Below are 57,671 nucleotides of genomic sequence, written 5' to 3'. Positions count from 1 at the left end.
CATTACTCCATGTAGTACCGACTACAACCAGCCGTTTCGAAATCCCGCTCGCCGCAGTCCTTCAACAATGTAGGGGCAGCCGCGCATCAGCCGCCACAGCATGTCGGAGCGGTGGTTCTCGCACATGAGAACGACCGGCCCAAGGTTGATGCCGAAGTGATACGAGGATGCCCAGCCCACTTGGCCGTCGCTGGCAGCCTTGTCCGGGAAACTCAGGTTGAAACTGCACTTGAAGCAATACTCGCCAATTGTCTGCGGATACACGTCCAGAAAGTGTTGCAGCGTCGGCAGCACAATTTCGGGTGCGAACGGTAACGATGCGGCCACGGCCCAGGGCGCGACGGTTCCGTCGTCCGGGCCGTACGGCACGCCTCGGGCCACATAGTCGAAGAAGGAGCGTTCGATGCCGTCTATCCGGCGAGTCGTCCAGCCAGGACCATCGCTGGCAGTCAGCCCCCAGAAATTTTCACCATAACCCGCAAACCCGAGCGGATTGCGGATCGCGTACTCGCGTTGCACATAGGTCGCGCGGCGGCTGTTTTCGCAATAGTCGATATCCTTGTCGCGCGCGAACGCATCCTGAATGCCGCGCATGTCCAGCCAGATGTGCGAATACTGATGGATGAAGAGTGGGCCGCCGTAGAGCAACTCGTAGCCGTAAATATTTTTCCATTCGTAAGTCGAGGCCCAGGCTGCATAACTTTCCGCCGGCAGAGGATGCGTTGGCGAGCCGAGACCGAGGACGTACAGCAGGGTGGCTTCGTCGTAACCGCGCCAGCGATGGGGCAGGAAGCCGGCTTCGGGCGTCCATCCATGGGTCACCGTGGCAGCACCGTCGCAGGCCCACGCCCAATCGACCCGGCGATAGAGCGCGTCAGCCAGCGTGCGTAGTGCCTGCTCGCTCTCGTCGTCCTGATCGAAGTAGGCGGCAGCGGCCAGCATGCCGGCGATCAGGAACGTGGTGTCGATGGTGGACAACTCGCACGAGCCAGCGCGCTGCCCGGTGTTCATGTCGAGGAAGTGGTAATAGAAGCCTTTGTGCCCGGTCGCGCTGGGCGCGGTGCCTTGCGGGCTGGCCCAGAGGAACCGCATCATCGCCAGAGAACGGGCCAGCGCATCGGCTCGGGTCATCCAGCCGCGCTCGACCCCTACCGGATAGGCCGCCAGCGCGAAGCCCATCGCCGCGATGCTGGCCGGCGAGCCCGGCTGCGACTTGTCGGCGACAAGTCCGTTGGCCAGGTTGGTCTGGTGCAAGAAGTACTGGAAGGAGTGCTGCTGCAGCGCGTCAACCTGTTTGTCGCCGAATTCAACCATGTGTGCCTGAAGCGCTTGCTGCGACCCTCGCCGTCTCGAAGACGTCGACCCAAGTTCGGAACCTCCGGGCAATTTCGGCGACCGCCGCCGCGCGGTCGATCTTTCCGTCGCGCAAGCCGATCAGCGGCTCCCAGAATGTGGTCCTGCCGACTGCAAAGCCGATGAACCCGGGCACGCTGGCCGCCGTCGTCAGCCAGCCACGAACATGTTGCTCACTCTCGCCGCGCCCAAGCACGATGCAGCCGACGGTAGCGCGCCCGTCGCGCCGCGCCATGGCCACGATGCGCTCGCAGTCGTCACGGCTGTCCAGGCCCTCCACCTTCCACACGTCGGGATCGACTCCCGCATCCTGCAACTCGCTGATGGCGTGCAGCATCAGTGCGGGCCTGAGCTTGCGGTCATAGGCTTGAACATCACCACCCAGGGCTTCAAGCTGTTGGGGCGTGGCAGGTACCAGCAGTTCGAACATCAATCTTGACGGGCTACCCACAAGGGCTTCGGACAATCTTTGTAGGCGCGATGCCTGTCGGCGGTTCATGGCCGAATCGCCTTCGGGGTTATAGCGCACCAGCACCTTGCAGAATGTCGGCAAAAACGCCTCGATGTGCCGCTCGAAATTTTCGCCGAATTCGAAGTCAAACTCGTCCTGTCCGCTCTTTTCCGCGGGCGCGCAAATGATGATACCGCTCCGTTTTGCATCGCGCAGGATGTCGGCACCGAAGTGCTCGTCCACCAGGATGCCAGCCTTGTGCTTGTCAACACCTCCGGCCAGCCCAGCGGTGAAGCCATCGTAGATCACGCGCTTGGCAGCGGTAAGTTGCGCGGTCTGCTCAGGCTTGAGTACCCCGCTCCAGCCGAACATGCCACTTACGAATGACGCGCGGTGATCGAAAGGTAGGATGTACAACGGTTGGGTATAACCTGCGGGCATGGTGCGTGCCTCCTGTGCAGCGGTCCGGATGTGGATGCGGCTGCGGCCCAAATGCGCCACCCCAACCTCAACCGGGCATCATACGGTTTCACGTGCAAAGCGTCCGTGCGGTGGCGCACCCTCGGCAATGCGCGACAACATACAGACGGGCAATCATTGAGCCGCTATAGTAAGCGACCTCCGTACACCGACATACTCAAAAGTGAAGTGCTCATCCCTACTTGGTGCGCGGCGTGGTTACGGTAAGACATGGAGATCAAAATGCAGCTCGGAATGATCGGTTTGGGTCGAATGGGCGCGAGCATGGTTCGGCGCTTGTTGAAGAAGGGCCACGGGTGTGTTGTTCATGATCGGCAGCCTGCGGCGATGACCAGCCTGCTGAGTGACGGCGCCGAAGGCGCTGCGTCACTTGCCGAACTGGTTTCAAAGATGACCCGGCCGCGGGCGATCTGGCTGATGGTGCCTGCGGGCGCCGTGGACCACGCGCTCGCGGACTTGGTAACACACTTGGACGCAGGCGACATCGTGATCGACGGCGGCAATTCGTATTACCGCGACGACATAGGGCGCGCCAAAAATCTGGCTGCAGCGGGCCTCCACCATGTGGATGTCGGTACCAGTGGCGGCGTTGCCGGTCAGGAGCGCGGTTACTGCCTGATGATCGGGGGTGACGAAGATATCGTGAAACACCTGGAACCGATCTTCATGGCGCTGGCGCCGGGTGCAAGCGCTGCATCCCGCTCACCGGGACGCAGCGGCGCCCATGCCAGCGCCGAGCAAGGCTTCCTGCATTGCGGACCGCACGGCGCCGGGCACTTCGTCAAGATGGTTCATAACGGCATCGAATATGGCGTGATGGCTGCCTATGCCGAAGGGTTGAACATCCTGCGTAACGCCAATGTCGGCAAAAGTACGCAGACCGCCGATGCCGAGACCACGCCACTGCGCGCCCCCGAGTTGTACCAATATGAGATGAACCTGTCCGACATCACCGAGGTCTGGCGTCGCGGCAGTGTCATCGGCTCGTGGTTGCTCGATTTGACGGCCAACGCATTGCTAAAGGACCCGCAGCTGGAAGCCTACAACGGGCGTGTCTCCGATTCCGGGGAGGGTCGCTGGACGCTACAGGCGGCGATTGATGAAGAGGTACCGGCGCATGTGCTCAGCGCTGCCGTATACCAACGGTTCGCATCGCGCGGTGAAGCCGGTTTTGCCAATCAGGTGCTGTCGGCGATGCGATACGAATTCGGTGGCCACGCGGAAAAATCCGCAAAGGGCCCGACATGATGCGCCCGACGGCAATCCCCCAGCGCCCGGCAGGAAGGGTTTGGACATGAGCCGTAACGCGACCGCCGACGTGGTGTTCCTGCTGGATGTGGACAACACATTGCTCGACAACGACAGCATCGTCTCAGACCTCAGGGCGCATCTGGAGCGCGCATTCGGCACTGCCTCAGCGATGCGGTATTGGTCCATCTTCGAAGAACTGCGTGAGGAACTTGGCTACGCCGACTACCTGGGTGCGCTTCAGCGCTACCGGGCGAACGCCGAACACGGTGTGTCCGCCGATGAGAGGCTGCTCCTGATGTCGAGCTATCTGATCGATTACCCATTCGCCGAACGCCTGTACCCGCGGGCACTCGAGGTTATCGCCCACCTCGGGCAGTTCGGGCCGACGGTGATCCTGTCGGACGGCGACGTGGTGTTTCAGCCGCGCAAGATCCAGCGTTCCGGATTGTGGGACGCCGTGGGCGGCAGAGTCCTGATCTATGTTCACAAGGAGCGAATGGCCGAAGCCGTGCAGCGCCTCCATCCGGCGAAACACTATGTCATGGTGGACGATAAGGTGCGACTGCTGGCCGCGGTCAAAGGCGTGCTGGGTGACCGCTTGACGACGGTGCTCCCCCGGCAGGGGCACTACGCCATGGACCCGGCCACTGCCTCCATGGCCACCAAGGCCGACGTGACGATCCAGCACATTGGTGACCTGATCAATGTGGACACGGCCACGCTTCTGGCACGACGACCCAACGAATGGGATACCGACGAATCATCACTGTGTTCCTCGTGACGGATTGCAAGCGCATTGCGTTACACGAAGAGCTGTAGCCAAAGCAGGGCGCGGTGTGGTGCGTGGATAGAGTCGCGCATCAGCCGCTCAGCAGCACCCGCGCCCGTGATACCACGTTGTCTATCGTGAAGCCATATTCGCGCAGCAGGATGTCAGCCGGGGCAGATGCACCAAAACGTTCAACACTGAGCACATCGCCGCAGTCACCGACATAGCGATGCCAGCCCTGTGCCACGCCCAGTTCCACCGCCAGCCGTGCGGACACGCTGGGAGGAAGAACCTCGTCACGATAGCTCTGCGGCTGCGCGTCGAACAAGTCCCAACTGGGCATGGACACGCAGCGCACGCCGATGCCTTCGCTCTGCAGATGCTCTGCGGCTGCCAAGATCAATGCGACCTCTGACCCACTGGCGATTAGGATGAGCGCGGGCGGCTGGCCCTGCGCATCGCTGAGCACATAGGCTCCGCGGCGCAAGCCTTCGGCGCTGGTATACCTGTTGCGGTCCAGCGTGGGAACCGCCTGTCGGGTCAACGCCAGCAGTACCGGACGCTGGCGACTTTCTATGGCCACCTTCCACGCCACGGCGGTTTCATTGGCGTCGGCCGGGCGGATTACGGTGAGCCCCGGTATCGCGCGCAGGCTGGCCAGTTGCTCCACTGGCTGGTGTGTGGGCCCGTCTTCGCCGACGGCCAGGCTGTCGTGCGTGAATACGTGCACGACATGCAGCTTCATCAGCGCCGCCAGACGCAGCGCCGGCCGCATGTAGTCGCAGAAGATCAGGAAGGTAGCGCCGTAGGGGATGAAGCCGCCGTGCGCGGCCAGGCCGTTGACGATGGCGCCCATCGCGTGTTCACGCACGCCGAAGTGCAGGTTGCGACCGGCTCGGCTCCAACCGCCGCCGTTGGAACCTTGGGTGTCGTCGCTGTCGGTTGAAGGTGGGTTGAAATCGCCCAGGCCTTTCAGTGCGGTCTTGGTCGACGTGTCCAGGTCGGCCGAACCGCCGGTCAATGCCGGCAGCCGTGCGGCCATAGCGTTCATCACCTTGCCCGACGCAGCCCGTGTGGCCATGCCTTTGAGATCGGCAGGAAATATCGGAATGTCGGCGTCCCAACCGGAGGGCAGTTCGCCGCGCAAGCTGAGCTGCAACTCCGCGGCCAAGGCCGGAAACGCCAGGGCGTAGGCCTGCAGGCGTTGGCTCCAGGCAGCCTCGGCGTTCTGCCCGCGCGCCAGCGCTTCGCGCATGTGCACCAGCGCCGCCTCGGGTATCAAGAACGGCGGCTCCGCAGGCCAGCCGAGGCGCTGCTTGGTCAGCAAAACCTCTTCGACGCCGAGCGGTGAACCGTGGGCTTCGAAACTGTCGTGCTTGTTCGGCGAGCCGTAGCCGATGTGCGTGCGCACGAGGATCAATGACGGCCTTGAACTCTCTGAACGCGCAGCTTGCAGCGCAGCGGCGATCGCCTCGACGTCATTGCCATCAGGAACCGTCACGGTGTGCCAGCCACAAGCCGCGAACCGTGCGGCCCGATTTTCCGTGAACGCCATGTCAGTACCGGCAGACAGGGTCACACGGTTGTCGTCGTACAGGCAGATCAGCTTGCCTAGCCTCAGATGCCCGGCCAGCGAGGCGGCTTCTGCCGCCACACCTTCCATCAGGTCGCCGTCGCCGACGATCGCATAGGTGTGGTGGTCGATGATCACCGCGTGTCCGGGCTGGTTGTAGCGTGCGGCGAGTTGCGCTTCGCCGATCGCCATGCCAACCGCATTGGCGAAGCCCTGGCCCAGCGGCCCGGTGGTAACTTCGACGCCTGGGGTGTGCCCGCGCTCCGGGTGGCCCGGTGCTTTGCTTCCCCACTGCCGAAAGGCTTTGATGTCGTCGAGTGAGAGGTCGTAGCCACTCAAGTGCAGCAGACTGTAAAGCAGCGCCGACCCGTGACCGACCGAGAGCACGAAACGATCTCGGTCGGCCCAGTCGGGGTTGCCAGGATTGCATTTGAGAAATCGCGTCCATAAGACGTAGGCCATCGGCGCCGCGCCCAACGGCATGCCGGGATGGCCGCTGTTGGCCTTCTGAACGGCATCCACCGATAGGAAGCGAAGCGTATCGATGCACTGCTGGTCGAATGTGTTCATCATGCGATCTCCAATGTGGGCCTTGCGTTGGGCGGTTACGTCAGCTGCCGGGTGCGCCAAGCGATCTGCTCTTCTTCCCGTGCCGGCATGACACGGGCTTGCGACGTGGGGATGCCTAAGCTTTCTAGCCCCTTGCAGATCGTGGCGCGCGTCAGGGCATCGTTCTCGCCGATACCCCCGGTGAAAACCAACGAGTCCACGCCACCTAGAACGGCCGCCATCGCGGCAATCTGTTTGCGTACGGAAGCGCAGAACATCGCGATGGCCAGCCGCGCATCAGCGCCCGAAGCGTATGTCGAGGCTGCAGCCGCTCGCAACTCACGCATATCGCCACTGATGCCGGAAATGCCGAACATTCCCGAGCGCTGGTCGATCAAGGCTTCGAGTTGGTCCGCGTCATACCCGTGCTCGCGAACCATGTAGGCCAAAACACCGGGGTCGATATCGCCGCAGCGTGTGCTCATGATCACGCCACCGGTCGGTGTAAACCCCATGCTCGTGTCCACCGATGAACCGTGGGCTACAGCCGTGACGCTGGCACCGTGTCCGAGGTGCGCGATCACCAGACGCGGCGGCACGTCACTACCCAGTTGCCGGATGACCGACTCGCCCGACAGGCCATGAAAGCCATAGCGTTCGATACCCAGCGCCCGAAGCTCGCTCGGAATGGGCAATGTGCGCGCGACGTCCGGCATACCAGCGTGAAATGCCGTGTCCAGGCATGCCACTTGCGCGATGCCGGTGAAACGCGCTTGCGCCGCACGCACCAGCGCCAACGCGGGCGGCAAGTGCAGTGGAGCGAACGAAGTAGCGGCTTGCAGTTGCTGCATCACCTCCGCATCGATCAAGGTGTGCTGGCGACACTGCGGCCCGCCATGGACGATGCGGTGACCGACCGCCACAGGCGCAGGCAGGCCATGCGCCCACATCTGCTGCGCGATGCGGGCCAACGCTTCCTGCGGGTTGCCCACTGCTCCCTCTGCACCGGAGAGCATCACGCGGTTGCCACTCGCACCCACAATGAACAAACCGAACTTGAGCGACGAAGATCCGACGTTCAACGCCAGGATGGGCCTGTCCACATCATCGCTCATGCTGGCCAGCGCCAGTCACGCACGTCCGGCAGGTCCTCGCCGTGTTCGCTGATGTAGGCTTTGTGCCGCGCGATGCTGTCGTCATAACGTCGGGTGGCCTCCTCAACCAGGTGCGCCAGGCGCGGGACGCGGCGTATCGCATCGAGTGCGAGCTGATAGCGGTCGATGTTATTCAGCACCACCATATCGAAAGCCGTCGTCGTTGTGCCTTCTTCCTTGTAGCCGCGCAAATGCAGGTTGTCGTGGTTGTGGCGACGGTACGTCAGGCGGTGGATCAGCCCAGGGTATCCGTGGAAGGCGAACACGATAGGCTTGTCGCGCGTGAACATGGCATCGAACGTATCATCGTCCAGGCCATGTGGATGCTCGGATTGCGACTGCAATGCCATCAGGTCGACCACGTTCACGACGCGGATTCGGATGTCCGGCACATAGCCGCGCAGCAGCGCGACGGCGGCCAGCGTTTCGAGCGTCGGTACGTCGCCCGCGCAGGCCATCACCACATCGGGTTCGCCACCAAAATCGTTGCTGGCCCAGGGCCAGATACCCGCGCCGACTGTGCAGTGTTGTACGGCGGACTCCATATCAAGCCACTGCAAGGCGGGTGCTTTGCCAGCGATGATCAGGTTCACGTAGTTGCGGCTGCGCAGGCAATGGTCGGTGATCGACAGCAGGCAGTTCGCGTCGGGTGCCAGATAGATGCGGACCACGTCGGCCTTCTTGTTCGCCACCACATCGATGAAGCCCGGGTCCTGGTGCGAAAAGCCATTGTGGTCCTGCTGCCAGACATGTGAGGTGAGCAGGTAGTTGAGAGACGCGATGGGCTTGCGCCACGGGATGTGACGGCACACCTCCAGCCACTTGGCGTGCTGGTTGAACATCGAGTCAATGATGTGGACGAATGCTTCGTAACACGAGAACAAGCCGTGGCGCCCGGTGAGCAGGTAGCCTTCGAGCCATCCCTCGCACAGATGCTCGCTCAGGACTTCCATCACACGGCCGTCCGCCGACAGATTCATATCAACCACGTCGATCTCAGCCATCCACGCCTTGTCCGCGATTTCCACCACCGCACCGAGCCGGTTGGACGCGGTTTCGTCCGGGCCGAAAAGGCGGAAGTTGCCACTTTCGGTGTTCCTGCGCATCACCTCGGCGAGGAAGGTTCCGAGGACACGCGTGGATTCGCCAAGCGTGCCGCCAGGCTTTGAAACCGGCACCGCAAATTCGCGGAAGTCCGGCATGACCAGCGGTGCAAGCAATGTACCGCCGTTGGCATGTGGATTGGCGCCCATGCGTCTGTTGGCGACCGGTGCGAGTGCAGCAAATTCTTCCCGGAAGCGGCCATTGGCGTCAAACAGTTCCTGCGGCGCATAACTGCGCATCCAGTCTTCGAGTTGGCGAATGTGATCTGCGTTGGTGAACTGCGTGATTGGCACCTGGTGCGCTCGCCACGTGCCTTCAACCGGCAGGCCATCGACCTCCTTGGGCCCGGTCCAGCCCTTGGGTGTTTGCAACACGATCATCGGCCAGCGCGGAAGTGGCGGCGGCGTGCGGGCATCCGGCCCACGCGCCGCAGCCTGGATGGCCTGGATCTGCGCTAGGACGACATCCAGCGTCTGCGCCAGTTGCTGGTGTACCGCCATCGGGTCGTCGCCGACCACGAAGTGTGGCTCGTGGCCGTAACCTCGCAGCAGTGCCGTCAGATCCTCGCGGCCGATCCGCGCCAGCACGGTGGGGTTGGCGATCTTGAATCCGTTGAGGTGCAGGATCGGCAGTACCGCACCATCTCGCGCAGGGTTCAGAAATTTGTTCGAATGCCAACTTGTCGCCAGAGCGCCAGTTTCTGCTTCACCGTCTCCGACGATGCAAGCCACGATCAGACTGGGGTTGTCGAAGGCCGCACCATAGGCATGCGCTAGCGAGTAACCGAGCTCACCGCCTTCGTGGATGGAGCCCGGTGTTTCCGGCGCCACGTGGCTGGGAATGCCACCCGGCCACGAGAACTGACGGAATAGCTTGCGCATTCCGTCCTTATCGCGCGAGATGTCCGGATAGGTCTCGGTGTACGTTCCTTCCAGGTAGGTGCTTGCCACCAACCCCGGGCCGCCGTGACCGGGGCCGATGACGTTGATCATGTCCAGGTCGTGCTCCCTGATAAGGCGGTTCAGGTGCACATATAGCAAGTTCAAGCCGGGTGTAGTGCCCCAATGTCCGAGCAGGCGCGGCTTGATGTGCGCCAGACTCAAAGGCTCTTCGAGCAGCGGGTTGGCGTGCAGGTAGATTTGCCCCACTGAGAGGTAGTTGGCAGCGCGCCACCAGGCGTGCATCTTGCGAAGGAGGTCCGGGGTCAGGGTGCTCATGATCTTTCCTTGGGTTCGATGGCGGCGTCCACAATGTGTTGTGCCTCTGCAAGCAGAAGACGCAGGTGGGCGTCGCTCTGAAAGCTTTCCGCGTAAATCTTGTAGATGGCTTCAGTGCCTGAGGGCCGCGCAGCGAACCAGCCATTTTTCGTGCTGACCTTGATGCCGCCAATTGGCGCGTTGTTGCCAGGCGCCTTGTCGATCACGCTGGTGATGGGCTCGCCGGCCAGTTCGGTCTGAACGATCTGCCGGGGCGTCATCTGCGCCAGTGATTGCTTTTGCGCCGCGTTCGCCGGGGCATCAATGCGGTCGGCAAAAAATTCTCCGAACTCGGTGCACAGCTCGCTGTACCGTGCGCCCGGGTCGCGATCGGTTCTGGCGGTGATCTCTGCCGACAGCAGTGCCGCCGCGATGCCGTCCTTGTCTGTCGTCCATACACTACCGTCGCGACGCAGGAAAGACGCCCCAGCACTCTCCTCACCGCCGAAGCCCAGGGTGCCGTCGAACAGGCCGGGCGCGAACCATTTGAAACCGACCGGCGCTTCGAACAAGCTGCGACCGAGTCGGGCAGCAACCCGATCAATCATCGCGCTGCTGACCGCCGTCTTGCCGACCGCCGCCGCCGCGCCCCACTGCGGCCGATGCTGGAACAGATAGTCGATGGCGACGCTTAGGTAGTGGTTCGGCGTCAGCAGGCCGCTGCTGCGCGTGACAATGCCATGGCGGTCGTGATCGGTATCGCACGCGAAGGCGATGTCGTAGCGATCTTTCAACGCGACGAGCCGCTGCATCGCGTAGCGCGACGACGGGTCCATGCGAATCTTGCCGTCCCAATCTGCCGTCATGAACGCAAATTGCGGATCGACTTGCTCGTTGACCACCGTCAGGTCGAGCTGGTAGTGCTCGGCAATCCGCGCCCAGTAGTGCACGCCGGCGCCGCCGAGCGGGTCAACGCCCAGGCGCAGGCCGGCGCTTCGGATCACATCGAAGTCGATCACGTTGCCGAGGTCGGCGATATACGCGCCCAGATAGTCGTTTTCCTGCGTGGTGGCAGCTTTGCGCGCGTGGGCCAGCGGAATGCGCTTGACCCCCTTGAGGCCGCCTTCAAGCAAGGTGTTGGCGCGCTCTTGTACCCTGCCGGTGATGTCGGAATCGGACGGTCCCCCATGTGGTGGGTTGTATTTGAAGCCTCCGCTGTCTGGCGGGTTATGGGAGGGTGTTATGACAATGCCGTCTGCCAAGCCGCTGGTTCGGACCCGGTTGTAGGTAAGGATCGCATGTGAGATCGCCGGCGTTGGCGTGAATTCACCGCCACGCGCAATCATTGTCTGTATGCCGTTGCCGGCCAGCACTTGCAACGCGTCTTCGAACGCTGGCTTTGAAAGTGCGTGCGTGTCCACACCGATGAACAAAGGGCCGTTGATGCCTTTGCCCTTGCGGTACTCGCAGAGAGCTTGCGTGATAGCCAGCACATGCCATGCGTTGAAGCTGCAGTCAAACGATGTGCCGCGATGCCCCGAGGTGCCGAATGCCACGCGCTGCGCCGGCACACTAGCGTCAGGCTGCAAGTCGGCGTACGCGGCCAGCAAGCTGTGTACATCGACGAGATTCTCTGGTGGCAGGAGCTTGCCGGCGAAAGGGCTGACTTTCTGGCGCATCATTGATCCTTTGTGTGGCCAATGGTGATGCGCAGCGTGTGGGCCTTTCCGTCGTCCATCAGTTCGACGCCGCCAGTGGCAGAGTGGTCCTCTCCGTCGAGTTGGACCCGCGTCACGCCTCGACCGACACGGGAAGCGTTGTCGACCGTAATTTCGTAGCGCGTGACGGCGTGCATTCGCCCGCGTCGCCGGTAGGTGATCTCGAAACCGGGCCAGTTCTTTGGAATGCAAGGGTCGATCAGCAGCCGATCTCCGCGGAGCTGAAAGCCGAGCAAAGCTTCGAGCCCGGCGCGGTACAGCCATCCGGCAGTGCCGGTGTACCAGGTCCAGCCCCCGCGACCCACGTGCGGCGTAACGGAGTAAACGTCTGCGTTTGCGACGTACGGCTCCACCTTGTATCGGGCGACGGCTTCGGCGTTTTCGCTGCGATTGATCGGGTTGATCAGATCGAACATCGCGCCGGCGCGATCCCCGTCGCCGAGTCGAGCCCAGGCGAAGATTGACCAGGTCGCCCCGTGGGAATATTGTCCACCGTTTTCTCGCACGCCCGGCGGGTAGCCTTTGATGTAACCTGGATAGACCGGACTGAGATCGAATGGTGGGGTGAATAGTCGCGCGACCTGATGCTCATGATCTACCAACATGCGGTCGACCGATTCCATGGCTTGCGATGCATGCTCCAGGTTCGTTGCACCAGGCAGAACGCTCCACGACTGGGCGATACTGTCGATCCGGCATTCTTCGCTCTGATGGGCGCCCAATGGCGCGCCATCGTCGTAATAACCGCGCCGGTACCATTCGCCATCCCACGCAAATTCCAGAGCACCGCGCAGCTCGGTCGCATACTCGCGCCAGCGTTTTGCTCGCTCCATATCGCCACGCCGCTCGGCATGGGACAAGAATGACGTGATGGTGCTTACCAGAAACCAGCCAAGCCAGCTGCTTTCCCCGCGGCCTTGCTCGCCGACGCTGTTCATCCCGTCGTTCCAGTCACCGGTTCCCATCAGCGGCAGGCCGTGCGCCCCACGCGTCAGTCCTGAATCAAGCGCACGGACACAGTGTTCGTATAGATTGGCTATCTCGGGGGATGCACCCGGCAGCGCGAATGAATCTGTCGCGTCCGCGGGGATGGGCGGGCCAACGAGAAACGGGAGAAATTCGTCCATCACTGCTGCATCGCCCGTCACATCGACATAGTGCGCTGCGACGTAGACGAGCCATATGCGGTCGTCGCTGATCCTGGTTCGTATGCCCTGCCCACCAGGCGGCAGCCACCAGTGTTGAACGTCACCCTCAATGAACTGGCGGCCGGCTGCGCGCAGAATGTGTTCGCGGGCGAGATCAGGGCGACTCACACATAGCGCCATCACGTCCTGCAACTGGTCACGGAATCCGTACGCGCCGCTCGTCTGGTAGTAGGCGCAGCGCGCCCACACGCGGCAACTCAAGACCTGGTAGAGGAGCCAGTCGTTGAGCATGATGTCCAATGCCCGGTTCGGCGTGCGCACCTGAACAGTGTCGAGCAGGCCACTCCACTGCGCTGCGACTTCTACGAGAATCTGATCGAAGCAATCGGCACGGTACTTCACGATCAATGCCTGCGCGGTCTCTTCGGAAGCCGCGTCGCCGAGCAGAAAAACGAGGTCGATTTGCGTATTGGGTGACAACTCGATGCGTGTCTGCAGCGCGCCGCACGGGTCCAGTCCCGCGCCGACACGACCCGACAACGCCGATTTGATCTGCAGCGCAGCGGGTTGACTGACGTTGCCCAAGGATCCAAGAAACTCCTTGCGATCCCCGCTTATCGACTGTTGCAAACCGCACAGGTCGGCGAACGCCACGCGATCGGCGAACTCACTGCGCCACCGGTTGCGCGCCAACAGTGCGCCAGTTTGCTCATCCCGCGCCGTGACCACGAACGGCACGGGCTCACTTCCGATTGCCCCGAGCGCCCACTCGACATACGCCGTGACCGACAAACGTCTAAGCGATGTGCTGCGGTTGCATAGCCTTAGCCGCGACAGCTTTACGGAGTCGGTCGGAGCGACGCACATGGTCAGCTCCAGATCGATGCCATGTGCATTGCTCGAAAACCGGCTGTAACCCTTGCCGTGAGTAGTGTGGTATGCGGCACCGGCGACACGAATGGGCAAGGCGGTCGCGCTCCACAAGGAGCCGCTGTCTTCGTCACGCAAGTAGAGAACTTCGTGCGGGCTGTCACTGACCGGATCGTTCGGCCATGGCGTGAGCGGGTTCTGTTGGCTGTTGACCGACCATGTGTACCCGCCGCCCTCCGCAGAGACCAGGCAGCCGAAGTCGGGGTTTGAGATCACATTGATCCACGGTGCCGGCGTGCAGCGCCCTTCTTCGAGATCAACGTGGTATGCCCGCCCGGCGCAGCTGAAACCACCGTGGCCATTTGGGAATTCGAGAGACTCTGCGGACGTGCCGACTGTTTGCGCCGGTGTGCTGGCGACCAAGGGGGCAACCGCCGCCACGTTCATCGGTTCGCCCCCAAGGACATCGTCTACGGGATCGTTGGGGCCGAGCAGCACGCGTGCCACCGTGAGCAGTCCATCCCGAACTTCCTCGCTGATCGCAGAGGCGCGGAACAGGAACACCTCGGTCTTGACTGCTGCGCTGTCGGCTTTGAAGCGCAGCTGTTGGGCGCTGACTAGCGGCACGATCGCGTGGTGGAGCGTATCGGCCGCACCGGAGCGTGCCGTGTTGAGTATGACCACGTCAACAGCCAGGCGCTTGCTGCGCCAATCCGCCTGCGCGAGCAGAACCGCCTCCAGGAGCGGCAGTTCTACGGGACTGCTCGCACGCAGCAGCATGATCGGCCGGTCGCCGCTGATACCGGCGGCCCACAACGTTTGCGCCCCCCCATGTCCACGCGCGAGCAAGCCGCCAGCGGCGCGTTGGGACGGATCACTGAACAGCAGCGCACCGAGCCAACGGTCAAAGCGGATGCTTTGCGCCTTGTCGACGCCTAAACGTGATCGTTCGGCACAAGCGTAGCGGGCTGCGTTCTGGAAAAGCTGTTCTGCAGCGTTCGGGTCATCGAGTTGTGCGGTTAGTGCCAACGCGCCTTCGCGCGTGTCGGCCAGCCGCGTCCAAAGCAGCAGCGAAACGGTACAGCCAGGCGCGAGGGTGACGTGCTGCCGCAGGCTGAAGATTGGATCGAGTACCGTGCCGGTGAAGTTCGACAAAGTCGCGCCCGGCTGCATGGCCTGCGCATCGGGCAACGCGCGACAACGGCCGAGGAAACGGGCACGATCTGTCTCGTGTTCGAAGGAGCGCTCGCCCGGTCGCCCTTCAGTTTGGAGCGCATGGGCCGCCCAGATCCCGGTCTCGCCCTTCGCACGCTGTCGCCGGTTGGCCAGCAGCACGCCGCGCACGCCGTCCCCCGCTGTCTGGACGAACATTTTGGAAAACGCCGGGTGCGCGTTGTCGGCTTCGATCGGACCGACGACCAACTCGGCATACGACGTTAACGACAGTCTGCGTGAAGATGCGCCGTGGTTAGTCAGAGTGAGGCGCCGCAATTCGATATCGGCGTCGGGATCTACGGCAATTTGCAGCGTGCTTGTGAGCGAGCCTTCCCGTCGGACGAATTCGGCGCGACCTTCGTCGAAGGTCACTGTCGTATCGAGTGGGCCGGAATCCAATGGTTGCCGAGTCGCTGACCACGCCGCACCGGTCTGTTCGTCACGCAGCAGCAAATAGCTGCCCCAAGCGTCGCGCGTCGAGTCCTCGCGCCAGCGCGTGACGGCCAGATCCCTCCAGCGACTGAAGCCGGCCCCGTTTTCGCTCAGCATCACGCTGTAGGTGCCGTTCGAAAGAAGGCAAAGACGGCGTGCGCTTGCGACGCGGGGGGAAGTCAGATCCGACATTGCGCTTTCCATCTTGAAAAACAGATTTGGATGCTGGTGAGTAGGTTCATGTCAGGCAGTCGACGGTGCGCGGTGGGGTGGTGATTGGCCCGACTTTTTGGCAATCCGCTGCAGCAGTTGCTGCCACGACTTGACGAAGGCGTCCGCGCCGTCTTGCTGGAGCTTTGCGGCCAGTGCCTCGACATCCAAGCCCGCGCGGTTGATCTTAAGTAGTACTTCATCGACGTCATCGCCATCGAGCGGAATAACACCGTGCAACTGGCCGTGGTCGGCGAATGCATGCAAGGTCTTCTCGGGTATGGTGTCGATGGTATCGGGCGCAGCGAGAGCGCTGACGTACAAGGTATCGGGCGCTGCTGGGTCCTTGGTGCCCGTGCTGGCCCACAGCAATCGCTGAGGTTTCGCGCCGGCGGCGGCGAGTTTCTGCCAGCGCGTCGATGCCAGCAGTTCGCGGTAGGCCCGGTAGGTTTTCCGGGCCACCGCGATACCTAGCTTGTGCTGCAGTTCGGTGGGCAGTTGCGGGTTGCCAGCCACGTCCCAGCGGCTGATGAACAGAGAGGCGACTGAGCCCACGTGCGGATCGAGCCCCGCCACGAGGCGTCGTTCGATGCCACGCAGATAGGCTTCGGCTGCGGCCTGGTAGTGGGCACAGGAAAACAGCAGCGTCACATTGATGGGGATGCCGAGAAAGATCGCCTGCTCGATGGCTGCCACCCCTTGCGGCGTACCGGGAATTTTCACGAACAGGTTGGCGCGCTGAGCCTGGTCGTGGATCTGACGGGCTGCTGCGATGGAGCCTGCGGTATCAGCTGCCAGCAGGGGCGAGATCTCCATCGAGACCCAGCCATCGACCTGATCGGTGGCATCAAACACTGGCCGGAACAGCTCGGCAGCGCGTCGCAGGTCTTCCAGCGCCAGCTCTGTAAATAGCGCCTCACCGGCCAGCCCGGCCAGCGTCTTGGCGTGGATGGCCGCGTCGTAAGCATCGCCGCCGCCAATGGCGGCATCGAAGATGCTGGGGTTGGAGGTCAGGCCGGTGATCGAGAGCTCGGCGATGTAGCGCGCCAGTGTGCCGTCGTCGAGCAAGGTGCGGGTGATGTTGTCCAGCCACAGGCTCTGGCCAAGTTCATGCAAGTGCCGGGTCGGTTTCATGTGGCCTCCAAGGTCGACGCTGTTTGAGCGGTTTCAATATCTGTGCCGCGGACGAGCAACACCGGGACCGTCGCGGTACGTACGATCTGTTCGGCATCACTGCCGAGTAACATTCGTCGCACGCCGCGCCGACCGTGGGTTCCGAGTACGATCAGGTCGGCATCCCACTCCTTGACTTGCTCCGCCACGCGATCGGACAGTCTGTGGCTGAGATCGTCGAAGAGTGCGGTATCCACGGGGATGCCAGCAGCATCGACTTTCATCCTGGCTTCGTCCAGGACGCTCTGACCCGCCTGCTTCAGGATCTCGAAGACGTCGCCCGACACGTAACCCTCGCCGCTCATCAGGGCGGTCACCCCGTCGACTACATGCAGAACCTGCAGGCTAGCCCCGGTGAGTTTCGCCAGTTTGATCGCTTCGGAGAGACCCGCGTCGGACGTGGCGCTGCCGTCAACTGGGACTAAGATTCGTTGGTACATATCAGTGCTTCTGTGTGTAAATGGGAGTATTGCGTCCACGTCTAATTGCAGCCAGAGTTCCAGCAGTGATCAACGATCAAACCGGCGCACAAAGAAGTTGTAGACCGGCACATAAACCAGACCGGCGTAAGCACCAAAGAGAAAGCTTTCGACCAGCCCGATCAGGAAGCCCGGTAGCGAGAGCCACTTGAAGCCCGGTAGCACTAGTTTAAGGAAGGCGTGCATATGCAGGGCCTCCGGCGTGGCCAGCCCGTAAGCCACGCAGACAACAAACGAGATTGCCGTCGCGGTGGCGAGTGCCCAGGAAACTACCTTGATGTTGAGCATGGCATTTTCCTAGTGATGGCGTTGGCCGCTGGTGTCCACGGGTGTGACAGGGCTCGATCCCTCGGGTCGACCCGCGGGGACGGCGCTGGAATCGCGACGTGTGCTTTGATGCGAGCTGTGACTACCGTGGCCACCATGGCCCCCGTGCCCGAACAGGTGCATCGCCACAAAGGCGATGCCGAAAAGTACCCAGATCCAGTTTTGTGCAAGCCATGTCATGTTTTTCTCCTTGAGTTACAGATGAAATTAGTGCGACGGTGAGAGTGCAGCTTCTGGCGCAGTAGCCGCAGCCCTCCACCATGAAGGACGAAGCAGAATCAGGATCAGCGTCGCCAACAGCGGCAGCGCGAGCCAGGCAAAGCTGAGCCGGGCGACTGCGCCAAAGAGCCACCCCCCGGTAGCCGAGCCTAGCGTTTGCCCTAGCGCTCCCGCGGCGGCGAGCGCACCCATTGTTGCGCCCAACTTGCGGTGCGATGCGCCTGCGGCTAGGAACGAGATCACCGGCAGTACCAAACCCGTTCCGGCAGAGGCGAGACTGACACCGATGTACATCCACTTGTCTGTTTCATGCAAGGCCAGAGCGGCAAGGCCTGCCATGCCAAGCAGCGAACCGGCTGCGACAACCAGGCGCGGTGACACTTTGTCCAGCAAGGCGGTGAAGAACAGCAAGGCGTTGATAGCGAGCATCACCAGGCTGCATTCGGCGAACATCATTGCCACTTGCTGTGTCGAGAGTTCTGCATGCTGGCGACCTTGCAACACGATGCCAAGCTCGAACCCGGAAAGGACCAGGTTGACGGCTACCGTCAACCACCAGAGTGCTGCGAAGCCCACAGGCGCGGACACGTCGGCCTCTATACGGTCCGAAGTATCCGTGTAAGCGGGCAGGGTCAGCGCCAGGCCGAGCATCATCGCTGCCCCAAGCAAGGCGGAGAGCGCGATAACGACGCGCGTTGAAAAGGCGATCAATGCATCTCCGTTGCTGAATACCGCAGCAATAGAGTCGGCGACCGCATTCAGCGCCGGCCCAAACAGGAAGCCGAGAAGCGAGGCCGCGCCAAGCCAGGCAAAGCGACGCGCTCGAATTGCCTTGGGCGTGTGGGCTGCCACCAGCGCCGGAACGACCGGCACCACGGCTGCGACGAACAATCCGGCTGAGGCACGCAACACGTAGATGGCCCACAGCTCCCCCATGGAGAGCAGCAACAACAGCAGCAGGCTGGCGACGTAGCCGACCAGCCCCATCACCAGAATGCGCGATCGGCCCAGTCGGTCGGATATCCGGCCCCAGATCGGCGCCCCGACAAGCACGCCTGCCGTATAGGCGCCACTGAGGAAACCCACATGCCGGGCCACTTCGACGGGTGTCGATCCCGGTATTTGCAGCGACAACCAGCCCGGCAGCAGCGGAAGAAGCGAGCCATAGCCAGCCGACACCACAAACACAGCGGCGGCCAGGAAGAACAATTGCAGTAGTCGTAGATCGGGAGGCTCAGGCGCTGCGGTCCACGTTACCCCTGCCGGCGGAACGCGCACGCCTACCTTTGTCTGATGGCGGGAGGCTGACGGCATGGAGGGGAGATCAGGCCCAGAAACTTCTGTCTTGACCATTGCTGCTGCTTGTGTGTCGGGCGAACCGGTCAACGAGCGGGCGGGCGCGCGCCGGGTACAAATGCTCGCGCCTTAAAGGTATTGATGTACTGCCCGGTGCACCCTTGCTGGCGAGGATCTGGTACACGCCAATCTCGCCCGATTCAAACTCCAATGCACACGCGGCCATGTAAAGGCGCCAGACGCGCCAAGTCGACTCGCTGACATGCTGCAATGCCTCCTCGTGGTTGCGTTCGAGCCTTGCGACCCAATGCCTGAGCGTCAATGCGTAGTGAGGTCGCAGCCCTTCAACATCCGCAATCTCAAACCTGGCGGTTTCCATGCGGCGCTGGATGTTGCTCACGGTGTCCAACTGACCGTCAGGGAAGACGTAGCGGTTGATGAACTCGGTGGATGGGGTCTTGTGCCAGCCTTCCACGTTGTGCGTGATGCCGTGGTTTAGGAAGAGGCCTGAAGGCTTCAACAGGCGGCTAATCGTTGCGAAATAGAGCGGCAGATTCTTCAAACCCACGTGCTCGAACATGCCAACGCTGACTACCTTGTCGTACACAGATTGGCCCACCAGGTCCCGGTAGTCCCGCAGTTCGACAGACACCCGGTCTTCAAGGCCGGCTTGCGCAATACGCGCGCGCGCCAGAGTCAGTTGACGTTCGCTCAGCGTAATGCCGTGGGCGCGCACTCCGTAGTGCTTGGCTGCATGAATGACCAGTGCACCCCAACCGCAGCCGATGTCGAGAAGGTGTTGGCCCGGCTGCAACAGCAGCTTGCGGCAGATGTGATCGAGCTTGGCAAACTGGGCGTCTTCAAGAGTCGCGTCTGGATGCTCGAAGTAGGCGCACGAATACACCATCGCTTCGTCCAGCCACAAGGCGTAGAAATCGTTCGAGACATCGTAGTGAAACGTAATCGCGCCCTGGTTTTCGGCCTTGGAGTGCGCCCTGACGCCCCGCCCCCGGAGGGGCGAGGCGTCAGCAGCAACGACAGGCTTTGCCGTTTGGGGGCTGCGCAGTCTCAACGCCGAGAACACGGAGCTGACGCGATCTAGTGTCGACATGCGGATCGAATGCAGCTGGTCTTTCAAGCGGAGCGCGGCGAAAAAGTCACCTTCGATGTCGATTTCTCCGCGAAAATACGCCTCGACCATGCGCAGCGGGTCGCGTCCAATCACCATCGAACGCACCACGCTTGGGCTGCGGCAGACCAGCGTGTAGCGTGGCTCGTGCTCTTCCCGGTGTGCTGCTGCGCCGAGTTTGAGCAGCGTCCCATCCCACAGCCGCAGTGCCAAATGGCCATCAAAGCGGCGAAACAACAGGTGTAGCAAGGCCGCGGCCTGGTCAACGCCAGGCGTCCCCAGGCCGACATGCAATGGTGGCGACATGGCGACGCCCAGATCCCGCGCGCTCATGCGTTTGCCCCAGTTGGTGCTGGTACCGCTGCGGTTGACTTGGGCTTGGCACTCTTGATGCCGGCCAGCTTGGTGCGCTTGAGCAGTAGCGCGTTAATGGCCACCACCGCCGAACTGCCCGACATCGACAGCGCCGCGATCTCGGGCGAGAGCGTGAAGGGATAGAGCACGCCTGCGGCCAGCGGAAAGGCTATCACGTTGTAGCCAACCGCCCACCACAGGTTCTGGTGCATCTTGCGCAAGGTCGCGCGTGACAGTTCGATGGCGCCGACGATGTCGTAGGGGTCGCTCTTCATCAGCACCACATCGGCGCTGTCCATCGCCACGTCGGTACCGGCGCCGATGGCAAAGCCCACATTGGCTTGGGTGAGCGCGGGCGCGTCGTTGACACCATCTCCCACCATGCCGACCCGTTTGCCTGCGGCCTGCAGTTCCTTGATCTTGGCGGCCTTCTGGCCGGGCAATACATCGGATAACACGCTGGTGATGCCCAAATCGGCGGCGATACGCTTGGCGGTGCCGGCGTTGTCGCCTGTGAGCATCACCACCTCAATGCCGCGCTCGCGCAATTTGGCAACTGCGGCCCTGGCTGTGGGTCGAATGGCGTCGGCAATGGCAATCAAGCCGATCACCTTGCCGTTTTGCGCCACGTGAACCACTGTCCGACCTTCGCCTTGCAGTCGCGCGGCGTCCGCTTCCAGGGCCCCAAGCGCCAGCTTTTGGGTGTCCATCAGCAGACGGTTTCCCAGGAAAACGATGCCGGCGGCGGTTTGCGCCTGCGCGCCCTGGCCGTCGATGCTCTTGAAGCCCGTTGGTGCGACGACCTTCAGCTTTGCAGCGCGCCGCAAGACGGCTTGCGCCAAAGGGTGGGCTGACCCTTGCTCAACCGCCGCAGCGGCGAGAAGCAGCACGTCTTCGGTGATGCCTTCGGCCATGACCATGTCCACCACCTCCGGCTTTCCGATGGTGAGCGTGCCGGTTTTGTCGAAGACGATGACGTTGAGTTTGGTGGCGTCTTCCAGCGCTGACGCGTTCTTGAACAGGATGCCGTTGGCAGCGCCCAAACCAGTGCCAACCATCACCGCCATTGGCGTCGCTAGACCCAGCGCGTCGGGGCAGGCGATGACGAAGACTGTGATGGTCAGAGTCACCGCAAACAGCAGCGGCTCGCCGATCCACCAGAACCAGACGGCGAACGTCGCGAGTCCGACGGCTATGGCAGCGATCACTAGCCACTGCGCGGCCTTGTCAGCCAGCAGTTGCGCTGGTGCCTTGGAGTTCTGCGCCTCTTGCACCAGCTTGACGATCTGCGCCAACGCCGTGTCGGAGCCGACCTTTGTAGCCTTGTAGCGGAAGGTGCCGCTGGTGTTGATAGTGGCGCCGGCCACCTTTGCGCCGGGGCCCTTTTGCACCGGCATCGACTCGCCGGTGAGCATCGATTCATCGACCAGAGAATCACCGGACTCGACCGTGCCGTCTACTGGGATCTTGTTGCCGGGCCGAATCACGACAATGTCCCCGACCACCACCTCGGCGGTTGCCACTTCGACCTCGGCGCCCTTGCGCAGCACGAAGGCCTTGGCTGGCGTGAGGTTCATCAGCGCCTTGATCGCCGACGAGGCACCGGCACGGGCGCGCATTTCCAGCCAGTGGCCGAGCAGGATGAACACCAGCAGCACCGACACTGCTTCGAAGAATTGCTCGCTTTCAAAAAAGAACGTAGCGCCGACGCTGAACAGGTAGCCGGTGCCGACGCTTAAAACAATTAGTGCGGCCATGCCGAGCGTGCCCTTCTTGAGCCCGCGCCAGGCGGAGACGAAGAACGGCCAGCTTGGGTAAAGAACCGCGGCACTGGCCAGGCCGAATAGCCATTGGTTCAGCGGCAACCCGAAGGGCGGTTCAGGGGCAGGGAACATGTCGCCCATCGGCGAGTAGATGAAGATGGGCACTGCAAAGACGAGGCAAATCCAGAAGCGGTTGCGCATGTCGCGCACCATGGCGGGTAAGTCCATGTTGCCGCCATGGCCCATCTCCTGGGCCATGTCTGACGACATCGGCGACGATGTGCTGCCGTGGGCGGCGTGCCCCTTGTGCTCGGCGCCTGCTGGTGCGGGCGCTGCAGGCTTCTGGTCCCCAGGTGCGGCTGCCGCCGGGGACACCCACGATCGTAGGCGCTGCCACAGTGGAGCATTCTCGGCCGGAGCGTCCGGCGTGGGCGAATCGGGTGCGTTGGGTGCAGCCGATGCGTCGGAACCGGTTGTCCCAGTGTCCGGCATCTTCATCCCGGCCGGCATTGCGTCGGTGTCGGGCTTCGCTGTCGCCGCTGCAGCGCCTTCGGGGGTCGCTACCGCCGCAGCGGCCGGCGTGTCCGACTGAGGCGTTTTCGCCGCAGCAGCCGTAAGCGGTACAGCCTTCATATCATGTCCAGCTGGCCCAGTATCGGACGCAGGCCCAGCAGGTGTGGCGGGCTCGTGCGCCCGCAGGCGCAGTGCGGACTTGATATCGGCGACTTCCAGTCGGGTTTCGTCGTAACGCACGGTGGCGTTCTCAGCGGCGAAATTGACCGTCACGCTTTCGACGCCCGGCACCTCACCGATCCGCTTTTCCACTTCGTCCACGCTTAGTACCGACAGCATGGCGTGCACTTCGATAACGCTGGTCTTCATTGTGTATCCTTTGTCGGCTTCATGGGCCGGGGGCCTTGGCATCACGGTCGAGCAGCGCCTTTCTTTGCTCGTACTGCTCGGGCGCAATCTCACCGCTGGCCAGGCGCCGCTTCAACATGTCGTGTGGCGTCTCGCGTGGGCGTTGACGTTTTTCGCTGGGGCTGCCCCAACCGTAGAACAGCAGCATGCCGATTAACGCCATCCAGAAAAACCACCACAGGCCGTGCATGCCACCCATGTAGTAACCGCTGTCGTAGAACATGTGCATCTCCTTACCTGGCGGCCGGCGCAGCAGGCATCCGGTCGGCCATCATGTTCATCATCATCTGCATCATGGCCATGTGATCGGTCATCATCTGCTGGCGTTTGGCCATGTCGGCCGGCATGCCTTTGCCGTCGCCAATAGCGCCCATCCCTTGCATGCCGTACATGCCCTGCATGTCTTTCATCATCGCCATCCCACCTTGCATGGCCTTCATGTGATCGGCCATCAAAGCCTGTCGTTCCGCTGGCGTCTTGGCGCTCATCATCTGCTGATGCATCTTCTGCATGGCAATCATGCGGGGCTCGGTCGCAGTCATGGGCGAAGGTGAAGTCATGCTGGCCATGCCGGGCGAGGCGTTCATGGCACCGGGGCTTGCACACGCAGTGACAAGGGTAGCTACAGACAAGGCAACGAGTGTGCGAAATGCGATCATGGTGACTTCCTGGAGGGTTGTGAATATTGCGTTTACCCGGAAATACGGGATGGAAACAGTTTTTGCTGTGGCGCCCGGTGATGTCAGTTCCGCGTTGGATGTTTGTGTTTGACAGCCGCCGCTTCATCGTCCGGTGCATCCTTGTCTTGCACCATCTCGCAGACGGTCGACGGTATCGCCGTGCCATCGCGCCAAACCCAGGCCACGGGCAGAAAGCGACCTGCCTGCTTGGTGACTTCTGCAGTGGGTTGGAAGCGCACCTCCAGGCCAGCCTCTACTTGCATGAGCTGATCGGGAAGCAGCTGGAACTCACCGGTCTCCTCGTCGTGCATGTGCGGCATGCAAATGCCCAGTCCGTGCGCAGAAAGTCTGCGCAGCATCTCCTGCACTTCGGTCGATTGCATGGCTGCCTGGGCGGCTCCCAACGCCGGCGGTAGACCGGGTGCGTTGCGTTGTGTAGCGGTCGCTGTTGTCATGGTGATCTCCTGGAGAGCTTTGCTGGCCCATTGAAGTGGCTGGGTCAAATGCCACATGTGTGTGATTTGAAAAGCCGATAAAGGCTCTAACTTTTCTCGGCTGCGGCTCTATCCGGTTGAGCATCGCCCGCAGGCGCAGCAGCCGGCGCGACTGGGGGCGCATCCGGCGGGGTCGATGGCGCCACCTTGTCTGGCGGTGCCGCATCCGCAGAACCCCCGGCCGCAGGTGCATCCGGCGCACTCGATGGCGCTACCGGCTTGGGGGATTCGGCCGGTGCGGCGGGTGGCGCATGCCCAGCGTGTCCATCGTCCGGCGCGGTATCAGCGGGCGTGGCCGCGTCATGCCCGCGTTGACGCACGGCCGACTTGATGTCGCCCGCCTCGAGTTGTGTCTCGTCATAACGTACGGTGGCGTTGCCGGCAGCAAAATTCACGGTAACACTCTGGACGCCAGGCACCTCTCCAATCCGCTTTTCCACTTCCTCAACGCTCAACACCGACAGCATGTCGTGGACTTCAATAACACTGGTTTTCATGGTGGTTCCTTGTATGGGTGGTGGTCAGCGCGCCAATCGATGCGACTGGATGCAGTCCGGCGTGAACTCGAACGCGATATCCGTGTCGGGCTGGACGAGCTTGTTCTTTTTGCCGGCGTAGTGGAGCCGTGACAGGATGTCGCGAATCAGGTTCAGGCGCGCCAGGCGCTTGTTGTTGGTCCGCACGATGTGCCACGGTGCGATGACCGTGTGCGTGCGCAGCAGCATGGTGTCGCGTGCTGCCGAATAGGCTTTCCAGTGTTTGACCGCAACGGCGTCAATGGGGCTGGTCTTCCACTGCTTGAGCGGGTCGCGCTGTCGCTCGGCCAGGCGCTTGACCTGTTCGTCCTTGTCGATGTCCAGGTAATACTTGAGCACCGTGATGCCTGAGTTGACGAGCATCTCCTCAAACTTGGGCACCGCACGCATGAACTCTTCATGCTCTTCCTTGGTGCAAAATCCCATGACGTGCTCGACACCGGCGCGGTTGTACCAACTACGGTTGAACAGGACGAACTCCTCGGCCATCGGCAGTTGTGCGATGTAGCGTTGAAAGTACCAGCTGTGCAGCTCCCGGTCGGAGGGCTTGCCAAGCGCGACTACACGCGTGTCTCGAGGGCTCAGGTATTCGACGATGCGCTTGATACTGCCGTCCTTGCCGGCGGCGTCGCGTCCCTCGACCACCACTAGAATTTTGTCGCCGCATTCGATGAAGTGACGCTGCAGTTTCACCAGTTCGACCTGAAGCACATGGAGCTGCGCCTGGTAGTCCTCAGATGAGATTGATTGCTCTCCGGGTAGTGCCGCGGCGACTGTCCTATCCGCCTTGTCGTAGCCATCGCCGTCGCTCTCACGATGGCGCTTGTCCCTTTTGTCCTTCTTGCTCACGTCATACTCCTCTCGCTGGAGCGATCGGGGTGCAGCTTGGCTTGATAGCCAAGACCGCGTATCGCAGCCTCAATCTGGTTGGGCGTCACACGTGTGGTGTCAGCGTCCATAGTGGCCGTTCCGGGCCGCAGCGAGACGTCGACGCGGCTGACGCCGTCGATCTTGCTGAGGACGCGATGTACGCTACTCGTACAGCCTCCGCAGGTCATTCCATGAATGTCGAATTGAAGTGTTTGCATCATTGGCTTTCAGTGGGTTTTGCAGTCAAGCGGAAGATAGTGCTACCCGATGAGGAGCATGGTTTCGTCCATGAATCGATATGGCGGGACTTCAAGGTTGGTCGGCGCGGGGACGTTTTTGAAGACCCGCCCGGCAAGATCGAATTTCGACCCATGGCATGGACAATAGAAACCGCCCGGCCAGGATGCCCCTAGATCGGAGGTTGCTGGGGTAGGACGAAAACTCGGAATGCAGCCCAGATGCGTGCAAATGCCCACCAGCACCAACACTTCAGGCTTCACCGAGCGCAGTGCGTTTCTGGCGTACTCCGGCTCATTTCCTCTTTTGAGATGCGGATCGAGCAGCAGCGCATCGTTTCGGACCAAGGATTCCAGCATCTCGTGAGATCGTTTCAGCACAAACACAGGCTTTCCTCGCCATTCGACAGTCTTGAGCTCTCCAGTCCCCAGACCCTGCAATTGAACCTTGACCGGGGCACCTATCGCTCGCGCCCTCTCACTTGGCGCAAAGGAAGCGAGGAAGGGCACGGTCGTTGCCGCGAGGCCTGCGCAGCCCGTTACTGCAGTTGCAGCGATCCAGCGGCGCCGCTGCGGGTCCCACGTGCGCGTGGTTGGAAGCGCCAAGTCAGTCATTGGCCGGCTCGAGGTATTTCACGAATGCGCTCACTTCCTGTACGCGTAGGGAAGCAATTCCATGATGTCGGCCTTGCCGTAGGGAAGGTTGTAGTGCGCATTGCCTGGATGCCAGCCGTGTTGATAGCCATAAAAGGGGTATGCGTAGTAGCCCCCCTGGCCGTGGTCGAACCCGACGTCCGGAGTGACGATCACGGCTTTGAGTTCGCCCCCCTCCGAGACGATCAAGTCTCGAATGAAGGCGTAGGGGACATTGCCCTTGAGGTTCACATAGTCGCCGATCAGTTCCGACGCCCGCCAGTCGCGCGGAGCCAGGGGCCCGCTGGTTTTCGGAAATCCGTCGAACAAACCATACTTCTTGACGCTCTCGGCGGTGATCGGTGTCGTCACATACTCATAGCCGGGACCGACGGTGACGTCGGACCATTTGACTGCGAGATTCTTGTCACCGACGCCGAGAAAACCGCCAGTTGAGACGATCAGTTCCCGCACATTGCCTTCAGGACTGAACACGATATTGTCGACCTCGCCAACGTTTTTGCCCGTTGGACCTCTTACCTTCTTCCCGATCAGCTTCTTCACGCTCCACCCGGTGGATGGGTCCGGCTTCCAGCTGCGCAGGTCGAGAGTCCTGACCTCAACGGTCTTCGCCGGCACGTCAGCCGCCGCCCGGCTGTACCCCGGAAATCCGGCGAGTATGCCCGCAGTCAAAGCCGCCGTCAGCAGAGGGCGACAGATCGACGCCGATTTCACATTGCAACTCATGAATTTCTCCTTTTTGCGCAAGATCGCGCATCAACCGGCCAACGACGCCTGAATCTGCGCCGACTACTTGAGACTCTTTTCGGGCGCTACCTGCTTGTGTGAGTCGCCCGAGTCGTAGCCGGCGTGTTCTGCAGGCGGAACAGGTTTGGCAGTAGCGCGCTTGCCGGGCAGCGACAAGGTTTTCTTCAGCTTGTCAGGGGAGAGTTCAGTCGAGGGGGGCATTTGGATTTCCTGGATGGATGAATGGCTACTTCTTGGACATCGCGCATGCCGACGCCGAGTGCGGCAGTTGCTGCCTTCTTTGGAGCCGTCCCCTTATATGAGTACCTCTGGCGTCAAATGACAAGGGCAAACTAGATGGGATACAGGCCGAGCCGGAGAAGGCGGGCTCCCGACTGCAGCGGGACGTGTCTACAGACTCAATCGCGAGAAGCGAACCCGAATGGACTGTTCTGGTGGAGGCCATGACAGGTCGACGACGCGGACGGGAGTCGCTGTCGTCAATACTGGCCACGCACGCACAACAAAAGACGCATGACCGGGGTCGGCCAAATCAATGGTTGAGTGCTCCGTGACTGGGGAATCGGAACCGTCGTCGCAAAACTTCAGGCAAGGCGCCCTGGATGCATCGGAGCTATCTCTGTGGCTATCGATTGAACCAACGGTGCCGATGGACATCTCATCGCCATGCGGAGAACGACCGTGATCGCCCTCACGATCCTCTAGCGAACAGGCATTGGCGACGCCTGAGGCCACTCCGAAAAACCACACCAACAGCACCACGAATGTGGTGCTGCGTAGAGTGCGGAAATTGAAGAGTTTCATGATGCCAATTGTTCGGAAAGTTCTATATGAAGGTTAGTGGACTGCCCCGGAAACGTGGTTGACCTATATCAATCAGTACCGTCCCCAAGAAACACAATTCATGATGGACGGTTGATAACTACTTGTCTGTGCGTTGCCGTACCGAAGAAGCGATTGACCTGTCGCACACAATCGGTTGGAACAACTAATCTTCCTCATGCCTCCCGTTGAAGGCTTGATGGGAAGAGCCAAGGAAACGGGTGATTGAACATGGAAGGAAGTGTCATTCGTCCTGCCGGGCCCTGCGTGTCGAGCCTCAAAGGGGGATCACCGCCCGGGTCATGCCGACCGACGATGAACCGGTGATCGCGAAGTCGGTCAGTCGCGTTCTCCGGCTGGGCCCGGCCCGGGCAACCGAGTGGTGCCCGCCTTCGTTGCTAGATGTCAGTGCTCCCCTGAGGGAAATGCGGTGACTGCATCGACGTTCAACTGCAGCCACAGCTCCAGCAGCGCCAAATGCCACAGTTTGCTGCCCTGGATGCGGGTGAACCAGTCTTCAGGCGCCGCGAGCAGCTTGTTGACATAGGCTCGCTGGTACAGACCGCGCCGAATACAGGCATCTGAATTGAGGATGCCACGCATGAACGCCAGAAATTCTCCGCTCACGTGCTTCAGCACGGGTACCGGAAAGTATCCTTTGGGCCGGTCAATTACGGCATCAGAGATCACGCCGCGCGAAATCGCCTTGAGCGGAAACTTGCCGCCGTGCTTGAGCTTGAGTTCCGGCGGCATGCGTGCCGCCAGTTCCACCAGTTCGTGGTCCAGGAACGGCACCCGCGCTTCCAGGCCCCAGGCCATCGCCATGTTGTCCACCCGCTTGACGGGGTCGTCCACCACCAGCGTGGTGCTGTCGAATCGCAGCACTTGGTCGATGAAGGTGTCGGCCTGCGGCTGCGCCAGCGCATCTGCCACCAACTCGGCGGTCACATCGCCCACATGAAGGGCGGGGCTGATCATCTCCAGGTACTCATCGAGGTCGCGATCGAAGTAGTGGGCGCGAAAGCGCTCCAGCGCCGAGCCCTCGGCAGCGTCCATCTGCGGGTACCAGAAGTAGCCGCCAAACACTTCGTCCGCGCCCTGGCCTGAAAGCACCACCTTCACCTGTTTGGCCACCCGCTCGCCCAGCAGGTAGAAGGCGATCACGTCCTGGCTCACCATCGGTTCGGCCATCTGCTGCACCGCCTCGGGCAGCCGGCGCAGCACCTCGTCGTACGGGATCAGGTACTTGTGGTGCCGCGTCTTGTATTGCGCTGCCACCTGGTCGGAGAACTCGAACTCATCGGCCTTCTCGCTCCCCAGGGTTTCGAAGCCCATCGAGAAGGTCTGCAGATCGTCCACGTGGTCGGCCAGCAGGCCAACAAGCAGGCTGGAGTCCAGGCCGCCGGAGAGCAGCACGCCAACAGGCACGTCGGCGGCGAGGCGGTGGCGTTCCACCGCTCGTATCAGCACCTCACGGGTTGCAGCCAGCCACTCTGCCTCGGACAGCGGCTTCGCCGGCCGCGTCGCATCGAGCTTCCAGTAGACGGCCTGCTCAATCCGACCGGCACCGGTGACCGTCATCGTGGTCGCCGGTGCAAGTTTCCTCACTCCCTTGAGGATGGTGCGCGGCGCCGGCACCACCGCATGCAGCGTGAAGTGGTGGTGCAGCGCCACCGGGTCGAAGCCCGTATCCACACCGCCCGCTGCCAGCAGGGCCTGCAGGCTGGAGGCGAAGCGAAGCCGCGATCCGTCCAGCGTGTAGTACAACGGCTTGATACCGAAGCGGTCGCGCGCCATGAACAGGCTCGCATCGCGCTGGTCCCAGATAGCGAATGCGAACATGCCGAAGAAGCGCCGCACACAGTCCGCGCCCCAGGCGTGGTAGGCCTTGAGGATGACTTCGCTATCGCTCTCGGAGAAGAACCGGTAGCCCATGGCGACGAGTTCGGCACGCAACTCCTTGTAGTTGTAGATCGTGCCGTTGAATACCAGCACCAGCTTCAGTTCCCTGTCGACCATAGGCTGGTCGCCGTCGGCGCTGAGGTCGATGATCGCGAGGCGGCGGTGGCCGAAAGCCAAAGCGCCGTCGCTAAAGACTCCGGCGTGGTCCGGGCCGCGTCGGGCTATCTTGTCGGACATGCGCGTCACAGCGGATGTGTCCGCCGTCGCGCCGTCGAAGCGCAATTCACCGCAGATGCCGCACATAAAGGCCTCGTTTCCTCATGACGGTTGTGACGCGGAGCCGCCGAACACCATGGCACGGACCTGTGCCCACTGGGCTTCGGTTGGGGTGGCCGGCTCGTCGATCGCATGGGCCGCGTGCGGGTCGAGCAAGCCCTGGGCGTCGAATACCAGCCAGCTACAGGTTTCGTTGACGACCGCTTCTGGCTGGCCGCACGACAGGCGCAGATACCAATCGACCAGGATGAAGCGACGACCGGCGAACTCAGCCGCCTCGGCTTCTGCCCGAGCAAGCGCGACGTATCGGTCTCGGGCGAGCACATGCACGCCGCTCTCGTCCAGAAGGAACAATCGGCTTTCGTGCTGTGGGGACGTGCATTCCATCGCCAGCCCGACGGCCGGCCCTTCGAACACCGGGGCAAAACCTCCTCCGGGGGTGCGGAAGTTCGTCGTCTGGCCCTGGTACAAACGTGCGGCAATCCATTGAACGTGGTTGTCATAGACGTAATCGCGCAGGTCAAACTTGAGCACTTGCACCGGCTCCGCATGGGAGATCAGCCGCCCGCCGGGTGCCACCAGCGCTTGCGCGACATAGCCACCGGCGAGAATCTCCTGCCAGACGCGCTGGGTGAGTTTGTCGCCGCGGTAGGCGGCGCGGCCACCGAACCCGGCGAAAGGCTTGAAGAACAGGTGCCGCCGCTCGCGCCACAGACGCTCGGCGTGTCGTACCTCGACCACTTCGGTATGCGGAATTCCGGCTAGCAAGATGTCTTGTGTGGTCTGTGGCACGCCCAAGGCCTGCAGCCGCGTTGCATCGCTGAGCAGGGTCAGGTTGCGCTTGTCCGCGTACAACGCGTGCGCTTGCGGATGCGGGGTGAGCACCATCGCGTTAGCCAGGTAAGCCTCACGCAATGTCGAACTGGCGGGCTCGGCCAGTGAAAAGTCAGTGAGGCGGTTGTAGACCAGGTCGATGGCCAGATCACCATGCCAGAGCACGCCGTCACGCAAGCTGAACTCGGTCGGGCCAGCGATTACCGCCTCCAGACCGTGCCGCTGAAACAGTCTCTGGAACAGCAGGAACTCGGGGTAGAGATACTGCTGCTCGGGGTTCTCATCGACAATGGCAATGCTACGCAAGGGTCGTTCGTGGCCAGACAGCGACCACTCATTGCGAAACATCGCCACGATGTCGTCTTCGAAATCACCGGCTTCGGCCGATGGCGGCAAGAGGCCATCGACGGACGCGCAACAAGCGCGCTGTGCCCGGGCCAGCACGGCATTAAGCATCGCACCGCCCGCATTGGTGTTGATCTCGATGAGGCCGAAACCACCCTCCGTGACGTGAAAGTCGTAGCCGAAAAACACGCCCTTGACGCCGCCGGGATCGTGGCACGCGATCGCGGGCGCGGTGGCCAGCACCTCGTCGCGGTAGGCCGGCATTCCAACAACCGATTCGATCGCCCGCACCAGCTGTGCCATGCGTGCCATGTGTTCACGTGACAGAAAGACCGGACGCGTCGCGAACAGGTAAGGGCAACGCTGCTGAATCAAGTCGAATAGACCCGGCTCGCCAATCTCCGACTCTAGTGCGTGGCGCAGTGCCGAGGTATCAAGGCTGATGCAGAAGCATTCGCTGTTTAGCACCTCCATCGATTCGGGGGCGGGCGATGTGGTGGCAGTTGCAGAAAGCGGCGGCGTGTTCACGAAAGCAGATCTCCCTTTACCCAGTCCTGGAAATGGCGGCCACGTTTGAGAAGATGGCGTATCTGCGCTGCTGCCTCCAGCGTTTTGTGGTGCGGAGTGAAGCCTGGTCTGGGCGAAATGTAGGTCGCCATCTCGCGGCCCATTTCGCGCGGCTGATCATCTGCTTGCGCCAGCAGCGTGATTAACAGGTTCTCGATGGCGATCATGCGAATGCGCAAATGTTCGAGCTCGGTGTGCATCGACAAATGAATCTGCAAAGGTGCCACGCAGTCCAATGACGGGAGCTGTGCAATCGCGCCGCCTTCGTTCTCCCATCTCGAAAGCGAGGCGTCTATTCTTGGCAAGGGACGCACAGGGGCTGCCTTCACTGCCTTCATCCTGGTTGTATCCATCGCAACGGCCGGTCGTTGACCTCGCCAAAGCCACCATAGACACGCACCGAAACGTATACGCGCCTGCCGAAACACATCAGGTGGAAAAGTATCATGGCCCCAATCAATATGACTGCCATCCAGCCGCTATCCACGCCCTTGGCTGGCAGGGGAAAAATCAGCAACTGCGCTAGTACGTAGCCGGTCACGACCAGCAGGAAGTGTTTCATAGTTCTCGACTGGGCGTTGGATGTGCGCACCATCTTGCCTCGCTCTGGTGATATTTGTGTGCCATTTCGTTGTCTTTTCGAAGGCATTGAGTTATTTTAGCTTTGCGTATCCGTCCGCGTGGTTGTCATGGCGCGCCACTGCCCCCAGCGCGGGATGAACATTGGCACGCGCCTGCAGTAAGCGCGATATGCGTCACCGAACTCTGATTCAACTTTGCGTTCCTCGCTCCGCGCCAACAGGTAGTAGGCCACCACAATGATCGGAAACAGTGCGACGGAAAAAGCGGTGGGCCAATGCACGATGCCCTCGCCGAAAAGCGCGATGAAGAGGCCGGTGTATTGCGGGTGCCGTACCAGTCCGTAGATTCGTTCGGTGACCAGGCGGTGTTCTTTCTGGGCTTTGTGCAGTTCACGCCAGCCCTCCATGAATATCCCGATACCAGCGAACAGGAGCGAGTAACCGAGGATCATCGCGATCATCATGCCAGTCTCGCCAAAACCCAGCAACGTGGACCAGAGGTTGGCGCTGAGGTCGCTCTGATCGAGGCCGAAGAAGCGGACGAGCAGGTAAATGGTGAGCGGAAACCCATACATCTCTGCGTAAAGAGCGATGATGAAGGCCTGGACTACGCTGGCGCTGGCCCATTCCTTCCACGTTCTGGGCGCAAGGTAGCGGTACAGAAACCACGAGACAATAATGGCGACAATCAGCGCGATCCCCCAGGCTCCGGTGTTTGCAATGTTCTCTTTCATGATGATGTCCTGCTTGTTGGTATTGGCACAGAATGGGGGAGCGGTTCAGTCTTCAACTGGACTCGATCATTGGTCTGCATTTCGTTGTTTTTTCAACGGGAAAAAGCGGCTCGTGCCGCCTACGAATTTGTACGCCTTGCCTTCGACGCTCAGGGAAATCGGCGGCGCCTCGCGATCACGCCCACGGACCGTGAGCGCATCGCGGGTAAGCTGCAAGTCAAGCGAATGCCCGCGATAGCGAATGCGCATATCGAGCTGTTCCATTTCCGGCGGCAGGTCCGGATTGAGGCGCAGAACATCGCCCTGTACTTCAATCCCGGTGAAAACGCGTTCTACCAAATTGACGCTGCCAGCCATCGCGCCAAGGTGAACCCCTTCCGAGGTGGTGCCCTGCTGGATATCGGATACGTCGCTTTGCAGCGCATCGGTGAAAAACTTCATCGAGCGTGGTCGGTCAGAACGCGCCAGGACCCAGGCGTGCACCACACGACACAGCGTGGAACCGTGGGACGAGCGCGTGGAATAGTAGGTGACGTTCCTGGGAATCGTCTCGTACTCGAATGGATAGCCCAGGCGCTCAAACAGCTCCTTGAGCTCCTCCGCCGAGAACAGATAAAACAGCATCAATACGTCGGCCTGCTTCGAAAGCTTGTAGCGATTTGGGCTGTCGTCTTCTGCTTCGAGAATGAGGTCGAGGCGCTGGATGTTTTCGTATCGGGACCGGTAGTCCCGCCAGTCGAGCTCGCGCAACTTTTCGTATCCCTCGAACTGGCTGACGATCCCATCCTCGTGAAAGGGCAGGTACATCCTGCGGCTGATGTCACCCCAGCGCGCGATTTCCTCCGCTGACAGGTCAAGCTGCGCCATGAGCTCGGCGCGGCGCAGGTCGGAGAGCAGATCGAGCACCTCTACCGCTCTGCACAGCACCCACACGGCCATCATGTTGGTGTAGGCATTGTTGTTGAGGCCGGGCGTTGCTGAATCCGGATAGCCGTCGTGAAACTCGTCGGGACCCATAACGCCACGAATTTCGTAGCGCTCACGCTCGTCGCTGAAGATAGCGATGCTGGACCAGAAACGGGCGATCTCAAGGATCAGCTCAGCACCGAAGAAATGCAGAAACTCAAGGTCGTGCGTGACCTGAAAGTACTGCCAGACGTTGTAGGCAATGGCGCTTCCCACGTGGCGCTGGAGGTAAGAGTTGTCGGGTACCCAGCGTTCCGAGCGGGGATTCAGGTTGGCCGTCTGGGTCTCTTCCTGACCGTCACTTGCACTTTGCCAGGGAAACATAGCTCCCTTGTATCCCGCACTGTGAGCGGCCGCACGCGCCTCCCCGAGTCGGCGATAGCGGTACATCAGCAGCGACCGGGTGATCTCGGGCATGCGATGGTTAAAGAAGGGGAAGATGAACAGTTCATCCCAGAACACGTGGCCCTGGTAGGCCTCCCCGGTCCAGCCGCGTGCAGGAACGCCTTGATCGAGACCCATGGAGTTGGGCGATACGGCCTGCAACAGGTGAAACATGTTCAACCGAAGCAGCGTCGGGACGTTTACCTGGAACCCGGGATCGGCTGGCCGGATATGCACGTCGAAGCGGCGCCACAAGTGTTTCCAGGCCAGGACATGTGCTGACATCACGGCATCAAAGTGCCCAGCACGCCCGATGGCCTTGCGTGCTGCCAGCCCGCACGCGGATATGGCGTGATCGCGCGACGTATAGAAGGAGGAAATTTTCTCCAGCACCAGCGTCTGGCCTTGCTTGACATCGATTTGCAGCTCCTGTCCGATGTAGCCCGGTTCTTCGATGGTCTGGCGCGGAACGTCGATCGACCGTTCGTCAAGGAAGGCCCGCGTACGCGCGGCCTGGGCGACATGAATGTTCGACTGGCTGGTGCTCACCATCAGGCAGATACCATCCTCCTCCACTGTCTCCCCTGTTAGAGGCTCCAGGTGCTGATTGTTGAATTTTCGGTACAGCTTTGCGCCGGCGTTGACGACGCGCCCGTCGATGGCCGAACGGACTGTGACACACGCCGACCAGTTCTCCGCAGTCAGCGAGAGCTCCAGCGCGCCCAGGTGCATGTCGCCCATCGAGACCAGGCGCCGCTCCTGCAACAGACTGCGTTGCCCCTGTTGGTCTTCGAAGCGCAGGGTTTTCAACAGCATGCCTCGTTGAATATCAAGCTCCTGGCGGTACGACAGGAGCTTGACCGTCCTCGCATCGAACCAGTCCTGGCCACTGATGCGAAATTCGAGCGCCAGCCAGTTGGGAAAATTGACGAGATCTTCGGTCTCAACAACTCGTCCCGCGAGGTCGGTACACAACCGGTTGTAGCCGCCGGCGAGGTAGGTTCCTGGATAATGGGTGTCATCTGCTTGCGCCCAGGGGGCAGACGCGCGCGTCGCGAAATAGCCATTTCCCAAGGTGCACAAGGCCTCGCGGACTCCCTCGTGTGCCGGGTCGAACCCGTCGAACACCAATGACCAGGCGGACGCGGGCTCAGTCGACACCTGGACCCGCGCCAGGTCGGTCACCACCACATCGGCGCCGGCTTTGCCCAGCGCCAACGCTTGGCCGCCGCGATCGACCCCAATGACGCAGCCAAACCGGCCCGCGCGTCCCGCCTGAACGCCGGCAATCGCATCCTCGACGACAACCGCACGCGAGGGTTCGACCCCGAGGCGCCGCGCCGCTTCCAGAAACGCATCCGGCGCGGGTTTGCCATTGAGCCCGATGCGGGTGACGTCTTTCCCATCGACTCGCGCGTCGAACAAGTCCGCAATGCCTGTCGTCTCAAGCACCTTCGCGCAGTTCTTGCTGGAGGAGACGACGGCCGTCTTGATCTGCTGTGCCCGCAGTGCGCGCACCAGCGCGATGGCAGCTTCATAAGGCTCGACGCCGTGCTGCTCGAGGTGTTCCAGAAAATATTTGTCTTTGAGACTGCCCAGAGCGCGCACGCTCTGGACACCCGGACCGTCTTCCTCCGCCCCCTGCGGCAGCTCGATGCTGCGAGCCTTAAGAAAGGTCGTGACGCCATCGTAACGCGGCTTGCCGTCAACATGGCGCCGATAGTCGGCGTCAATGTCAAAGGGGACGAACGGTTCGCCTGTGTCCGACGAATATTTCTCGAGAAACTCGTCGAACAGTCTTTTCCACGCCGCCGCATGCACGGTCGCAGTTTTGGTCAAGACGCCATCCAGATCGAACAGAACCGCGTCGTAGTCCCTTGGCGAAACCTCGCAGGACGAAAGCGGGGCATGGTCGGACGAACTCATAGTTTGACCCGTTTCGGCAGTTGTGCGTTGATCGCCACGACCACTGTGCTCGCCGACATCAGCACCGCGCCCACGGCAGGTGTCAGCAAAATGTCCCACGGCGCCAGTACGCCAGCGGCCAGGGGAATCGCAAAGATGTTGTAACCCGCCGCCCACCAGAGGTTCTGCGCCATCTTGCGATATGTGGCCCTGCTCAGGGTGATGAGCCGCTGGATGTCACGGGGATCGGACCGCACCAGCACGATGTGCACGGCCTCGACGGCGACGTCGGCTCCTGTGCCGATCGCAATACCGATATCAGCGGTCGCCAGGGCCGGCGCGTCGTTCACGCCGTCGCCGATCATCGCGACTTTCTTGCCTTGGGCCTGCAGCTCGCGGACCTTGTTGGCCTTGTCGTCGGGCAGCACTTCGGCAAACACGGTGGCTACAGACAAGGCAACGAGTGTGCGAAATGCGGTCATGGCGATTTCCTGGAGAGCGGTTGGCCCATTGAAGTGGCTGGGTCACATGCCACAAGCCTTTGTTTCGAAGTGTTGCCAAAGACGTTAACTTTTTTAGCTGCAGCTTTGTCCGGTTCGGCATCGTCTGCAGGTGCAGCTGGGGCGCATCTGACTTGATCGATGGCGTCGCCGTGTGTAGTGGTGCCGTATCCGCATAAACCTCGGCCGCGGGCGTGTCCGATGTACTCGTCGATTCTGCAGACTTGAAGAATTTCGGTGGTGCGGCGGATGGCGCATGACTTGCGTGACTCTCATCTGGGGCGTATGCATCATGCCCGCGTTGGCGTACGGCCGACTTGATATCGGTCACTTCGAGCTGAGTCTCGTCGAAACGCGCGGTGGCGGTATCGGCAGCAAAATTCACGGTGACGCTCTGTACGCCAGGCACCTCACCAATCCGCTTTTCGACCTCTTCAACACTGAACACCGAAGGCATATCCTAGACTTCAATAGGACTTTCTTGTTGGGTAATCGACGCATTAGCCGCTGTGCCAAGCGATCTAGACATTTCACAGGCGAGCCGGCCTCAGTTGTAGGCACTTACCGTCGCCTTACGGTAATAAGCGGCATTTCTGTTGGCGCTTCTAGTTCATGTTGGCAACGTTGGCATATTTGAAAAAACCACGGTATCCGCGGGTCGTTGTCGTGTCTGTTCGCTGCCGAACACAGCACGCGTAATCATTGGGGGAATCGGAGCCAGTTTTCCGTGGGGCATGTCCTACCCTGCTGACGGAGCCGTCAGCGCAGCAACAATGCTCCACCGCGCGAGTCAGTGTGTGCGACAACAGACAGACGGGCTAACACCTTGAGCGCAGAGTCAGTGTTTACAAACTAGGACTACATCATGTTACACAATGCGAAGGAAATGGAAGGGTACGCCGTTGGCGCTACCGACGGTGCCATCGGCCATGTCCAGGATTTTTACCTCGACGACGAGAAGTGGGTGATTCGTTATCTGGTCGTCGATACCGGTGGCTGGCTGGCGAGCCGAAAGGTCTTGGTGTCGCCGATCGCCGTTGGCACGCCGGACTGGGAGCAGAGGCTCCTACCGGTTTCAATCAGCCGTGAACAGGTCAGCAATAGTCCGACCATCGATACCGACAAGCCCGTTTCCCGACAGCACGAGATGATCTATTCGGGCTACTACGGCTACCCGTATTACTGGGGCGGTAGAGGCTATTGGGGTGGCGAAATGTATCCGAACCTGATGGTGCCAGGCTACGGTGGCTCGCTTGCGGGTCTTGATCAAGAGCAACGCGAATCGGCCCGGCAGGAGCACGAACACGACGATCCGCATCTTCGCAGTTACAACGCTGTCGTCGGCTATCACATCCAAGCGAGCGACGGTGACATCGGTCATGTCGCGGGGATGTTGATCGACGAGCAGACGTGGGCCGTCCGTTATCTCATAATCAATACGAGCAACTGGTGGCTCGGGCATGAGGTTCTGATCGCGCCGAAGTGGGTTGAGGCCGTGAATTGGCTCGACAGGACCGTTACTGTCTCGATGACACGCCAGTCCGTCAAGGACGCCCCCACCTACGACCCGGAGGCCGCGATGAGCCGCGAGGCTGAACATCAGCTCTACCGGCACTATGGGTACGTCGGCTACTGGACAGACCATCCGATCCGGGACACCGAGATATCTCGCTTCTAGGGCGCGGCAACGGTTATTAGCCTCGTCCGCTTCACTGCCCTGACTGATGGCCCAGACTTTGAGTGGTTCTCACGTCGGTCAGACCGCGCCCAACAAGGTGACAGTACCCAGCTCAAAGGGCCGCCATGTGTGAGTCCAACCCGTTGGACCCATCAGGCGGAACGCTGACCTCCGGGTGCTATGCCCGGCGGCATGGGGCAATCCAGAACGCTGGCGAATGCACGCAACAACTCCACCTCCGCCGGGGTGGCTCTCTGATCGTGCCAAATACTGATGACACAGGCTGCCAGCAAGCGCGATTTGGCCACGGGCGCCAATCGATCCAGCTTGCCAAGGACCTGGTCCAGATCCGCAATCCTGATCTGGTGCCTCGCCAACAATGTCAGCTCCGGTAAAGCCAGGATGGCGGCCGATGCATCAAATGCGCGCTGGGCATAGTTCTGGTCCATCGCGCCAGCGTGCGCCATCACAGACAACACAGATCCAAGTTCCTGTTTTAGTTGTACGACATCGATATATCCTCCCGCAGCGGGCATTGGTTTGTGAAAGTGCCCTTGCAGGTGCCTCGATAAAATTTTCTGCAATGACCATTCGAAAAGCTCAACCTTGGCGTCCATGTTGACCAGTGCCGCGAGATTTTCGAGGAACGGCGGGTACTGGCTGTGGGACAACTGCTTGAGCGCAGGAATCGCGATGTCGATGATGGGCAGCCGAAATGTCAATTCCAGTGCGTCTATTTGAGACATCAAACTGATCGTCAAAGCGTACACGTCCTTGTCGGCGCGTTCTTGCAATAGCGCGAGTTGTTGCTCGCGCAGCGTTGCCTCCTTGTCGAGCAGCAGACAATACATCACGGCGCGGGCGCCATAGGGCTCGCGCGCTGCTTCGCGAATCGCTGCGGGCATTTCAGACAACAACGATCGTGCGAGCAGAACCGATTCCTTGGTCGGTTGACCTATTTGATCGATCCCTGCGACGGCCGCGGCCGCTGCGGCTTGTGCTGCGACAGTGGCGACATTCTGGACCATCTCGGGGCGTCGCATGGCCGCTGTGCCGCCCGCTGGCGGTTGGCTGTCCACGGGTGGGGGGAAGTCAGAGATATCGAACTTGCCGTCCCATTGGGGATCGATCCGCAAGATGCGCGTATCCAGCGGGGGATGGGTCGACGACAGCCATTGCGTGAAGCCTGCGACGCCCTGAGCGAAAAAGGCATGGCTGACTTCAGGTGCGCCCGGGTTGCGCACGAGCGAGCCAGATTTCAGCCCGCCAATTCTCTTCAATGCACCCGCGATTCCCTCCGGGTTGCGGGTGAACTGGACCGCCGACGCGTCAGCCAGGTATTCCCTCTGCCGGTTGACTGCCGCCTTGATCAGACCACCGAAAAATGTACCGGCAAAGCCGATCACCATCAGCCCAATCGCCAGCGCCAAGATCGCAACACCACTGTTGTCGTTGCTACGCCGACGCCCCGAAAACGATGCTGAATACATCAGGTAGTAGCCCAGAATGCCCAGAATCAGGATGCCATTCAAAGCACCCATCAGGCGAATATCGAGTCGCATGTCACCATTGAATATGTGACTGAACTCATGGGCGATGACGCCCTGCAGTTGATCTCGACTGAGCTGTTCAATCGCCCCCTGGGTAATTCCAATTACCGCGTCCCGCGGCGAGAATCCGGCTGCGAAGGCATTGATGCCTGGTTCGTTGGCCAAGAGATAGACCGGAGGCGACGGTGTACCCGACGCGATGGCCATTTCATCTACGACATTGAGCAGCTTGCGCTGGTTGGGTTCTTCCGTATTGCGGGGAATCAACTGTCCACCCAGCGACTCTGCAACCACCTTGCCACCCGCCGACAAAGCCATCATTTTGTACAGACTGCCGGCCAGCACCACGACTGTGACGCCCGCACCCACGGTGGCGACCATCTTCCAGTCGATCTGCGTGACAAAGGACTGGCCTTCACGCATTTGCTGGGTATTGATAACGCCAAATACCACCAGCACCAGCAGATTGGCCATGACAATCAATGCGATCACCGCAGCGCCGAACAAGACGATCAGCAAGGTCGTGTGTTTATGCGCACGCTCCTGAGATTCGAAAAAATTCATTGGTTGCCCACCAGACTAGGCGCGTGGGTCAAAACGACACTTTCGGCGCCACCTGAATCGCGACGCTGTCTGCGAACTCCAGTAACGCCGCGTCCTGTGCATGGCCAAACATGGGTGCAAAAAAGACGGGTGGAAAAGACTGCTTGTAGGTGTTGTAGGCCATCACCTGGTCATTGAAGGCCTGGCGTGAAAACGCCACCTTGTTCTCGGTCGACGTTAGTTCCTCGCTCAGTTGCATCATGTTCTGGTTGGCCTTGAGGTCGGGGTACGCCTCCATGACCATTTTCATGTTCATCAGGGCGCCAGACAGCTTGCCTTCGGCGCCGACCAACCCTTTCATGGCGGCAGCATCGCCGGGCGCCGCCGCCGCGTTGGACAACATGCCAGACGCCTCGTTGCGCGCATTGATGACCGACTCAAGCGTTTCACGTTCGTGTTTGAGGTATCCCTTGGCGGTGTCGACCAGATTGGGGATCAGGTCATAACGGCGTTTGAGCTGCACTTCAATCTGGGCAAAGGCATTTTTGTACCGATTCCTCAGCATGACCAGCTTGTTAAAAACCGCGATCAAAAAGAAGACCGCTAATGCGATGACGACCAGAATTCCTATCAGTGTGGTGTTCATGGATTGCCTTTTAAGTTGGTTGCTTGAAACTTGGAAAAATGCCATCAAGGGCATATGTTTGTGCTGCTAAATTTGGGACTACCCTATTCAGGGCTAACCTCAGGTTTCACATCTGATGCTCTTGGTAGACGATGCCATTGGCCTGCTGCACCTCACGCACATACTGCACGATCTGCCGCACCTCGTCTTCGGAAACCGCTGGCTGCGCCGGCATATCGCCGAAAGGCCAGTGGTGCTGGCGAACGCCATTGCGCACTGCACGCAAGAAGGCTTCGTCGGGATGGTGCCCCGGGTTGTAAATGGGGCTCAGGAACGGGGGCCCCTTGTCGGTGCCAACGCCATACACCCCGTGGCATTTCGCGCATGTGGCGTCGTACGCCCATTGGCCCGTCAGTGCCATTGGCGACAACGCGGGCATTTTGACTCCCGGGGAAACAGACGGCAAATCCCGGATGCGCTGAGACCATGCAAAGCCAGCACTTGCAAGCACTACCATGGCCAGAGTGGCCGCTCCGATTTTTCTCCGCGCTTTCATTTGTATCCCCAAATAGTGATGTCATGCCTTGCTCTTACACTTCGAATCTGATCAATCCGACGCAGGCTCAAAGCATCGCGACAGATACCAGCGCTCGAACCCAAAAACAATTCGTTTGGGATGTCTCCAACTTTTCAGGGTCGGGGTCGGCCTTGCGGGCCGTCGCTGCCCAATGCCCGCAGCCATGTCAGCGAGAATCATTAGGTAGGAGACTTTGAATATCTGGTCAGATGTATCCCTCATGCTGAGGAGGGTGTCTTGTTGATGGTGCGATGGATGCACTTTGAATCGTCCGCTCTGCGTTGACTTGACGAAGATCAAGAGGTGAACACATCGCGGGAAAACGAAGCTGCCGCCGCCTGTTGGGCTTCAACTATTCGACTCAAGCGCCCCCCCTATGCCGTAGCATCGCGACAGATGCTGGCGCATTCTTTGTTTTGCATTCCGATGTAGACCCGCACGGGCCCGCCAAGCGCCTACTGCGTATCGCCGGCTTGCTGATCCAGGATCGGAAACGCTGCAACAGCGTATTGATCTCCCACAGTGATAATGTTGCAGACACGCCTTCATCCTTCATTCTTCTGAGAAAGAGCGCCCTTGGCAGAGGCTGCGCCTTTTTTTAGGACGCGCGCTCACCAGGTGTTGGCGCTGACCGAAAACTGACCCACCCAGAGGGGATGGGGGGTGCGGACATTAACTTGGACTGGTTTATGCCGTAAGTCCAAGACTCTCTCGGTATTCGATGGGGCTGAGAGAGCCAAGAGAGATCTTGATCCGCTTCTCGTTGTACCAGCGGATGTAGGAATCGACTACCTCAATGAACTGCTCAATGGTTGTGCTCTTCCAGTCCCGAGGATAGAACAGTTCCGTTTTCAGCCGTCCGAAGAAGCCTTCGCATGCAGCATTGTCAGGCGAACACCCCTTGCGCGACATCGAACGAATCAACTTCGCGTCACCGATCCTCGATAGCCAACCGGGCCAGCGATAGTGTGCTCCACGATCAGAGTGGACGACGGGCCGGTCATTGCCGCCGGCCACCGTCTCGATGGCTGCATCGAGCATCGTGTTGACGAGCTCAGCGTCGGGATGCGTCCCAATGGTCCAGCTGATGACCAGGCCATCGAAGCAGTCGATGATGGGCGACAGGTACACCTTGCCGGCCGGGATCTGGAACTCTGTGATGTCGGTCAGCCACTTCTCGTTCGGGGCCGCTGCGTGGAAGTCGCGATTGATGAGGTTCTCGGGCGCTGGGCTGATTTCGCCCAGGTAGGAGCCGTACCGACGCCGCTTCGCCTTGGCAACGACCAGGCTTTCTTGTTTCATCAACCGCTGCACAACCTTCTCAGAGATGGTGATGCACTGCCTGGCCAGCGAGGCTTGCAGTCTGCGGTAGCCGTAACAGCGGTGGTTCAGCTCGAAGAGGTCGGTGAGGGTGCCACGCACGGCAAGGTACTTGTCTGCCACCTTTACACGGGCTCGATGGTAGAAGTACGAGCTGCGCGCCAGAGCCAACCGAGCAAGGAGCTCTGGCAGGGCATAGAGCGCTTTGAGGGCGTCAACCAGCAATGTCTTCTCCCGGTTGGTCAGGAGTTGCAGGTCGACGCCCAGGCCTTTTTTTAAGATTTCATTGGCCTTCTTCTTTAAAAGATCGCGTTCGAGCTGCAGTTGCCGGATGTCGCGTTGCAGTGATTCGAGCTGGCGTTCCAGCTCCGCGCGCTCTGGCACTGGCGGTGAGTTGTTGCCGTGTTTCATGGATGCGGGAGCCTCACGGCCAAGTAACTGGTTCTTCCAGTTGTACAACGTTGGCCTGCAAACGCCTAATCTTTCAGCCACCGCCTGCGCAGCTTCTTGTCGACTGCAAAGCGCCATGACTCCCGTCTGCTTCAATGTCTCTGGATACCTTCGGCGCCCAACGCTGCCAACTACGGCTTTCCTGGTCTCAGGAAGCGCCTCGCGAACCCAAGCGGTCAATGTCCCGCGACCGGGGTAGCCCAGCGTCCTCATGGTGGCGGCAATGCATCGATCGTGAGTGAGGTAATGCTCAACAGCCGCCTCCTTCTGCGCCTGCGAGTACTTGGGTTTGCGGCCCGCATAGCCCACCGGCAAATCGAGCCGTTGCTCATATTCCCGGTACCAGCCCTTCAGGGAATTCTTGGTCGGGTAACCCAGCTGACGGATGGTTGGCCTGACGCGTTTGCCAAGCTTGATATAGAGTTCGACCGCTCGAACCCTGTCTTCGTATGAATACATGAACTACCTCCTGGTAGTCCAAGTTTTTGTCCGCACCCCCCTCGGGTCAGACTTCAACGGAATTCAACAGCATCGCTGCAAGAAGTGCGGAACCCAACTGCCGTACGAGTTGCACGCGCCTACGGGGGAACTCTTTTCTGTTGTCCCCGATGTCGCTCAGACGCTGCGCCGAGTTTGAGCTCTCCTATTGACGGCTTTGCTCTATCTGACGAATCTGCAGCAGCTTTGGCAAGTCACGTAGATATGATCAGATTTGCAGACCAGCTACCTACGCTCATCGAAAAATGCCGTGCGTCGGTTAATAGCCCGTTTATGCCCCTTGTGCTCAGCAAGCCGGACAACCGGCAGAGATCACTCTCGTTTCGTCATTTTGTGACTGATGTGTTGACGGCTGTCTCATTCAAGGGATCCCTACAAGCGCAGCAGGAGTTGCACCTGCTTGCGCCCATCAGCACTTTTATTGAGACGCACGAGAATGAAAATAAACGTCTGACTCAAACTAAAAAAGTCAGAGCATCGCCGAGTGGCAAGAGTATCGCAAACGCTACTGATCAGAAGCTTGCCGAGGCTACGGCTATCTATAGGGCGATCCGCCGTCACTTGTGGCGGCACCGCCTGTGCGCCCATCGGGCTTGCGCACGCTTTGCAATGAAATCGCTTTGGTGGGATCTCGAAGGAGCAAAAACCGACGCATTCTGTCCGACGGCAGTGGCGTTTATGCGGTGGCGTATGCATTGGGAGGGTCGGCGCGTTCCTTCTAGGCTGGCGGAACGGCCCGAGCGCACTGCCGTTGCGTATGGATTGCTGGGCTGGATTTCAATGAGCGCGCCTATTCCCTCAGTTTATTGGTCCAAAAATTTTGAAGCATGGTTAAACGCAAGCCTTTTGGCTGCAGCCTGTTTTGACAGTTTTCGCGCATGGGAACAACGTTGCGTCTTGGATTTACGCAAAGGAAAGATCGCATGGAACTTTCGCGATCACGACAACTACGCACGTCGCCACTGGGCCTGCAGCGGGCGAGGTACTAGTTTTGAACCAGGCCTGCTTTTTTTGGAGCCCTTCCTCGGAGCAACGTCCCAATTCCCAGAACCGGAACCCTTTAACCGGGCGCATTACCTTCGCTCCCGTCAGATTATCGACCTGCTCAAGCGGTAAACAATTTTCGTTTGTGATCGGGGATAACCAAGCACATTGAAGTTCCTATCAGCCTATCACTCACTAGGATAGGCCCGCCTCGCGCCTTCGGATTGCTTCGTCTACTAGAGCACGCCAAGCTTCGAAATCTTCAGTTGTCGGTGCCGGGCCTGTCCCATTCTGGTAAGCCACCATGGAATCGCAGAGAGTTTTCAAAGCTGTTATACGCTTCAAGTTTGCCAAGCGTTCGGCATCAATGGCGGTGCGCAAAGTTTGAAGAGGATCTTTAGCGGGCATAGTCGCAATGTAACAATCTATTAGGCAAGGACTTACTATGAAGCATCTATCCGACCAGATTGTCCACGCCTCTGACGCATTAAAAAATAGACAGCCGGTATCACAAACATCGAAAGAAGCGGCGCAGTGATCATGCCTCCGACCATGGGCGCCGCAATTCGCTGCATGACCTCGGAACCCGTCCCAGTGCCCCACATGATGGGGAAAAGGCCCGCCAGGATGACTGCTACTGTCATCGCCTTGGGGCGCACCCGTAACACGGCGCCTTCCCGGATGGCCTCCAACAAATCGGCGGTGCTGGTCTTGCCTTGTTTCAGCTTGTCATCCCACGCTGTCTTCAGGTACAGCAGCATGATCACCCCAAACTCTGCAGATACTCCGGCTAGGGCGATAAACCCTACCGCGCCGGCCACCGACAGGTTGTAGCTCAGGATGTACAGTAACCAGATGCCGCCCACCAGAGCAAACGGCAGCGTGGCCATGATCAGGAACGCTTCATCGAATCGCTTGAAAGTCAGATAAAGGAGAACGAAGATGATGAGCAGGGTGAAAGGTACCACCACCTTGAGCTTGGCCGTCGCGCGCTCAAGGAACTCAAACTGTCCCGACCAGGAGACAGAATAGCCTGGCGGCAGCTTGACCTTCTCGTTGACGGCTTTTTGCATGTCTTGCACGGCAGAGCGCAAATCGCGGCCGCGAATATCGACATACACCCAGCCGGACAGGCGCGCGTTCTCGCTACGCAGCATGGGCGGGCCATCCGTGATGCGGACGTCGGCCACATCAGACAGCACCAATCGCTGGCCGCGTTCGGTTACAAAGGGCAGGCTGCGCAGCTTCTCCAAAGAATCCCGGATTTCACGGGGATAGCGCATATTGATCGGGAAGCGCTGCAGACCCTCGATAGTCTCACCAATGTTCTCGCCGCCTACTGCTGTGCTGATGACCGATTGCACGTCGGCAATGTTGAGACCAAAGCGTGATGCCGCATCGCGCTTGATATTGACATCGATGTAGCGACCGCCGGTCAGGCGCTCGGCCAAGGCGCTCGTGACGCCGGGAACGTCTTTGAGCGCCCGCTCGATCTCGCCAGTCAGGCGGTCTATTGTGATCAGATCGGTCCCCGCCACCTTGACGCCCACCGGGCTCTTGATGCCGGTGGCCAGCATGTCGATGCGGTTGCGTATGGGCGGCACCCAGATATTGGACAGACCGGGCACTTTGACGATGCGGTCCAGTTCCTCCACCAGTTTGTCTTGCGTCATGCCAGTTCGCCATTGATCGCGTGGCTTGAACTGGATGGTGGTCTCAAACATCTCCATGGGCGCAGGGTCGGTCGCGGTTTCGGCGCGGCCGGCTTTGCCGTATACGCTGGCGACTTCGGGCACGGTCTTGATTAGCCGATCGGTCTGCTGCAGCAGCTCACCGGCCTTGCCGGCCGACAGACCCGGCAGCGCAGAGGGCATGTAGAGCAGATCTCCTTCGTCCAGCCTTGGCATGAACTCGCCGCCGATATGCTGTAGCGGCCAAAGGCTGATGACCAAAACGACGCCTGCCGCCAGCAAGGTGAGCTTGGGCGCGCGAAGTACCACCTCCAGCATTGGCCGATAGATGGCAATCAGCAGGCGGTTCAGGGGATTGGACTTTTCATCGGGAATGCGGCCGCGGATCAGGTAGCCCATCAGCACGGGAATCAAGGTCACCGACAGCCCGGCCGCCGCCGCCATGGCATAGGTCTTGGTAAACGCCAGTGGCGAGAATAGCCGTCCTTCCTGGGCCTCCAGCGTGAACACCGGAATAAACGACAAGGTGATGATCAGCAGCGAGAAAAACAGCGCCGGCCCGACTTCAGCCGCCGCGTCGCCAATGACCCGCCAGCGCGCCTCGCCATGCAGCGTTTCGCCCGGGTGATCGCGGCCCCAATGCTCAAGATGTTTATGGGCGTTCTCGATCATCACAACGGCAGCGTCCACCATGGCACCGATGGCAATCGCGATGCCGCCCAGCGACATGATGTTGGCGTTGACGCCCTGGTAATGCATCACGATAAAGGCGGCCAAGATTCCGAGCGGCAGCGAGATGATCGCAACGAACGCCGAGCGCAGGTGGAACAGGAAGATGAAGCACACCACCGCCACGACCAGAAACTCCTCCAGCAGCTTGAAGGTGAGGTTGTCCACGGCCCGTTCGATCAGGCCCGATCGATCGTAAGTCGGCACGATTTCAATACCCTTGGGCAGGCTGGCCTGCAGGGTCTGGAGCTTGGCCTTGACGGCGGCGATGGTCTCCAGCGCGTTTTTGCCGGAACGCATGATGATCACGCCGCCGACGGCTTCACCTTCACCGTCCAGCTCGCCAATGCCACGGCGCATTTCGGGGCCGATCTGGATGCGGGCCACGTCGCCCAGGCGCACTGGGATGCCGGCCGCCGAGGTCATGAGCGGAACGGAGCGGAAGTCTTCCAGGCTCTGCAGGTAGCCCGAGGCTCGCACCATGTACTCGGCCTCGCCCAGCTCCAGCACCGAACCGCCGGCTTCCTGGTTGGCCTTCTGGATGGCTTCGACCACCCTGGTATGCGGAATCGCATAGGCGGCTAGCTTGTCCGGGTCTAGCACGATCTGATACTGGCGCACCATCCCGCCGATCGAGGCGACCTCGGCCACATTGGGCACGGTTTTGAGCTCGTACTTGAGGAACCAGTCCTGCAGCGCTCGCAGCTGCCCGGCATCCTGCTTACCGCTGCGGTCAATCAGGGCGTACTGGTAGATCCAGCCAACGCCGGTAGCATCCGGTCCCAGCGAGGCCTTGGCCGCCGCCGGCAGGCGTGACTGGACTTGGTTCAGGTACTCCAATACCCGGGAGCGCGCCCAGTAGAGGTCGGTGCCATCTTCGAATAGTACATAGACATAGGAATCGCCAAAGAAGGAATAGCCGCGCACCGTTTTGGCCCCCGGCACCGACAGCATGGTGGTGGTCAGCGGGTAGGTGACCTGGTTTTCGACAATGCGCGGCGCCTGGCCGGGATAGGTCGTGCGGATGATGACCTGCACATCCGACAGGTCCGGCAAGGCGTCCAGCGGCGTTCTCATCACCGAGTACACGCCCCAAGCCGCGATCATCAGCGTGGCCAGCAGCACCAGGAAGCGGTTGCCAACGGACCAGCGAATTAGCCGGGCGATCACTTTGTGCTCCTCGAGGCCGCTGGCGTTGCAGCGGTTTCAGTACCCGAAGGCGACACCCGGGTGAGCTGAGGCAGACCTTCCGGGTCGATGTAGAACTCAAAATTAACGGTATCGCCAGCTGACAAGTTCCGCGGTAGCTCTTGGGGCGGAGGTGCCTTAAAGTCCATGCTCATCGCTCCCCATTTAAGGGCCGGGATTGGCCCGTGGGATAGAGTGATTGCGTCATTGCTAATGGCGTCGATCTTGGCTTGACCTGTATGTCGTGGTGCGCTGCCTGGGGCAGGGGGTTTCGGCACCTCGTTGAGCCGGGCCTCCACGCCTTTGAGGCTTGCTTCCGAGTCGATCAGGAACTGCGACGACACCACCACCCGCTGGCCCGTCTGCAGGCCGCGCTTGATTTCCGTCTGGCCACCGCTTTCAATACCAGTTTCGACATCAACCGGTCGAAAGCGCCCGTTCTCCTCGGCCAGCATCACGACCGTGCGTTTGCCGGTCTGAATGACGGCTTCTGTAGGGGCCAGCAAGGATTTCTCCATCCGCATATCCATGAACTGCATGGTCACGAACATGCCAGGTACGAGGCGAGAGCCCGGGTTCGCCAGTTCCAATCTAGCTTTGATCGTGCGTGTCGCCGCGTTGACGTCCGGCAGGATGGCTTGCACCCTGCCTTCGAAGGTCGTTCCGGGTACGGCCGGACTGCGGGCTTGCACCTTGGCACCCGGGCGCAGCAGCCCCGCCTGGCTCTCGGGTACCTCGGCGTTGGCCCATACGGTAGAAAGCCCATTGATGCGGAACAGAGTCATTCCCGGCGACACCGTCATGCCCTCGCGTACCAACAGTTCGACCACCACGCCGCCCAAGGGCGCAGTAATCGTGGTGCGAGCCTGCGTTTTCCCGCTGGTCTCCACCAGGCGGATTTGCTCGTCGCTCATGCCGACCTGCCGCATACGCTGGCGGGCGCCGTCCACCAGCGAACCGAGGTCATTACCCTGCATGCGTTTCAGGGACAAAAATTCCTCCTGAGCCGCCACCCAGTCTGGAACATACAGGTCCACCAAAGGCTGACCTTTGGCCACCGGATCCAGCGTAGCTCGCACATGCAAGCGCTCGACATAGCCGGTCGCCCGGGCCTGCACCGTGGCCTGGTTGCGTTCGTTGAAGGCAATGTTGCCGACCGCAGAGACTTGAGGCGACAGCGTGCCTTCGGTGACCACTGCGGTGCGCACCCCCAGGTTTTGCTGAATCCGGGAGCTAACGGTGACCTTACCTTGGTCGGAATCGCTGTCTGCATAGACCGGCACCAGCATCATGTCCATGAACGGGGACTTGGCGGGTTTGTCGAACTTGCTGCCCGGCATCATAGGGTCTTGGTAGTACAGAATTTTGCGCCCGCTGGCAGGATCGGTATCACCCGCTTTGAGACCTGCGCTGATGTGGCGGCGGGTGGCTTCCTCGCCCTCGGCGACGCTCTGGGGTCCAGCTGTAGGTGTCGCCGCTAGGGTCGGCGACGCTTCACCTGGAATGGCGGTGGCGGCCATACTTCCGCCGTTTTTCATGCCCAGGACGTACAGGCCATAGCCTGCAGCGCCCAGTACACCGGCAGCGATCAGCGCTGCAATAAGGTATTTCTTGTTCATGGCTGTTCCTTGGCTTGTGCCGGCATGCTGTGTTCGGGGAGGAGAAAATTGAGCTGGGCCCAGGAACGTGCGGTTTCCATTTCCAGCGTCAGGGTCTGCATATGGGTGTCGAGCTCATCTCGGCGCGCGGCCAATGCTCCGGCCAGGTCGCTTTTCCCCGTGCGGTAGCTGGTCAGTGCGGCCTCGGTGCGCTGCCGGGCTGTCGGTATCAGCTCATTTCGGTACCGGGCGACCCGGTCCTTGCCCGTTTGCCAGTCATTCAGCCAGCCACGCACCTCGGCTTCATGGTTACGCAGCATGTCTTCGTAGCGGGCCTTGGCTTCGTCGACCAAGGCCAGCTTGGCGGCCAGCTCGCGGTTCTGGCGGTTCTTCTGATCCCACTGCAATGGGATGGAGACGCCGATGGAAATCATGTTGGAGTAAGTCGGACCGCGCTGGGCGTAGCTGGCTTCGACGCTCCAGTCGGCTTGTTTGTTCGCTTGGGCCAGCCGTGCATCGGTTTCCACAGTGTCAATTTCTGCACTTATCGCGAGCAGATCAGGGTGCTGCTTGATGTGCTCGCTTGAAACCCCAATCTGGAGTGAGGTGGTTTGCCAGGGCGGAGAGCCGGAGAGCGGTCGATCCGCATCTGTCGTGCCCACCCAACGGGCTAGCATCAGGCCGGCGTTGCGTGACTGCCGGCCAATCTGGCTGACCCGGTCCTCCAGCTGGATCACCGCGCTACGGGCGGCGAACACGTCGGACTGGCTCCCCCGGCCGGCGCGAAAGGCGATGTCGGCTGCTTGCACCTGCAGCCGGGTTTCTTCGAGCTGTTGCTGCACCAGCTCGCGCATGGCTTGGGTGTAATACCGGTCCAACCAGGCCAGCGCGGTGTCGCGCTGGAGGTTCGCCAGCGTCAGCTGGCGCTGCGCCTGCACCCGCTGCGCGTCGCGTTCAAAACGCTCCGACCGCAGCTGGCGTTTTTCGGAGCGAGTGATTTCTTGCATCACGCCGATTCGGCGCATGGTCATGAAATCGCGTGTCAGGCTGCCGCGGTCCGCGCCGTCGGCCGGCAGGTTGTCGATGCCGAACTTGAGCACCGGGTCGGGGAGCTGGCCAGCCGCTACGGCCTGTTCTCGAGCAGCGGCTGTGAGCGCCCCTTGGGCGACCAATTGCTGGGATCGACCGGCGGCAAGGCGCTGCGCCTCGATCAGGGTCAAGGGCTCAGCAGCCCACGACGCAGAAGCCATGGCCACCATCCAGGCGGCAGCCGTGATCCGAGAAATCGGAAAAAAAATAGACATAAAACCTCCAGAGCACGAACAACGACCTGCCGATGCACGGGGAGGTGCATCAGACAGGAGCCAGGTGGTCCGGGAGGTCAGAGGCGGAAGCAGCAGTTCCGGATGGCGACAGGGGGAGCGGTGGTGCGCTGCAGATGAGGCGCCTGCAGCGGCGCTTCAGAAAACACGGGGAGGGCGATCTGCAAACTGAAGTTGGCAGGCAAAGCGCTGATGGCAACGGGGGAGGACAGCTCATGCTTGTCGGCCGACTGATGACCCGCTTGGCAATGTGCCTGGCACAGGTTGGGTTGCTGATCGTCCATATTGAGCGGCATGGATTCGGCGCAGGACATGCCGGCCTCGGCCATGGCGGCCGCTTCAGCGATTTTTGATCCAGAACCGGGGCAGATGTAGCCAGCCACCGCCAGCTGCATGAACAGCAGGCTAACCAGTGCGAAGAGCACTGTGATCAGACGTTGGTGGCGGTTTCGGATCATTGCTTGAGTTTAAGAGACATGTGACCGGTGGATCGCTCGAAAGTTCCGCCTTCGGCGATTGTTGCCCGAAAACCGATGCCAGCCCTAGCATATTAGTCTGAACCTAAGTTGAGCTTGCGATAGCCATGCGCGCTTGTTGAAGCCGGTCCAACCCGCGCACAGGGTAAGCACATTCATCTTTTTTAGATTTTCTACGCCTTCAGCAGACGGCCAATTGACTTACCGCAAGTCAGACTCACACTGGCGCTGAAATAGTCCGAGCCCGTCGGCTTCAGGTCGACACCCGTTCGTAGATAAACGTACACCGTGGCGCGCCTCTCGCAATCGTGTTGACTGGAGAGTCGCCGCGGTGAAAGCGCATGATCGGCGAATATTCGTTGAAAACCGTTTCGTCTGAACGGCAGAATGCCAGGGTGATCGCCGGATTGCCCATGTCCCTGAAACATTCGTGGAACCGACACCGGACGATGTCGAGCGTGACCCGGGAGTCCGAGCGTTGGATGCCGTCGTTCTCGTTGGTACTGATGAAACCTTCCCGCATCTGCGTTTCGTGCGCATCGTGGAAGAAATCCCAAGTTCGTGCCTTTCCGCCAGGCGGGAAGTACGCCTTCCGCTGGACGGCACATCCCAGGTCGTGCAGAAAGGACTGGGTTGTGGAGAGTGCCCGCTCGGCGCCCTGAGCCTTCACCAGTTCGTTATACAGGACGCCAACCAGCAGGAAAGTGTCTTTCACCCGCCGCAGTTGCGCGTCGTCGCCTGGCTTCGAGAATTGCTTCTTGTAAGTTCCTGCGAGAGCGAAGAGTTTCGGAATGAGGACAAAGCGTCGCCAGCCGAGTACCGGCTGCAAGTGTCGGTTCAACAGCTTGGGTACCGTGAACAGGAGAGTGCCCAAGCGACGCCGGGCGTCAAGGGCGGGATCCAGATGGGCGTCTGTTTTCATTTTTCGGCGCATGACGAACTCTGTTTCAATCCGCGTCCCGATCTGATGGACCTGCGGGTGCATTGGGTAGGTGTACTCGTTTTGCTCCGCAGTACGAACGGGCTCAGCAGTTTCATTGAATTGATGGGCCTGCCCTGGTGGCCGTGCCCCGCGTTTTGGTCGTGGTTCATACCCACGCCAGCCAGATGCTGTTCTTCTCGTTGCATGATGTCGTTCTGCCTTTGTGGCTCCAATTGTCGCTACGCACATCCGAGGAGTGGCCGTGATTTCTGAAAAATTCGAAAAAATTAACCTAAGCTATTGATTTAAAAGAGTAAATATGGGGCGTCTCAGAAAACCGAAATAAAGCACATTAAGGCGTAGCCAACCCGTGACTCCCCCGCGCCGACTCAGCGAGCTTCGTTCCGTCTTGCAGCGACGCGATCAGAGGGCAGGAAACGTTCCCCTTGCGCGCATGGCAGGCACACACCAACTCAGACAGCACGGTCTCCATGCGCGCCAAGTCGGTCATTCTCGCGCGCGCATCCGTGAGCTTGCGCTCGGCCAGGCTACTGGCTTCCGAGCAATGCGCACCATCTTCCAATCGCAGTAGTTCGGCAATTTCATCCAGACTGAAACCCAGCCGCTGGGCTGATTTCACGAACCGCACCCGTGTGACATCCGCCTCGCCATAGCGGCGGATGCTGCCATAAGGCTTGTCCGGCTCTGGCAACAACCCCTTGCGCTGATAGAACCGGATGGTCTCCACGTTGACCCCGGCCGCCCTGGCAAAAACGCCGATGGTCAGATTCTCCAACTCGCTTTTCATATCGCTTGACTCCGTACATGACTACGGAAGTAAGCTTACGCCATCCCATTCAGATTCGAAAGGAAACGCACATGGCTGAACCGCAAAATGGGCGCGGGACGCTCTTCACTGGAGGGCTGGCCGCCATCCTCGCGTCCACCTGCTGCCTTGGGCCGCTGGTGCTGATCATCCTGGGATTTAGCGGAGCATGGATCGGCAACCTGACGGCGCTGGAACCCTACAGTCCCGTTTTCATTGGCGTGGCACTGGTGGCCATGTTTTTCGCCTGGCGGCGCATCTTCCGTCCGGCGCAAGCCTGTAAACCGGGAGACGTGTGCGCGATTCCCAAGATACGAGCGATCTACAAGTTCCTTTTCTGGGTCGTTGCCGCGCTGGTGCTGGTCGCGTTCGGATTCCCGTACATCGCACCACTTTTTTATTGACCACAGGAGCCCACCATGAAGAAGTTGCTTTCCGCTTTTGCCTTGGCTGCCGTCATTGCGCCCGTGTGGGCCGCTACCCAGACCGTCACGCTGGCCGTACCGGGCATGACTTGCGCCGCTTGCCCGATCACCGTCAAGCAGGCAATTTCCAAAGTCGATGGCGTGCAGAAGGTCGAGGTAAGCTACGAGAAACGGCAAGCCGTTGTCAGCTTCGACGATGGCAGGACCAGCGTGCAGAAGCTCACCAAGGCGACCGAGGACGCCGGCTACCCATCCAGCGTCAAGCGCTGAGCCACCCCGTCAACTCTGGCGAATCACCATGAACCTTCTCGACTCCATAGGCAACAAGGCCGGCGGGCTGGGCTCCGTCGTGTCCGCCATGGGCTGCGGGGCCTGCTTTCCGGCTCTCGCCAGCTTCGGCACGGCCATAGGGCTGGGCTTTTTGAGCGAGTACGAGGGCCTGTTCATCACCCGGCTATGCCTTGTTTGCCGCTCTGGCTTTGCTGGCATATGCGCTAGGTTGGCTGAGTCACAGGCAATGGCACCGGAGCCTGCTCGGGATGGTCGGCCCAGCTATCGTGCTGGCGGCCATGCTCTTGTTTTTTGGCAATTGGTGGACGGAGAACCTCCTCTATGTCGGTCTGGCCTTGATGGTCGGGGTGTCGATCTGGGATCTGCTCTCACCGGCCAACCGCCGCTGCGAACTACCACCCAAACACGGCTAACTGCATTGGCAGTTGCCGAAACGAAAAGGAACGATGCAATGTATTTGAGTATCACCGGAATGACCTGCAACTCGTGCGCGACACATGTCAAGGAAGCCCTGGAGAAAGTGCCGGGCGTGCTGTCGTCGCTGGTGTCCTACCCGAACAGCTCTGCGCAACTCGCCACCGATCCCGGCACCTCGCCAGAGGCGCTCACCGCTGCCGTGGCAGGCCTCGGCTACAAGGCCACACTCGCCGATGCCCCATCCACTTCAGTGCAGAGCGGATTGATTGGCAAGTCGCTGGGATGGCTGGGCGGCGGCGACAAGGCTGGCGGTGATGGGGGTGGACTGCATATCGCCGTCATCGGTAGCGGCGGGGCCGCGATGGCGGCGGCGCTGAAGGCCGTCGAGCAAGGCGCGCATGTGACCCTCATCGAGCGCGGCATCATCGGCGGCACCTGCGTCAATGTCGGCTGCGTGCCGTCCAAGATCATGATCCGCGCCGCCCACATCGCCCATTTGCGCCGAGAAAGCCCATTCGACGGTGGCATCGCAGCGACCGCGCCTGCGATTGACCGCGGCCTTCTGCTGGCCCAGCAGAAGTCCCGAGTCGATGAGTTGCGCCACGCCAAATACGAGGGCATTCTGGACAGCAACCCGGCCATCACCGTTCTGCACGGTGATGCGCGTTTCAAGGACAACCAAAGCCTTGTCGTCCGTTTGAAGGATGGCGGCGAGCGCGTGGTGGCGTTCGACCGCTGCCTGGTCGCCACCGGTGCCAGCCCGGCCGTGCCGCCGATCCCGGGCTTGAAGGACACTCCCTTATGGACTTCGACCGAAGCGCTCGCGAGCGAGAGCCTTCCGCCACGACTGGCGGTCATCGGCTCGTCGGTGGTGGCGCTGGAACTGGCGCAGGCCTTCGCCCGGCTGGGTAGCCAGGTCACGATTCTGGCGCGCAACACCTTGTTCTTCCGCGAGGACCCGGCCATCGGCGAGGCCGTCACAGCCGCGTTTCGTGCCGAGGGCATCGAGGTGCGGGAACACACGCAAGCCCGCCAGGTCGCCCATGTGAACGGCGAATTCGTGCTGACCACGGGGCAGGGCGAAGTGCGTGCCGACAAGCTGCTGGTCGCTACCGGCCGGACACCCAATACGCCCAGCCTGGCCTTGGAAACGGCGGGTGTCGCCGTCAATGCACAGGGGTCCATCGTCATCGACAAACGCATGCACACGAACAGCCCGCTGATCTACGCTGCAGGAGATTGCACTGACCAGCCGCAATTTGTCTATGTCGCGGCAGCGGCTGGCACCCGTGCCGCCATCAACATGACCGGTGGCGATGCCGAGCTCGACCTGAGCGCTATGCCTGCGGTCGTCTTCACCGACCCGCATGTGGCTACGGTGGGGTTGAGCGAGGCAGAGGCCCGCCGGCAGGGCATCGAGACCGACAGCCGTACGCTGAGCCTGGACAACGTGCCGCGCGCGCTGGCCAACTTTGACACCCGTGGCTTCATCAAGCTGGTGGCCGAAATTGGCTCGGGGCGGTTGATCGGCGTGCAGGCGGTCGCGCCGGATGCGGGCGAGCTGATCCAGACGGCCGTGGTGGCCATCCACTCGCGCATGACCGTGCAGGATCTGGCCAACCAGTTGTTCCCATACTTGACCATGGTCGAGGGCTTGAAGCTCTGCGCGCAGACCTTCAACAAAGATGTGAACCAGCTGTCCTGCTGCGCCGGGTGAAGTTGCACCTGCCTCTTCTATAGCCGGATCGGACAGGTTGAATCAGCGCAACAGGAAGGGGATGCGCAGCTTGCGCTCAAGACATACCGCGGGTAGCCGTTCTCCACCTTTGGGTCAGGCTAGATCGAAGTACGCTTGAGTCGATGGCCAATCGTTGTCTCCCGGACCCATTGCCTTACTTGGCTTGCTCAAGCGCCACGACTGTGAAGCCTGCTTCGCCTTTTTCAGCTCGGAACAGGATTTTGTCGCCTTGCTTGAGGCCCTGGAGCAGTGTGGCTTCCGGAACCTTGAACACCATTGTCATGCCAGGCATGCCCAGGTTCTCGAGTGCCTCATGTTTGATGGTCAGTTTGCTCTGTTCAAGGTCCACCTTGCGCACTTCACCGGCTGTCAGCCTCGTTGTGGCAGTCACCGTGCCCGTGTTCTGGGCGCCGGCTGGAGCGTCAATCGCAGCAATGGCAAATCCAGTAGCGCTCATGGAAAGCACGGCCGACGCAAAAAAAACATTAATCTTCGATTTCATGGAAAACTCCTAAGGATATGAATGGATCGTCCGGATGGCCTGCACCCGGCTCGGATCCTCGCTCCGTATCAATTGACGGACTGCTCCCTGAACAGGCGGCGCTCCGCGTCTGTCATGGCGAGGCTTGGCTTCGGGGTGTTGTGTGCAATGCTGT

47 protein-coding genes and 1 pseudogene are annotated in these 57,671 nt (G+C 60.7%); 8 read left to right on the top strand and 40 right to left on the bottom strand.

Translation table 11 applies throughout. The features are described 5' to 3' along the window. Positions 1 to 21 precede the first annotated feature (21 nt). Both PSV05_RS05020 and PSV05_RS05015 read right to left on the bottom strand, forming a co-directional pair. A complete protein-coding gene (locus PSV05_RS05020) occupies positions 22 to 1,314 on the bottom strand; it encodes a glucoamylase family protein (RefSeq protein WP_300062417.1) in 1,293 nt (430 codons plus the stop codon). Beyond that, the gene (locus PSV05_RS05015) at positions 1,307 to 2,296 is read right to left on the bottom strand and encodes a DUF2090 domain-containing protein (RefSeq protein ID WP_300062414.1); all 990 of its coding nucleotides are present in this window, start codon (positions 2,294 to 2,296) and stop codon (positions 1,307 to 1,309) included. The genes PSV05_RS05020 and PSV05_RS05015 overlap by 8 nt, the downstream gene beginning before the upstream one ends. Positions 2,297 to 2,494: 198 nt before the next feature. On the opposite strand from PSV05_RS05015, the gene gnd reads away from it, so the two are divergent. Both gnd and PSV05_RS05005 read left to right on the top strand, forming a co-directional pair. After that, positions 2,495 to 3,532 carry a phosphogluconate dehydrogenase (NAD(+)-dependent, decarboxylating) gene (gene gnd / locus PSV05_RS05010; RefSeq protein ID WP_345782238.1) on the top strand — a complete coding sequence of 346 codons (1,038 nt, stop codon included), beginning with the start codon at positions 2,495 to 2,497 and terminating at the stop codon, positions 3,530 to 3,532. Between the two features lie 46 nt (positions 3,533 to 3,578). Continuing rightward, on the top strand, positions 3,579 to 4,316 hold the full coding sequence (locus PSV05_RS05005; RefSeq protein ID WP_300062409.1) for an HAD family hydrolase: 738 nt from the start codon (positions 3,579 to 3,581) through the stop codon (positions 4,314 to 4,316). A 79-nt stretch (positions 4,317 to 4,395) separates the two neighbouring features. Here the strand turns inward: PSV05_RS05005 and tkt are convergent, their stop codons facing one another. From tkt to PSV05_RS04870, 27 genes are all read right to left on the bottom strand, one after another. Continuing rightward, a complete protein-coding gene (tkt, locus tag PSV05_RS05000; RefSeq protein ID WP_300062406.1) occupies positions 4,396 to 6,450 on the bottom strand; it encodes a transketolase in 2,055 nt (684 codons plus the stop codon). 32 nt (positions 6,451 to 6,482) lie between these two features. After that, a complete protein-coding gene (locus tag PSV05_RS04995) occupies positions 6,483 to 7,541 on the bottom strand; it encodes an acetate/propionate family kinase (protein ID WP_300062403.1) in 1,059 nt (352 codons plus the stop codon). Next, complete coding sequence (locus tag PSV05_RS04990) at positions 7,538 to 9,901, bottom strand: phosphoketolase family protein (protein ID WP_300062400.1); 2,364 nt, start codon at positions 9,899 to 9,901, stop codon at positions 7,538 to 7,540. Before PSV05_RS04990 ends, PSV05_RS04995 begins: the two co-directional genes overlap by 4 nt. Continuing rightward, positions 9,898 to 11,559 (bottom strand): phosphoglucomutase (alpha-D-glucose-1,6-bisphosphate-dependent), encoded by a 1,662-nt coding sequence (gene pgm, locus PSV05_RS04985; protein WP_300062397.1) that lies wholly within the window; start codon positions 11,557 to 11,559, stop codon positions 9,898 to 9,900. The genes PSV05_RS04990 and pgm overlap by 4 nt, the downstream gene beginning before the upstream one ends. After that, positions 11,559 to 15,455: a glycosyl transferase family 36 gene (locus PSV05_RS04980; RefSeq protein ID WP_300062394.1), complete on the bottom strand. Its 3,897-nt coding sequence runs from the start codon at positions 15,453 to 15,455 to the stop codon at positions 11,559 to 11,561. The genes pgm and PSV05_RS04980 overlap by 1 nt, the downstream gene beginning before the upstream one ends. A gap of 51 nt (positions 15,456 to 15,506) precedes the next feature. After that, positions 15,507 to 16,607, bottom strand: a complete 1,101-nt coding sequence (gene tal / locus PSV05_RS04975; RefSeq protein ID WP_300062391.1) for a transaldolase — start codon at positions 16,605 to 16,607, stop codon at positions 15,507 to 15,509. Beyond that, positions 16,604 to 17,086, bottom strand: coding sequence for a universal stress protein (locus PSV05_RS04970; protein WP_300062388.1), 483 nt, complete (start codon positions 17,084 to 17,086; stop codon positions 16,604 to 16,606). The genes tal and PSV05_RS04970 overlap by 4 nt, the downstream gene beginning before the upstream one ends. A gap of 69 nt (positions 17,087 to 17,155) precedes the next feature. Next, positions 17,156 to 17,413, bottom strand: a complete 258-nt coding sequence (locus tag PSV05_RS04965) for a DUF5676 family membrane protein (RefSeq protein WP_300062386.1) — start codon at positions 17,411 to 17,413, stop codon at positions 17,156 to 17,158. A 246-nt stretch (positions 17,414 to 17,659) separates the two neighbouring features. Next, positions 17,660 to 18,880, bottom strand: coding sequence for an MFS transporter (locus PSV05_RS04960; protein WP_300062383.1), 1,221 nt, complete (start codon positions 18,878 to 18,880; stop codon positions 17,660 to 17,662). Positions 18,881 to 18,995: 115 nt separating this feature from the next. Next, complete coding sequence (locus PSV05_RS04955; protein WP_300062380.1) at positions 18,996 to 20,429, bottom strand: cyclopropane-fatty-acyl-phospholipid synthase family protein; 1,434 nt, start codon at positions 20,427 to 20,429, stop codon at positions 18,996 to 18,998. Then, a complete protein-coding gene (locus PSV05_RS04950; protein ID WP_300062420.1) occupies positions 20,426 to 23,095 on the bottom strand; it encodes a heavy metal translocating P-type ATPase in 2,670 nt (889 codons plus the stop codon). Before PSV05_RS04950 ends, PSV05_RS04955 begins: the two co-directional genes overlap by 4 nt. Before the next feature lie 19 nt (positions 23,096 to 23,114). Further along, a complete protein-coding gene (locus PSV05_RS04945; RefSeq protein ID WP_300062377.1) occupies positions 23,115 to 23,357 on the bottom strand; it encodes an SHOCT domain-containing protein in 243 nt (80 codons plus the stop codon). Between the two features lie 10 nt (positions 23,358 to 23,367). Then, a complete protein-coding gene (locus PSV05_RS04940; RefSeq protein ID WP_300062374.1) occupies positions 23,368 to 23,793 on the bottom strand; it encodes a hypothetical protein in 426 nt (141 codons plus the stop codon). An 83-nt stretch (positions 23,794 to 23,876) separates the two neighbouring features. Continuing rightward, positions 23,877 to 24,269 carry a hypothetical protein gene (locus PSV05_RS04935; protein WP_300062372.1) on the bottom strand — a complete coding sequence of 131 codons (393 nt, stop codon included), beginning with the start codon at positions 24,267 to 24,269 and terminating at the stop codon, positions 23,877 to 23,879. 86 nt (positions 24,270 to 24,355) lie between these two features. Next, positions 24,356 to 24,805, bottom strand: coding sequence for a heavy-metal-associated domain-containing protein (locus PSV05_RS04930; protein WP_300062369.1), 450 nt, complete (start codon positions 24,803 to 24,805; stop codon positions 24,356 to 24,358). 24 nt (positions 24,806 to 24,829) lie between these two features. After that, positions 24,830 to 25,693 carry a polyphosphate kinase 2 gene (gene ppk2, locus PSV05_RS04925; RefSeq protein WP_300062366.1) on the bottom strand — a complete coding sequence of 288 codons (864 nt, stop codon included), beginning with the start codon at positions 25,691 to 25,693 and terminating at the stop codon, positions 24,830 to 24,832. A gap of 281 nt (positions 25,694 to 25,974) precedes the next feature. Beyond that, positions 25,975 to 26,565: a ubiquinol-cytochrome c reductase iron-sulfur subunit gene (gene petA / locus PSV05_RS04920; protein ID WP_300062363.1), complete on the bottom strand. Its 591-nt coding sequence runs from the start codon at positions 26,563 to 26,565 to the stop codon at positions 25,975 to 25,977. A gap of 30 nt (positions 26,566 to 26,595) precedes the next feature. Continuing rightward, complete coding sequence (locus PSV05_RS04915) at positions 26,596 to 27,330, bottom strand: PRC-barrel domain-containing protein (protein WP_300062360.1); 735 nt, start codon at positions 27,328 to 27,330, stop codon at positions 26,596 to 26,598. A gap of 63 nt (positions 27,331 to 27,393) precedes the next feature. Further along, on the bottom strand, positions 27,394 to 27,552 hold the full coding sequence (locus tag PSV05_RS04910) for a hypothetical protein (RefSeq protein ID WP_300062357.1): 159 nt from the start codon (positions 27,550 to 27,552) through the stop codon (positions 27,394 to 27,396). Between the two features lie 189 nt (positions 27,553 to 27,741). Next, a complete protein-coding gene (locus tag PSV05_RS04905; protein ID WP_300062354.1) occupies positions 27,742 to 28,155 on the bottom strand; it encodes a hypothetical protein in 414 nt (137 codons plus the stop codon). 423 nt (positions 28,156 to 28,578) lie between these two features. Beyond that, the gene (locus PSV05_RS04900; protein ID WP_300062351.1) at positions 28,579 to 30,378 is read right to left on the bottom strand and encodes an N-acetylglutaminylglutamine amidotransferase; all 1,800 of its coding nucleotides are present in this window, start codon (positions 30,376 to 30,378) and stop codon (positions 28,579 to 28,581) included. Between the two features lie 15 nt (positions 30,379 to 30,393). Next, positions 30,394 to 32,058 carry a hypothetical protein gene (locus PSV05_RS04895; protein WP_300062348.1) on the bottom strand — a complete coding sequence of 555 codons (1,665 nt, stop codon included), beginning with the start codon at positions 32,056 to 32,058 and terminating at the stop codon, positions 30,394 to 30,396. Next, positions 32,055 to 32,435: a hypothetical protein gene (locus PSV05_RS04890; RefSeq protein ID WP_300062345.1), complete on the bottom strand. Its 381-nt coding sequence runs from the start codon at positions 32,433 to 32,435 to the stop codon at positions 32,055 to 32,057. Before PSV05_RS04890 ends, PSV05_RS04895 begins: the two co-directional genes overlap by 4 nt. After that, positions 32,432 to 32,659 carry a hypothetical protein gene (locus PSV05_RS04885; RefSeq protein ID WP_300062342.1) on the bottom strand — a complete coding sequence of 76 codons (228 nt, stop codon included), beginning with the start codon at positions 32,657 to 32,659 and terminating at the stop codon, positions 32,432 to 32,434. Before PSV05_RS04885 ends, PSV05_RS04890 begins: the two co-directional genes overlap by 4 nt. 96 nt (positions 32,660 to 32,755) lie before the next feature. Further along, a complete protein-coding gene (locus tag PSV05_RS04880) occupies positions 32,756 to 33,412 on the bottom strand; it encodes an isoprenylcysteine carboxylmethyltransferase family protein (protein ID WP_300062339.1) in 657 nt (218 codons plus the stop codon). Between the two features lie 66 nt (positions 33,413 to 33,478). Continuing rightward, on the bottom strand, positions 33,479 to 36,688 hold the full coding sequence (locus tag PSV05_RS04875) for a beta-phosphoglucomutase family hydrolase (protein WP_300062336.1): 3,210 nt from the start codon (positions 36,686 to 36,688) through the stop codon (positions 33,479 to 33,481). Next, positions 36,685 to 37,149, bottom strand: coding sequence for an HAD-IC family P-type ATPase (locus PSV05_RS04870; protein WP_345782237.1), 465 nt, complete (start codon positions 37,147 to 37,149; stop codon positions 36,685 to 36,687). The genes PSV05_RS04875 and PSV05_RS04870 overlap by 4 nt, the downstream gene beginning before the upstream one ends. 883 nt (positions 37,150 to 38,032) lie before the next feature. On the opposite strand from PSV05_RS04870, the gene PSV05_RS04865 reads away from it, so the two are divergent. Beyond that, positions 38,033 to 38,845, top strand: a complete 813-nt coding sequence (locus PSV05_RS04865) for a PRC-barrel domain-containing protein (RefSeq protein WP_300062333.1) — start codon at positions 38,033 to 38,035, stop codon at positions 38,843 to 38,845. Positions 38,846 to 38,997: 152 nt separating this feature from the next. On the opposite strand, the gene PSV05_RS04860 is transcribed toward PSV05_RS04865, so the two are convergent. The 4 genes from PSV05_RS04860 to PSV05_RS04845 form a co-directional block, all read right to left on the bottom strand. After that, a complete protein-coding gene (locus PSV05_RS04860; RefSeq protein ID WP_300062331.1) occupies positions 38,998 to 40,959 on the bottom strand; it encodes a M48 family metallopeptidase in 1,962 nt (653 codons plus the stop codon). 28 nt (positions 40,960 to 40,987) lie between these two features. Then, positions 40,988 to 41,584 carry a LemA family protein gene (locus PSV05_RS04855; protein ID WP_300062329.1) on the bottom strand — a complete coding sequence of 199 codons (597 nt, stop codon included), beginning with the start codon at positions 41,582 to 41,584 and terminating at the stop codon, positions 40,988 to 40,990. A 106-nt stretch (positions 41,585 to 41,690) separates the two neighbouring features. Then, entirely contained in the window at positions 41,691 to 42,002 is a 312-nt protein-coding gene (locus tag PSV05_RS04850) for a cytochrome c (protein ID WP_300062326.1), read from the bottom strand. Positions 42,003 to 42,827: 825 nt separating this feature from the next. After that, positions 42,828 to 44,369 (bottom strand): IS3 family transposase, encoded by a 1,542-nt coding sequence (locus PSV05_RS04845; RefSeq protein ID WP_300062323.1) that lies wholly within the window; start codon positions 44,367 to 44,369, stop codon positions 42,828 to 42,830. Positions 44,370 to 44,543: 174 nt separating this feature from the next. Here PSV05_RS04845 and PSV05_RS04840 point away from each other — a divergent pair, with 174 nt between their 5' ends. Then, the gene (locus tag PSV05_RS04840) at positions 44,544 to 45,524 is read left to right on the top strand and encodes a hypothetical protein (RefSeq protein WP_300062320.1); all 981 of its coding nucleotides are present in this window, start codon (positions 44,544 to 44,546) and stop codon (positions 45,522 to 45,524) included. A 311-nt stretch (positions 45,525 to 45,835) separates the two neighbouring features. Here PSV05_RS04840 and PSV05_RS04835 read toward each other — a convergent pair whose 3' ends face one another. The 6 genes from PSV05_RS04835 to merR all read right to left on the bottom strand — a co-directional run bounded on the left by PSV05_RS04835 (position 45,836) and on the right by merR (position 54,126). Further along, the gene (locus tag PSV05_RS04835; protein ID WP_300062317.1) at positions 45,836 to 48,982 is read right to left on the bottom strand and encodes an efflux RND transporter permease subunit; all 3,147 of its coding nucleotides are present in this window, start codon (positions 48,980 to 48,982) and stop codon (positions 45,836 to 45,838) included. Beyond that, entirely contained in the window at positions 48,979 to 50,619 is a 1,641-nt protein-coding gene (locus tag PSV05_RS04830) for an efflux RND transporter periplasmic adaptor subunit (protein ID WP_300062314.1), read from the bottom strand. Before PSV05_RS04830 ends, PSV05_RS04835 begins: the two co-directional genes overlap by 4 nt. Next, positions 50,616 to 51,902, bottom strand: coding sequence for a TolC family protein (locus PSV05_RS04825; protein WP_300062311.1), 1,287 nt, complete (start codon positions 51,900 to 51,902; stop codon positions 50,616 to 50,618). The genes PSV05_RS04830 and PSV05_RS04825 overlap by 4 nt, the downstream gene beginning before the upstream one ends. 77 nt (positions 51,903 to 51,979) lie before the next feature. Continuing rightward, a complete protein-coding gene (locus PSV05_RS04820; protein ID WP_300062309.1) occupies positions 51,980 to 52,378 on the bottom strand; it encodes a hypothetical protein in 399 nt (132 codons plus the stop codon). 271 nt (positions 52,379 to 52,649) lie between these two features. Then, positions 52,650 to 53,381 carry an L-2-amino-thiazoline-4-carboxylic acid hydrolase gene (locus tag PSV05_RS04815; protein ID WP_300062306.1) on the bottom strand — a complete coding sequence of 244 codons (732 nt, stop codon included), beginning with the start codon at positions 53,379 to 53,381 and terminating at the stop codon, positions 52,650 to 52,652. Between the two features lie 289 nt (positions 53,382 to 53,670). After that, positions 53,671 to 54,126 (bottom strand): Hg(II)-responsive transcriptional regulator, encoded by a 456-nt coding sequence (gene merR, locus PSV05_RS04810; RefSeq protein ID WP_300062303.1) that lies wholly within the window; start codon positions 54,124 to 54,126, stop codon positions 53,671 to 53,673. A gap of 71 nt (positions 54,127 to 54,197) precedes the next feature. Between merR and merT the strand changes: the two genes are divergently transcribed. The 4 genes and pseudogenes from merT (at position 54,198) to merA (ending at position 56,994) form a co-directional block, all read left to right on the top strand. Then, positions 54,198 to 54,548, top strand: coding sequence for a mercuric ion transporter MerT (gene merT, locus PSV05_RS04805; protein ID WP_300062300.1), 351 nt, complete (start codon positions 54,198 to 54,200; stop codon positions 54,546 to 54,548). A 15-nt stretch (positions 54,549 to 54,563) separates the two neighbouring features. Continuing rightward, the gene (merP, locus tag PSV05_RS04800) at positions 54,564 to 54,839 is read left to right on the top strand and encodes a mercury resistance system periplasmic binding protein MerP (protein ID WP_300062297.1); all 276 of its coding nucleotides are present in this window, start codon (positions 54,564 to 54,566) and stop codon (positions 54,837 to 54,839) included. A gap of 28 nt (positions 54,840 to 54,867) precedes the next feature. Next, positions 54,868 to 55,273, top strand: a pseudogene (gene merC, locus PSV05_RS04795) (organomercurial transporter MerC). 38 nt (positions 55,274 to 55,311) lie between these two features. Further along, positions 55,312 to 56,994 (top strand): mercury(II) reductase, encoded by a 1,683-nt coding sequence (gene merA / locus PSV05_RS04790; RefSeq protein WP_300062294.1) that lies wholly within the window; start codon positions 55,312 to 55,314, stop codon positions 56,992 to 56,994. A 175-nt stretch (positions 56,995 to 57,169) separates the two neighbouring features. Here the strand turns inward: merA and PSV05_RS04785 are convergent, their stop codons facing one another. Then, on the bottom strand, positions 57,170 to 57,517 hold the full coding sequence (locus PSV05_RS04785; RefSeq protein ID WP_293595127.1) for a copper-binding protein: 348 nt from the start codon (positions 57,515 to 57,517) through the stop codon (positions 57,170 to 57,172). Positions 57,518 to 57,671 lie beyond the last annotated feature (154 nt).

This window comes from Thermomonas sp. (assembly GCF_029945965.1).
Taxonomy (GTDB): Bacteria; Pseudomonadota; Gammaproteobacteria; order Xanthomonadales; family Xanthomonadaceae; genus Thermomonas.
This window is presented reverse-complemented; position numbering and strand designations above follow the sequence as displayed.

Bases quoted from the DNA above. Each gene is read 5' to 3' on its own strand.
- PSV05_RS04870 (WP_345782237.1), bottom strand. From the start codon at position 37,149: ATGACCGCATTTCGCACACTCGTTGCCTTGTCTGTAGCCACCGTGTTT.
- tkt (WP_300062406.1), bottom strand. From the start codon at position 6,450: ATGATGAACACATTCGACCAGCAGTGCATCGATACGCTTCGCTTCCTA.
- PSV05_RS04950 (WP_300062420.1), bottom strand. From the start codon at position 23,095: ATGAAGACCAGCGTTATCGAAGTGCACGCCATGCTGTCGGTACTAAGC.
- PSV05_RS04910 (WP_300062357.1), bottom strand. From the start codon at position 27,552: ATGCCCCCCTCGACTGAACTCTCCCCTGACAAGCTGAAGAAAACCTTG.
- PSV05_RS04875 (WP_300062336.1), bottom strand. From the start codon at position 36,688: ATGAGTTCGTCCGACCATGCCCCGCTTTCGTCCTGCGAGGTTTCGCCA.
- merR (WP_300062303.1), bottom strand. From the start codon at position 54,126: ATGAAAAGCGAGTTGGAGAATCTGACCATCGGCGTTTTTGCCAGGGCG.
- gnd (WP_345782238.1), top strand. From the start codon at position 2,495: ATGGAGATCAAAATGCAGCTCGGAATGATCGGTTTGGGTCGAATGGGC.
- PSV05_RS04970 (WP_300062388.1), bottom strand. From the start codon at position 17,086: ATGTACCAACGAATCTTAGTCCCAGTTGACGGCAGCGCCACGTCCGAC.
- PSV05_RS04855 (WP_300062329.1), bottom strand. From the start codon at position 41,584: ATGAACACCACACTGATAGGAATTCTGGTCGTCATCGCATTAGCGGTC.
- PSV05_RS04955 (WP_300062380.1), bottom strand. From the start codon at position 20,429: ATGAGCGCGCGGGATCTGGGCGTCGCCATGTCGCCACCATTGCATGTC.
- PSV05_RS04930 (WP_300062369.1), bottom strand. From the start codon at position 24,805: ATGAAAACCAGTGTTATTGAAGTCCACGACATGCTGTCGGTGTTGAGC.
- PSV05_RS04965 (WP_300062386.1), bottom strand. From the start codon at position 17,413: ATGCTCAACATCAAGGTAGTTTCCTGGGCACTCGCCACCGCGACGGCA.
- PSV05_RS04825 (WP_300062311.1), bottom strand. From the start codon at position 51,902: ATGTCTATTTTTTTTCCGATTTCTCGGATCACGGCTGCCGCCTGGATG.
- merP (WP_300062297.1), top strand. From the start codon at position 54,564: ATGAAGAAGTTGCTTTCCGCTTTTGCCTTGGCTGCCGTCATTGCGCCC.
- PSV05_RS04990 (WP_300062400.1), bottom strand. From the start codon at position 9,901: ATGAGCACCCTGACCCCGGACCTCCTTCGCAAGATGCACGCCTGGTGG.
- PSV05_RS04885 (WP_300062342.1), bottom strand. From the start codon at position 32,659: ATGAAACACTTCCTGCTGGTCGTGACCGGCTACGTACTAGCGCAGTTG.
- PSV05_RS04815 (WP_300062306.1), bottom strand. From the start codon at position 53,381: ATGCACCCGCAGGTCCATCAGATCGGGACGCGGATTGAAACAGAGTTC.
- PSV05_RS04995 (WP_300062403.1), bottom strand. From the start codon at position 7,541: ATGAGCGATGATGTGGACAGGCCCATCCTGGCGTTGAACGTCGGATCT.
- PSV05_RS04980 (WP_300062394.1), bottom strand. From the start codon at position 15,455: ATGTCGGATCTGACTTCCCCCCGCGTCGCAAGCGCACGCCGTCTTTGC.
- PSV05_RS04915 (WP_300062360.1), bottom strand. From the start codon at position 27,330: ATGAGTTGCAATGTGAAATCGGCGTCGATCTGTCGCCCTCTGCTGACG.
- PSV05_RS05020 (WP_300062417.1), bottom strand. From the start codon at position 1,314: ATGGTTGAATTCGGCGACAAACAGGTTGACGCGCTGCAGCAGCACTCC.
- PSV05_RS04890 (WP_300062345.1), bottom strand. From the start codon at position 32,435: ATGAAGGCAGTGAAGGCAGCCCCTGTGCGTCCCTTGCCAAGAATAGAC.
- pgm (WP_300062397.1), bottom strand. From the start codon at position 11,559: ATGCGCCAGAAAGTCAGCCCTTTCGCCGGCAAGCTCCTGCCACCAGAG.
- PSV05_RS04900 (WP_300062351.1), bottom strand. From the start codon at position 30,378: ATGTGCGGCATCTGCGGTGAATTGCGCTTCGACGGCGCGACGGCGGAC.
- PSV05_RS04830 (WP_300062314.1), bottom strand. From the start codon at position 50,619: ATGAACAAGAAATACCTTATTGCAGCGCTGATCGCTGCCGGTGTACTG.
- PSV05_RS04945 (WP_300062377.1), bottom strand. From the start codon at position 23,357: ATGTTCTACGACAGCGGTTACTACATGGGTGGCATGCACGGCCTGTGG.
- PSV05_RS04860 (WP_300062331.1), bottom strand. From the start codon at position 40,959: ATGAATTTTTTCGAATCTCAGGAGCGTGCGCATAAACACACGACCTTG.
- PSV05_RS04935 (WP_300062372.1), bottom strand. From the start codon at position 24,269: ATGACAACAGCGACCGCTACACAACGCAACGCACCCGGTCTACCGCCG.
- PSV05_RS04905 (WP_300062354.1), bottom strand. From the start codon at position 28,155: ATGAAACTCTTCAATTTCCGCACTCTACGCAGCACCACATTCGTGGTG.
- PSV05_RS04940 (WP_300062374.1), bottom strand. From the start codon at position 23,793: ATGATCGCATTTCGCACACTCGTTGCCTTGTCTGTAGCTACCCTTGTC.
- tal (WP_300062391.1), bottom strand. From the start codon at position 16,607: ATGAAACCGACCCGGCACTTGCATGAACTTGGCCAGAGCCTGTGGCTG.
- petA (WP_300062363.1), bottom strand. From the start codon at position 26,565: ATGACTGACTTGGCGCTTCCAACCACGCGCACGTGGGACCCGCAGCGG.
- PSV05_RS04865 (WP_300062333.1), top strand. From the start codon at position 38,033: ATGTTACACAATGCGAAGGAAATGGAAGGGTACGCCGTTGGCGCTACC.
- PSV05_RS04785 (WP_293595127.1), bottom strand. From the start codon at position 57,517: ATGAAATCGAAGATTAATGTTTTTTTTGCGTCGGCCGTGCTTTCCATG.
- PSV05_RS04850 (WP_300062326.1), bottom strand. From the start codon at position 42,002: ATGCCCGCGTTGTCGCCAATGGCACTGACGGGCCAATGGGCGTACGAC.
- merA (WP_300062294.1), top strand. From the start codon at position 55,312: ATGTATTTGAGTATCACCGGAATGACCTGCAACTCGTGCGCGACACAT.
- PSV05_RS04880 (WP_300062339.1), bottom strand. From the start codon at position 33,412: ATGAAAGAGAACATTGCAAACACCGGAGCCTGGGGGATCGCGCTGATT.
- merT (WP_300062300.1), top strand. From the start codon at position 54,198: ATGGCTGAACCGCAAAATGGGCGCGGGACGCTCTTCACTGGAGGGCTG.
- PSV05_RS04845 (WP_300062323.1), bottom strand. From the start codon at position 44,369: ATGTATTCATACGAAGACAGGGTTCGAGCGGTCGAACTCTATATCAAG.
- PSV05_RS05005 (WP_300062409.1), top strand. From the start codon at position 3,579: ATGAGCCGTAACGCGACCGCCGACGTGGTGTTCCTGCTGGATGTGGAC.
- PSV05_RS04820 (WP_300062309.1), bottom strand. From the start codon at position 52,378: ATGATCCGAAACCGCCACCAACGTCTGATCACAGTGCTCTTCGCACTG.